This is a genomic window from Streptomyces sp. NPDC006208, assembly GCF_040613775.1.
Classification (GTDB): domain Bacteria; phylum Actinomycetota; class Actinomycetes; order Streptomycetales; family Streptomycetaceae; genus Streptomyces.
The window spans coordinates 56487-114157 of record NZ_JBEXSW010000005.1 but is presented as its reverse complement, the minus strand read 5'-3'; the positions used below and the strand labels follow the sequence as shown (position 1 = coordinate 114157).

General features: G+C 71.1%; 50 protein-coding genes (1 of these 50 only partly in view). 16 read left to right on the top strand and 34 right to left on the bottom strand.

What is annotated here, in order from left to right; all coding sequences use genetic code 11:
- Positions 1-28: 28 nt before the first annotated feature.
- From ABZ208_RS05470 to ABZ208_RS05430, 9 genes are all read left to right on the top strand, one after another.
- Positions 29-700, top strand: a complete 672-nt coding sequence (locus ABZ208_RS05470) for a DJ-1/PfpI family protein (protein ID WP_356908263.1) — start codon at positions 29-31, stop codon at positions 698-700.
- Positions 701-729: 29 nt separating this feature from the next.
- Complete coding sequence (locus ABZ208_RS05465) at positions 730-1071, top strand: hypothetical protein (protein ID WP_356908262.1); 342 nt, start codon at positions 730-732, stop codon at positions 1069-1071.
- A complete protein-coding gene (locus ABZ208_RS05460) occupies positions 1068-1535 on the top strand; it encodes a DUF2269 family protein (RefSeq protein WP_356908261.1) in 468 nt (155 codons plus the stop codon). The genes ABZ208_RS05465 and ABZ208_RS05460 overlap by 4 nt, the downstream gene beginning before the upstream one ends.
- A gap of 456 nt (positions 1536-1991) precedes the next feature.
- The gene (locus ABZ208_RS05455) at positions 1992-2990 is read left to right on the top strand and encodes a 3-oxoacyl-[acyl-carrier-protein] synthase III C-terminal domain-containing protein (protein WP_356908260.1); all 999 of its coding nucleotides are present in this window, start codon (positions 1992-1994) and stop codon (positions 2988-2990) included.
- 1 nt (position 2991) lies between these two features.
- Positions 2992-3942: a hypothetical protein gene (locus ABZ208_RS05450; RefSeq protein WP_356908259.1), complete on the top strand. Its 951-nt coding sequence runs from the start codon at positions 2992-2994 to the stop codon at positions 3940-3942.
- Positions 3942-5903 (top strand): fatty acid CoA ligase family protein, encoded by a 1962-nt coding sequence (locus ABZ208_RS05445; RefSeq protein ID WP_356908258.1) that lies wholly within the window; start codon positions 3942-3944, stop codon positions 5901-5903. Before ABZ208_RS05450 ends, ABZ208_RS05445 begins: the two co-directional genes overlap by 1 nt.
- Positions 5900-6934 carry an NAD-dependent epimerase/dehydratase family protein gene (locus tag ABZ208_RS05440; RefSeq protein ID WP_356908257.1) on the top strand — a complete coding sequence of 345 codons (1035 nt, stop codon included), beginning with the start codon at positions 5900-5902 and terminating at the stop codon, positions 6932-6934. Before ABZ208_RS05445 ends, ABZ208_RS05440 begins: the two co-directional genes overlap by 4 nt.
- Before the next feature lie 2 nt (positions 6935-6936).
- Positions 6937-10254, top strand: a complete 3318-nt coding sequence (locus tag ABZ208_RS05435) for an amino acid adenylation domain-containing protein (protein ID WP_356908256.1) — start codon at positions 6937-6939, stop codon at positions 10252-10254.
- Positions 10251-10934, top strand: a complete 684-nt coding sequence (locus ABZ208_RS05430) for a formyltransferase family protein (RefSeq protein ID WP_356908255.1) — start codon at positions 10251-10253, stop codon at positions 10932-10934. Before ABZ208_RS05435 ends, ABZ208_RS05430 begins: the two co-directional genes overlap by 4 nt.
- 483 nt (positions 10935-11417) lie before the next feature.
- Here ABZ208_RS05430 and ABZ208_RS05425 read toward each other — a convergent pair whose 3' ends face one another.
- The 15 genes from ABZ208_RS05425 to ABZ208_RS05355 all read right to left on the bottom strand — a co-directional run bounded on the left by ABZ208_RS05425 (position 11418) and on the right by ABZ208_RS05355 (position 30463).
- Positions 11418-11864 carry a nitroreductase family deazaflavin-dependent oxidoreductase gene (locus ABZ208_RS05425; protein ID WP_356908254.1) on the bottom strand — a complete coding sequence of 149 codons (447 nt, stop codon included), beginning with the start codon at positions 11862-11864 and terminating at the stop codon, positions 11418-11420.
- A 47-nt stretch (positions 11865-11911) separates the two neighbouring features.
- Positions 11912-12106 carry a hypothetical protein gene (locus tag ABZ208_RS05420; RefSeq protein ID WP_328392960.1) on the bottom strand — a complete coding sequence of 65 codons (195 nt, stop codon included), beginning with the start codon at positions 12104-12106 and terminating at the stop codon, positions 11912-11914.
- A 106-nt stretch (positions 12107-12212) separates the two neighbouring features.
- Complete coding sequence (locus tag ABZ208_RS05415; RefSeq protein WP_356908338.1) at positions 12213-13085, bottom strand: phosphatidylinositol-specific phospholipase C/glycerophosphodiester phosphodiesterase family protein; 873 nt, start codon at positions 13083-13085, stop codon at positions 12213-12215.
- Between the two features lie 200 nt (positions 13086-13285).
- Positions 13286-14362, bottom strand: a complete 1077-nt coding sequence (locus tag ABZ208_RS05410; protein ID WP_356908253.1) for an acyl-CoA dehydrogenase family protein — start codon at positions 14360-14362, stop codon at positions 13286-13288.
- Positions 14359-15540 carry an acyl-CoA dehydrogenase family protein gene (locus ABZ208_RS05405; RefSeq protein WP_356908252.1) on the bottom strand — a complete coding sequence of 394 codons (1182 nt, stop codon included), beginning with the start codon at positions 15538-15540 and terminating at the stop codon, positions 14359-14361. Before ABZ208_RS05405 ends, ABZ208_RS05410 begins: the two co-directional genes overlap by 4 nt.
- Positions 15537-16505, bottom strand: a complete 969-nt coding sequence (locus ABZ208_RS05400) for an NADPH:quinone oxidoreductase family protein (RefSeq protein WP_356908251.1) — start codon at positions 16503-16505, stop codon at positions 15537-15539. The genes ABZ208_RS05405 and ABZ208_RS05400 overlap by 4 nt, the downstream gene beginning before the upstream one ends.
- Before the next feature lie 231 nt (positions 16506-16736).
- The gene (locus tag ABZ208_RS05395; protein ID WP_356908250.1) at positions 16737-17978 is read right to left on the bottom strand and encodes a toll/interleukin-1 receptor domain-containing protein; all 1242 of its coding nucleotides are present in this window, start codon (positions 17976-17978) and stop codon (positions 16737-16739) included.
- Between the two features lie 5 nt (positions 17979-17983).
- Positions 17984-20914, bottom strand: coding sequence for a hypothetical protein (locus ABZ208_RS05390; protein WP_356908249.1), 2931 nt, complete (start codon positions 20912-20914; stop codon positions 17984-17986).
- Complete coding sequence (locus tag ABZ208_RS05385) at positions 20911-21963, bottom strand: hypothetical protein (protein WP_356908248.1); 1053 nt, start codon at positions 21961-21963, stop codon at positions 20911-20913. Before ABZ208_RS05385 ends, ABZ208_RS05390 begins: the two co-directional genes overlap by 4 nt.
- Positions 21960-22859, bottom strand: coding sequence for a MoxR family ATPase (locus ABZ208_RS05380; protein WP_356908247.1), 900 nt, complete (start codon positions 22857-22859; stop codon positions 21960-21962). The genes ABZ208_RS05385 and ABZ208_RS05380 overlap by 4 nt, the downstream gene beginning before the upstream one ends.
- A gap of 56 nt (positions 22860-22915) precedes the next feature.
- Positions 22916-25648, bottom strand: a complete 2733-nt coding sequence (locus ABZ208_RS05375) for a TIR-like protein FxsC (RefSeq protein ID WP_356908246.1) — start codon at positions 25646-25648, stop codon at positions 22916-22918.
- A gap of 138 nt (positions 25649-25786) precedes the next feature.
- The gene (locus ABZ208_RS05370; protein WP_356908245.1) at positions 25787-26677 is read right to left on the bottom strand and encodes a DUF4231 domain-containing protein; all 891 of its coding nucleotides are present in this window, start codon (positions 26675-26677) and stop codon (positions 25787-25789) included.
- Between the two features lie 117 nt (positions 26678-26794).
- A complete protein-coding gene (locus tag ABZ208_RS05365) occupies positions 26795-27553 on the bottom strand; it encodes a PIG-L deacetylase family protein (protein WP_356908244.1) in 759 nt (252 codons plus the stop codon).
- Between the two features lie 29 nt (positions 27554-27582).
- Positions 27583-28881, bottom strand: coding sequence for an alpha/beta fold hydrolase (locus ABZ208_RS05360; protein ID WP_356908243.1), 1299 nt, complete (start codon positions 28879-28881; stop codon positions 27583-27585).
- 94 nt (positions 28882-28975) lie between these two features.
- Entirely contained in the window at positions 28976-30463 is a 1488-nt protein-coding gene (locus tag ABZ208_RS05355; RefSeq protein WP_356908242.1) for a cellulase family glycosylhydrolase, read from the bottom strand.
- A gap of 199 nt (positions 30464-30662) precedes the next feature.
- On the opposite strand from ABZ208_RS05355, the gene ABZ208_RS05350 reads away from it, so the two are divergent.
- Together ABZ208_RS05350 and ABZ208_RS05345 are read left to right on the top strand one after the other, a co-directional pair.
- Entirely contained in the window at positions 30663-31094 is a 432-nt protein-coding gene (locus ABZ208_RS05350; protein WP_356908241.1) for a protein phosphatase, read from the top strand.
- 91 nt (positions 31095-31185) lie between these two features.
- Positions 31186-32157, top strand: a complete 972-nt coding sequence (locus tag ABZ208_RS05345; RefSeq protein WP_356908240.1) for an acetylxylan esterase — start codon at positions 31186-31188, stop codon at positions 32155-32157.
- A 103-nt stretch (positions 32158-32260) separates the two neighbouring features.
- Here the strand turns inward: ABZ208_RS05345 and ABZ208_RS05340 are convergent, their stop codons facing one another.
- Positions 32261-32695, bottom strand: a complete 435-nt coding sequence (locus ABZ208_RS05340) for a VOC family protein (RefSeq protein WP_356908239.1) — start codon at positions 32693-32695, stop codon at positions 32261-32263.
- Positions 32696-32769: 74 nt separating this feature from the next.
- Between ABZ208_RS05340 and ABZ208_RS05335 the strand changes: the two genes are divergently transcribed.
- On the top strand, positions 32770-33372 hold the full coding sequence (locus ABZ208_RS05335; protein WP_356908238.1) for a TetR/AcrR family transcriptional regulator: 603 nt from the start codon (positions 32770-32772) through the stop codon (positions 33370-33372).
- A 41-nt stretch (positions 33373-33413) separates the two neighbouring features.
- Here ABZ208_RS05335 and ABZ208_RS05330 read toward each other — a convergent pair whose 3' ends face one another.
- The 4 genes from ABZ208_RS05330 to ABZ208_RS05315 all read right to left on the bottom strand — a co-directional run bounded on the left by ABZ208_RS05330 (position 33414) and on the right by ABZ208_RS05315 (position 38338).
- Positions 33414-33824: an SHOCT domain-containing protein gene (locus tag ABZ208_RS05330; RefSeq protein WP_356908237.1), complete on the bottom strand. Its 411-nt coding sequence runs from the start codon at positions 33822-33824 to the stop codon at positions 33414-33416.
- A gap of 140 nt (positions 33825-33964) precedes the next feature.
- Positions 33965-35296 carry a DUF2252 domain-containing protein gene (locus tag ABZ208_RS05325; RefSeq protein ID WP_356908337.1) on the bottom strand — a complete coding sequence of 444 codons (1332 nt, stop codon included), beginning with the start codon at positions 35294-35296 and terminating at the stop codon, positions 33965-33967.
- Positions 35297-35399: 103 nt separating this feature from the next.
- A complete protein-coding gene (locus tag ABZ208_RS05320; protein WP_356908236.1) occupies positions 35400-35597 on the bottom strand; it encodes a hypothetical protein in 198 nt (65 codons plus the stop codon).
- 83 nt (positions 35598-35680) lie between these two features.
- Positions 35681-38338, bottom strand: coding sequence for a LuxR C-terminal-related transcriptional regulator (locus ABZ208_RS05315; protein ID WP_356908235.1), 2658 nt, complete (start codon positions 38336-38338; stop codon positions 35681-35683).
- 353 nt (positions 38339-38691) lie between these two features.
- Here ABZ208_RS05315 and ABZ208_RS05310 point away from each other — a divergent pair, with 353 nt between their 5' ends.
- On the top strand, positions 38692-39096 hold the full coding sequence (locus ABZ208_RS05310) for a hypothetical protein (protein WP_356908234.1): 405 nt from the start codon (positions 38692-38694) through the stop codon (positions 39094-39096).
- A 99-nt stretch (positions 39097-39195) separates the two neighbouring features.
- On the opposite strand, the gene hypE is transcribed toward ABZ208_RS05310, so the two are convergent.
- The 14 genes from hypE to ABZ208_RS05240 all read right to left on the bottom strand — a co-directional run bounded on the left by hypE (position 39196) and on the right by ABZ208_RS05240 (position 54141).
- A complete protein-coding gene (hypE, locus tag ABZ208_RS05305; protein ID WP_356908336.1) occupies positions 39196-40233 on the bottom strand; it encodes a hydrogenase expression/formation protein HypE in 1038 nt (345 codons plus the stop codon).
- 61 nt (positions 40234-40294) lie between these two features.
- Entirely contained in the window at positions 40295-41425 is a 1131-nt protein-coding gene (hypD, locus tag ABZ208_RS05300) for a hydrogenase formation protein HypD (protein WP_328393002.1), read from the bottom strand.
- Positions 41422-41757 carry a HypC/HybG/HupF family hydrogenase formation chaperone gene (locus tag ABZ208_RS05295; protein WP_356908233.1) on the bottom strand — a complete coding sequence of 112 codons (336 nt, stop codon included), beginning with the start codon at positions 41755-41757 and terminating at the stop codon, positions 41422-41424. Before ABZ208_RS05295 ends, hypD begins: the two co-directional genes overlap by 4 nt.
- A 52-nt stretch (positions 41758-41809) precedes the next feature.
- Positions 41810-44194, bottom strand: coding sequence for a carbamoyltransferase HypF (gene hypF, locus ABZ208_RS05290; protein ID WP_356908335.1), 2385 nt, complete (start codon positions 44192-44194; stop codon positions 41810-41812).
- A gap of 53 nt (positions 44195-44247) precedes the next feature.
- Positions 44248-44943: a hydrogenase nickel incorporation protein HypB gene (hypB, locus tag ABZ208_RS05285; protein WP_356908232.1), complete on the bottom strand. Its 696-nt coding sequence runs from the start codon at positions 44941-44943 to the stop codon at positions 44248-44250.
- 3 nt (positions 44944-44946) lie between these two features.
- The gene (gene hypA, locus ABZ208_RS05280) at positions 44947-45339 is read right to left on the bottom strand and encodes a hydrogenase maturation nickel metallochaperone HypA (RefSeq protein ID WP_356908231.1); all 393 of its coding nucleotides are present in this window, start codon (positions 45337-45339) and stop codon (positions 44947-44949) included.
- 277 nt (positions 45340-45616) lie between these two features.
- Positions 45617-46126, bottom strand: a complete 510-nt coding sequence (locus ABZ208_RS05275) for a hydrogenase maturation protease (protein ID WP_356908230.1) — start codon at positions 46124-46126, stop codon at positions 45617-45619.
- Positions 46123-47529: a hypothetical protein gene (locus ABZ208_RS05270; protein WP_356908229.1), complete on the bottom strand. Its 1407-nt coding sequence runs from the start codon at positions 47527-47529 to the stop codon at positions 46123-46125. The genes ABZ208_RS05275 and ABZ208_RS05270 overlap by 4 nt, the downstream gene beginning before the upstream one ends.
- The gene (locus tag ABZ208_RS05265; protein ID WP_356908228.1) at positions 47526-48179 is read right to left on the bottom strand and encodes a DUF6084 family protein; all 654 of its coding nucleotides are present in this window, start codon (positions 48177-48179) and stop codon (positions 47526-47528) included. The genes ABZ208_RS05270 and ABZ208_RS05265 overlap by 4 nt, the downstream gene beginning before the upstream one ends.
- Entirely contained in the window at positions 48176-48766 is a 591-nt protein-coding gene (locus ABZ208_RS05260; RefSeq protein WP_356908334.1) for a DUF5947 family protein, read from the bottom strand. Before ABZ208_RS05260 ends, ABZ208_RS05265 begins: the two co-directional genes overlap by 4 nt.
- A 71-nt stretch (positions 48767-48837) precedes the next feature.
- On the bottom strand, positions 48838-49452 hold the full coding sequence (locus tag ABZ208_RS05255) for a hypothetical protein (protein WP_356908227.1): 615 nt from the start codon (positions 49450-49452) through the stop codon (positions 48838-48840).
- The gene (locus tag ABZ208_RS05250; protein WP_356908226.1) at positions 49449-51227 is read right to left on the bottom strand and encodes a nickel-dependent hydrogenase large subunit; all 1779 of its coding nucleotides are present in this window, start codon (positions 51225-51227) and stop codon (positions 49449-49451) included. The genes ABZ208_RS05255 and ABZ208_RS05250 overlap by 4 nt, the downstream gene beginning before the upstream one ends.
- Positions 51228-51290: 63 nt before the next feature.
- Positions 51291-52385, bottom strand: a complete 1095-nt coding sequence (locus tag ABZ208_RS05245; RefSeq protein ID WP_328393020.1) for a hydrogenase expression protein HypE — start codon at positions 52383-52385, stop codon at positions 51291-51293.
- A gap of 61 nt (positions 52386-52446) precedes the next feature.
- The gene (locus ABZ208_RS05240; protein ID WP_356908225.1) at positions 52447-54141 is read right to left on the bottom strand and encodes a hydrogenase maturation protein; all 1695 of its coding nucleotides are present in this window, start codon (positions 54139-54141) and stop codon (positions 52447-52449) included.
- Positions 54142-54429: 288 nt separating this feature from the next.
- Here ABZ208_RS05240 and ABZ208_RS05235 point away from each other — a divergent pair, with 288 nt between their 5' ends.
- From ABZ208_RS05235 to ABZ208_RS05225, 3 genes are all read left to right on the top strand, one after another.
- Positions 54430-55374 (top strand): nucleoside hydrolase, encoded by a 945-nt coding sequence (locus ABZ208_RS05235; RefSeq protein WP_356908224.1) that lies wholly within the window; start codon positions 54430-54432, stop codon positions 55372-55374.
- 133 nt (positions 55375-55507) lie between these two features.
- Complete coding sequence (locus ABZ208_RS05230) at positions 55508-56392, top strand: hypothetical protein (RefSeq protein WP_356908223.1); 885 nt, start codon at positions 55508-55510, stop codon at positions 56390-56392.
- 52 nt (positions 56393-56444) lie between these two features.
- Positions 56445-57671, top strand: partial view of a hypothetical protein gene (locus ABZ208_RS05225; RefSeq protein ID WP_356908222.1) — the 5' portion only. The gene runs 171 nt beyond the window's last position; only the first 1227 of its 1398 coding nucleotides appear in the window; it begins with the start codon at positions 56445-56447; the stop codon falls past the right edge of the window.

Sequence of the window (57671 nt, the reverse complement as noted above, 5' to 3'; positions counted from 1 at the left end):
CCCGATCGCGACGAAGGAGACCCTGCGGATGCTCGCCCAGTTCGTTCTGTTCGACGGCTTCGACCCACTGGATGTCATCGCCCCCTACGAGGTCCTTCACTCCGCGGGGATGCTCACCGAGGGTGCCGTGCGGGTGGAGCTCGTCTCCGCGGAGGGGGCGCGTGACGTGCCCAGCGGCCTCCCGCCGCTGAGTCTGAAGGCCACCGCCCTCCTGGACCCCGAGCGGGCGGATGTCATCGTTCTGCCGGGCGCCGCCGGCGACGTGCGCAGCCCCGGGGAACTGAGCGAGGAGAAGCAGGCGACCGCCATCACGGTCATCCTCGGCCGCAGTCTGGAGACGGATCTGCCGCGCCTGGCCAAGGAGGCGCTCGAGCGCGTGGACACACTCGTCGCCACCGTCTGCGGCGGCTCGCTGATCCTCGCCATGGCCGGGCTCACCGAGGGCCGGCCCGCCACCACGAACCGTCTGGGACTCGACGTGCTCGACGCCACCGGCACCATCGCCGTCGATGCCCGCATCGTCGACGACGGCAACCTGATCACCGGCGGCGGCGTGACCTCGGGCCTGGACGTCGCGCTCTACGTCCTGGAGCGCGAGGTCGGCCCACAGATCGCGCGCAGCGTGGAGAAGCTCTTCGAGCACGAGCGCCGCGGCACCGTCTGGTCCACCCGTGGCGCCGCCCCCGCTCTCACCTTCTGACCTCCCGCTACCGAAAGAACCCCCGCACCATGACTGCCGAAGGCAACTGGAACCTGACCATTGACACACCGCTGGGCAAGCAGCAGGCCCGCGTGCAGCTGACCGCGCAGCCCGACGGCGCCTGGCACGGCACCGCCGAGGACGTCCGGTCCGGAGAAGAGGTCCCGCTGACCGACATCACCGTCCGAGGCGACACGGTGACCTACCGCCAGTCGATCACCAAGCCCATGCGACTACATCTCGTCTTCAGCCTCACCGTCGACGGAGACCGGCTCGGCGGCAAGGCCAAGGCCGGCCGGCTGCCCGGCAGCAGGGTCAGTGGCGAGCGCGTCACCTCCACGGATCCTGAGCCCGGCGGCGCCCTGCGATGACGAAGTTCTTCCTCTCCCTCCACGTCCTGGCCGCGATCATCGCCGTCGGACCGGTGACGGTTGCCGCCAGCATGTTTCCGCCGGCCGCCCGCCGCGCCCAGGCCGCCGGGCACCATGCCGCGTCGCTGGGAACGGTCCGTCTTCTGCACCGCATCTGCCGCGTCTACGGCGGCATCGGTCTGGCCGTGCCGGTGTTCGGCTTCGCCACCGCCGCCGGCCTTGGTGTTCTCGGCGACACGTGGCTGATCGTCTCCATCGTGCTGACCGCAGCCGCGGCGGGTGTGCTGGGCCTGCTGGTCCTGCCCCGCCAGGAAGCCCTGCTGGAACAGCTGGACGGGGCAGCCGTCCCGGTTCAGCCGAGCCACACGGTGCGGCTGGCCATGTTCACAGGCATGTTCAACCTGCTGTGGGCGGTGGTGACCGTCCTGATGATCATCCGCCCCGGCTCGACGACGGGAGCCTGACCGTGAAAGGCCCCGGCAGCCGCGCATGCCAGGGCCCGGCACCCTGTGCCGCAATCGAGCCCGGACGTCCGGGAGTTGGGCAGGGCGCGTGCCCGATCGGTCGCCGTGATCGGCCGCTGGCGCCTTCCTCACACACAGCGACCCTTGGTGAGCGACGAGTGGTGATCATCACAGCCTCGCAGCGCGAGACCCAACTGGCGGGTGCGCTAACGTCATCGAGCGGCAGCGCCCACCCGAAATCCGGGTTTCCCCGAAGCGGGACCAGGCCGGCGCGAAGCGGTGAAACCAGAACGTATTGAGGCCTTCACCGCCCAAGAACACGGCGCAGATAGAAGTTGCCTGACACCTGCTCACCTTCACCGGGGTCGGTGCGCCGCGTGAACAAGGAATATTCGGGAGAGGTTTGTGCACAGCAGTCGCTTAGAGTCCATCGGGGCGTATCTCCCCTCGGCGGTCATGAGTACTCCGGAACTCCTCGCACACATGGAGAAGGTTCCGGAAGTCGACCTCTTCAAAATCACGGGAATGGCCGAGCGCCGTGTCGCGGACGACACCGCCGAACTCCCGGAGGACTGCCTGACGATGGCAGTCTCGGCAGCCCGCGACTGCCTGGACCGATCGCGCTACACCGCCGACGAGATCGACATCGTGATCTCCTGCTCCATCAGCCGCACGACGGACGGCCGGCGCCAGCAGTTCGAGCCGTCGTTCGCCCATCGCATCGCCCAGGAGCTCGGCGCGAGCCGTGCCATTCACTTCGACGTGTCCAATGCCTGCGCGGGCATGATGACAGGGGTCTATCTGCTGGACCGGATGATCCGGTCCGGTGAGGTGCGCAGCGGTCTTGTGCTCAGTGGCGAGCACATCACCCCGATCGCCTTCACCGCCGCGCGCGAGATGGAAGACAGCAGGGACCCTCAGTTCGCGTCTCTGTCCGTCGGCGATTCGGCCGTCGCCGTGGTCGTCGACCGCGCCACCGACGACGCCGACGTCATTCACGACATCGAACTGATGACTTGCTCTGAGTACTCGCATCTGTGCCTGGGCATGCCCAGCGACGACACCGGCGATCTGGCCATGTACACCAACAACAAGATGATGCACGCCGAGGACCGCCTCGCGCTGTGGCCGACCTTCCACCGCGACAAACTGGCCGAAGACGGCCGCCGATTCGCCGAAGAGGGGTACGACTTCGTCGTCCAGCACCAGGTCGGCAGCCGGTTCATCGATTTCATGAACCACGTGGGCGAGAACATCTTCGAATCGCCGATGCCGCAGTCGTTGTCGATCCTCGAGAAGTTCGCCAACACCGCGACCACGTCCCATTACCTGGTGCTGCACCAGGCACTCGCCGAACGCCGGATACCCAAGGGGTCCAAGATCCTCCTCGTGCCCGCCGCCTCGGGCGTGGTGACCGGTTTCCTGTCCGCGACCGTCTCCTCGCTGGAGGTATGACATGGCCACCGTCATCACTTCCACCGCAGTCAGCCCGGCAGGTGACGCCGGCAGCGCGATCGGATACGCCGCGGCCGCCGGCAGCGCCTGCCTCCAAGAGGCGGGTCTCACGCCCGCGGACGTCGATGTGCTGATCAACGTCGGCGTCTACCGCGACTCCAACATCTGCGAGCCGTCCGTCGCCGCGCTCATCCAGAAGCGCATCGGCATCAACCTGGACTACCTCCACGCCACCGACAGGCGGGCCGCGTTCTCGTTCGACCTGATGAACGGGGCCTGCGGCGTCCTGAACGCCGTCCAGGCCGGCGGTGCGCTGCTGGCAGCGGGCAGCACCCGCCGGGTACTGGTCGTCTCGGCCGACACCCACCCCTCGACGGACCCGGCAAGGGCAGGCACCCCCGAGTTCCCGTACGCCGCCTCGGGTGCGGCACTGCTGCTGGAACGCAGTGACGACGCCCGCGGCTTCGGCCGGGTGCACCACCGGTCGCTGCCGGGCGCGCACGGCGTGAACGGGTATCTGCCCCTGTACGAGGTCGGCTCCGGGGGCCGCAGTAACGTCACTGTCGACCGCGACAGTGACGTACTGGAGCGCATGCTCGATCTTGCGGTCGACTCGGTACGGGGCACTCTGGCGGCCGAGTACGGAGCGGACGCCGCCGAGGCGCCGGCGGCGGCCCTCGACCGCACACTGCTGATCACCTCCCAGCCGTCGCCCGGCTTCGCCGCCGGCCTCGCCAAACGCCTGGGGCTGGCGTCCGATGCGGCCGTCACCGTCGAAGGCCTCCAGGGCGACCCGCACAGCTCGGCACTCACCTACGCCTTCCGGCAGGCTCAGGACGCGGGCAGACTGGCGGGCCGTGACCGGCTCCTCTTCCTCGCCGTGGGTGCGGGGCTGAGTTCGGCAGCCTCGCTCTACCACCTGACCCGCGGCACCGCGGGAGCAGCGCTCTGATGCCCGGCACCACGACCGGCCTGCGCCAGGGCGCGTTCCTGCCCGAACTGCTTGCCCGGCACGCCTTCCGAACTCCGGACCAGCCGGCCGTCATCCATCCGGACGAGCGGCGGGAGTCAGCGGGCCGGCCCGCCTACACCACGGTCGGCTATGCCGAGTTCGCCGCCGAGGTCACCGCGTGCGCCGCCGGTCTCAAGGAGCACGGCATCGGGCGCGGGACCCGTACCGCCTTGCTGGTGACTCCTGGCGCCGACCTGCTCACCCTGGTCTTCGCCTTGATGCACATCGGCGCGGTTCCGGTGGTGGTCGATCCCGGCATGGGGCTCGGCCGCATGCTGGACTGCATCCACCGGGTGGGTGTCCACGCGTTCATCGGCGTACCGTCCGCGCACCTCCTCCGGCGCCTGCGCCCGCGTGCCTTCGCCGGTGTGCAGAGCGTGATCAAGGTGGGTGGGAGCGGCAGCGGTCTCGAGGAGCTGACCGCCCTCGGTGCAGGTCTGCCGCAGCTGCCTCCGCTGAAGTCCCGGCCGGAGGACCTCGCGCTGATCGGCTACACCACCGGCAGTACCGGCCCGGCCAAGCCGGTCGAGATCACCGTCGGCATGCTGCGGGGAATGGCATACGGCGTCGAGAGCGGCCACTTCACCGCCGACATGACCACCACCCTGCTCACCCTGCCGCTGATGGGTGTGTTCGACCTCGCGGCGGGCCGCACGGTGGTCGTGCCGAAGATGAACATGGGCCGCGTGGGCGCTGCCGACCCCGCCCTGCTGACCGACGCGATCCAACGCTTCGACGTGAACGCCATGTTCGCCTCCCCCGCCCTGCTGGGTCCGCTCTCCGGCCATCTGGCCACCGCGGGCACCCCGGTGCCGTCGCTGCGTCTGATCGTCTCCGGCGGTGCTCCGGTGAGCCCCGATTTGATGGGCGCACTGCGTGCCGTACTGCCGGGCGAGGCACGTGTGTTCAGTACCTACGGGGCGACCGAGGCGCTGCCGATGGCACTGATCGAGAGCCGGGAGGCGCTGTCCGGCCCGGCCGACGGCCCGGCCGACGGTCTGGGTGTCTGTGTGGGCAGGCCCGCACCCGGCACATCGGTCCGCACCATCGAGGTCAGCGACGGGCCGGTCCCCGGCTGGACGCCCGAACTGCCGGTGGCGGACGGTGAGATAGGCGAGATCGTCGTCAGCGGCCAGGCGGTCAGCCCGCGCTACTTCCAGTCGCCCCAGGCCGACGCCGAGCACAAGATCCAGGACGGCGAGCGTCGTTGGCACCGCACCGGTGACGTCGGATGGATCGACGGCCAGGGGCGCATCTGGTTCTGCGGACGCAAGAGCCACCGCGTCCGCGCAGCGGGCGGCGACCTGCACACGGTGCGCTGCGAAGGCGTGTTTGCCGCCCATCCGCAGGTCAGGCGCGCGGCGCTGGTGGGCTACGGCCCGCACGGCGCGCAACGGCCGGTGCTGTGTGTGGAGCTCGTGCCGGGCACCGAGCGGCAACACTGGCCGCGGATCGAGAGCGAGTTGCGCGCACTGGGTGCGAACAACCCGGCGACCGAGTCGATCTCGGACTTCCTGCCGCACCCCGCGTTTCCCGTGGACATCCGTCACAACGCCAAGATCCGCCGGGAGCTGCTCGCCGGCTGGGCCGAGGACCGGCTGACCGGAAGCCGCCGCCCGACCGCCGTCGACCGGGCGGTGAGCACCGTGCCGCTGCTCGGCTGGGCCTACCTGGCGCTCTGGCCGCTGCTGCCCTGGGAGCATGCGGCACTGACCGCCCTGTGGTGGGTCGACGCCTTCCTGAGCGTCGTCGTCCACGCGGCCCAGATTCCGTCCGCGCTGCGCGCGGAGCAGGAACTGGCCACCGGGCGACGGCCATGGGCGACGGCCGCACTCACGATGGTGTTCGGAGCGACATGGTGGCGCCGACGCAGCCGCCGGACGAAGGGTGCCGCCGCGTGAAGGTACTGGTGACGGGTGCGTCCGGGTTCCTGGGCAGCCACATTGTCGACGCCTGCGTACGCGCCGGCGACGACGTGCGGGTCCTGGTGCGCCAAGAGAGCGATCTGAGCCATCTGCGCACGGTTCCCGGCGTCGAGTTCGCGTACGGGGATCTGCGCGACGTCGCCTCGGTGCGACGGGCGATGGACGGCGTCGATGTCGTGCACCACAGCGCGGCCCGGGTCACGGACCGGGGCACCCGGGCACAGTTCTGGGACGAGAATGTCGCGGGTACGGAACGCCTCGTGTCGGCGGCCCGGGCAGCCGGTGCACGGCGCTTCGTGTTCATCAGCAGTCCCAGTGCGCTGATGGGTGTCCGCGGGGGTGACCGCCTCGACATCGACGAGAGCGAGCCGTTCCCCGCACGCCACTTGAATCTCTACTCCGAGACCAAGGCCGCCGCGGAGCGCCTTGTCCTGGCCGCGGACCATGGGGACTTCACCACCGTCGCGCTGCGCCCGCGCGCCGTGTGGGGCCCGCGTGACCACTCCGGCTTCATGCCGCGCCTGATCGCGAAGATGATGACGGGCAGCCTGCCCGATCTCTCCGGTGGCAGGCAGGTGTACGCCTCGCTGTGCTACTGCGAGAACGCCGCCGATGCCTGTGTGCGGGCGGCGCGGGCCGACGGCGTCGGCGGCCGGGCGTACTTCATCGCCGACGAGAAGCCGGTGGAGATCTGGAGCATGCTCGCCCTCCTCGCGGAACGGTTCGGCGGCAAGCCCCCCACCCGGCAGGTCTCGCACGGCGTGCTGCGCGCGCTCGCCTTCACGGCCGACATGGTCTGGAAACTTCCGCCGCTGGCCAAGCACTCCTCGCCGCCGCTCTCCCGGTACTCGCTGGCCCTGATGACCCGTTCGGCGACGTACGACACGTCGGCGGCGCGGCGGGATCTGACCGCGCCGCTGGTGGACCACGACACGGGAATGGGCCGGCTGGAGGCCTGGATCGACAGCATCGGCGGCGTCAACGAGTTCATCAGGAAGGTGAAGTAGTCATGACCGCGCAGCACGTCGATACGGGCAGCGGTGCCGGGAGCGCTCCCCGCGGCCGGGCCGCCTTCCGCCGTCCCGTTTCGGCGACCGAGTGGTCCTATCTGGCTGCCGGCCGGCTCGGTGAGCTGCTGGTGCTCCAGCTGGTGGTCGAGGGCTCGGGGCGGATCGACGCCCTGGCCCTGAGCCGGGCCGTGACAGAGGCGTCGGCGTCCTGCCCGGGCTCACGGCTGGTCCGCCGCGGCAGGACGTGGGTCGACAGTGGGCGCCCGGCCCGCATCGTGGTCGCCGACGGAAGCGGATTGGACCGCACGACGCTCACAGGCATGCCGGAACTCTCCGGGCCGCTGGCGGAGTCGGAGGGCCGCCCGGGCTGCGAAGTGCTGCTGCTCACCGGCGAACCGGGCACGGTCGTCTTCCGCGCCTCGCACGCCGTGATGGACCTCAAGGGCACGGCCATGTGGGCCGGCGAGGTGTTCCGCGCTCTGCGCGGTGAACCGCTGCACGGCGCCGCCGACGTGCTGGCCGACTACGCGCTGCTGGACAGGGTGGGGCGGCCCGGGCGGCGGCTGCGCCTCGGGCTCGACCAGCGCTCGCCGCTGGGCGGCCGCCCGGGGAACGGCACCGTATGGCGGCGGCGAACGATCCCGGGCCGGCACGCGGCGCTGGCGGCGAAGGTGGCGGCCACGGTGGCCGGCGCGGTCCAGGGCTCCGCGGCCCGGATCATGATCCCGGTGGATCTGCGGCGGCACGCTCCCGGCGTGTCGTCGACGGCCAACCTGGCCCTGCCGGTGTTCCTCGACATCCCGGGAGGCCAGGAACCGGATGCGGTCCACCGGCGGTTGCTCGACGCGCTGGCCTCCCGGCAGGAGCTGGCGGCCGGGGCGGAGGCGGCGCTGGCCCGCCTGCCCCTGCCCGCAGCCGCGGCACTGGTCCGCGCCTCACGCGCCACCGCCTCGGCACGGCACCGCTATCTGGCATCGGCCATCGTGTCGAACTCGGGCCGGCTGGCCCTCGAGGACTTCAGCACAGCGGAGTTCACCGCGACGACCGCGTACGCCCTGCCGGTGCACGCGCCCCTGATTCCGGTCAGCGTCGCGCTGCTGGAACTGCCCGAGCACACCGAACTGGTGGTCTCCGCCCGCGGGCCCGCGGACGTCGGCGAGCGCTGCGAGGCGCTGCTGGACCGTGTCGAGTCCGTGCTGTCCGCGCCGGGCCCGGCCGCCCCGGCCCCGTACACGCGGCCCCTGGCACCGCCGCGGGAGCCGGGCGCGGCCGAGCTGCTGCTCGAACCCGGCCCCGGCGGCCTGCCTTCCCTGCACACCACCGTGGTGCAGTTGTTCCGGGCGCAGGCCGCCCGCCGTCCGGACGCACCGGCCGTGCTCTGCGACCAGCTGCGATGGTCGTACGAGGACCTGGACCGCCGTTCCGACGCCGTCGCGACCGCACTGCTCGCCCGCGGAGTGGGGCGCGGCGAGATCGTCGGTGTCCTCGCGGACCGCTCGGCAGCAGGCCTTGCCGGAGTCTGGGGCGTACTGAAAGCGGGCGCGGCCTTCCTGCCCGTCGACATACGCAATCCGGCGCGGCGGGTCCAGGAGTTGCTGCACGACGCGCAGGCGCGCTTCTGTCTCACGGACGCGGACTTCCGCGCGGCGGCACAGAGCAGCCACTGCACGGCAGTGCTCCTGGAGGACGTCGCAGGCGACGACGCGACCGTCGACGAGCGCGACCGGGCGGCCCTGACGGCTGCCGCTCCCGGGCCGGACGATCTGGCATACGTCATCTACACCTCGGGTTCCACCGGCAAGCCCAAGGGCGTGCAGATCGAGCACCGAAGCCTGGTCAATGTCGTCGGCTGGATATCCCCGTTCATGCGGTGCGACGAAGAGACCCGGGCCGCGTACTCCTTCTCCCCCGGCTTCGACCTCTCGATCATGCAGATCTTCCCGCCGCTGGTGCACGGTGGGGCGGTCGTACCCGTGCCCGGCGAACTCGACCACCTCAAGCTGCGTGAGATGTTCTCCGGGGGGTCGGCCAACACCCTCGGGATGACCCCGACCCACCTCGACCTGGCCGCACGCCTTGGCATCCGGCCTTCGGGTGTCCGGGCCCTGCAGGTCGGCGGTGAGAACCTCACCGCGGCAGCCGCTCTCCGAGCGTACGAGTCCTTCGGACCCGACTGCCTGTTCGTCAACATCTACGGTCCGACGGAAGCGACGGTGGCCTGCACGGTCGCCGTCGTCGGCGGCATCGCCGATCGCCCGTCCGCGCCGATCGGAGTGCCGGTGCACCGCACCTCCGTGAACGTGCTGGACGAGCGGGGGAACGAGGTCCCGGACGGCGAGCTGGGCGAACTCCATGTGACCGGCGTTCAACTGGCCCGCGGCTACCTCGGCCGCCCCGAACTGACGGCCGAGCGGTTCATCCATCTCCCGGACGGCCGACGCGCCTACCGCACCGGAGACCTGGTGCTCCGCCTGCCCGACGGGCAGTTGGAGTACGCGGGCCGGATCGACTCCCAGGTCAAGATCCGCGGTCACCGGGTCGAGCCGGGCGAGGCCGAGGCGGCGCTCACCGCTCTGCCGGCCGTCGCGCAGGCCGCGGTGGTGGCCCGCAGCAGACACGACACCGGCGGGCAGGCGTTGTGCGCCTTCGTGGTTCCCGCCGAGGGTGCCCCCTTCGACGAGGCGGCCGTGCGGGCGGACCTGGAGCAGTCGTTGCCCTCCCATCTCGTGCCCTCGGTGGTGCGTGCGGTGCCCCGACTGCCGGAGACGGCCAGCGGCAAGACGGACCGCAACGCGCTGCCGAATCCGTTCGGCGGCGCCGTCGCAGAGCAGGAGCAGGAGCAGCCGACCGTCCCGGCAACCTCCGCCGCGGGACCGAATGCTCCTTCGGGCGGGGACGGTCCGGGACCCGGCATCGCAGCGGTGACAGCGGACATCTGGGCTCGCATCCTGCGCTGCGATGCCACGGACCTCGATGCCTCGTCCGACTTCCATGCGTTGGGCGGCGACTCGCTCTCCGCCGCGGGACCGAATGCTCCTTCGGGCGGGGACGGTCCGGGACCCGGCATCGCAGCGGTGACAGCGGACATCTGGGCTCGCATCCTGCGCTGCGATGCCACGGACCTCGATGCCTCGTCCGACTTCCATGCGTTGGGCGGCGACTCGCTCGCCGTTCTGGAGATGCTTGCCGCACTCGGCGAAGAGCTGCTGGGGCAGTCCTCTGAGCGGCAGTTCGTGGACCGGCTCGGGTCCCTGAGCGAGCATCTGACGCTGGGCCGGGTCGTCGGGACCGTCGAGGCGCTGCGGAGCACATCGTGATCTTCGTCGGAGAAGGCGCGCTGCTCTGGCGTGCGGTGCAGCACACGCTCGACAGCAACCTCCCCGTGGATCTGGTCTGCGGCCCCGCCTCCTGCGCACCCGCTGCCCGGCCCGGCGTTCGCTTTCTGGCCGTTGCGGACGTCAACTCAGTCGCCGCCGAACTGGTCGCCGCCAGCACGGACGGAGTGGTGTGGTCGCTCAACAACCGGATGATCTTCCGGGCGCCGGTGCTGTCCACCGGGCTGCGCGTCCTGAACATCCACCACGGCCCGCTGCCCGGCTATCGGGGACTGCCCGAAGTGGCTCTGGTGTATGCGATGCTGCAGGGCGAGCGGGAGTTCGCCGCGACACTCCACCAGGTGGACGAGGGCATCGACACCGGCCCCACCCTGGCCGCCGACTCCTATCCGATCGGCCCGGACGAGCCGTACCACGTGGTGCTGCGCCGCGGACTGCAGACCTGCCACCAGCTCTTCGAACGCTGTGTGCCTCTCGTGGCCGCCGACCCGGCCTGGGCCGGCGAGCCCACGCGGCCCACCGGCGACGAGCGCGGCGGCTACTTCGGCCGCAAGGCACTGGCTCGCCTCCACCAGCACCGCGACAACCCCCGCTTCACCCGCGCCACGGACCTGGGCTTCCTGGCCGGCTACCTCCCGGATCTCGCCACAGCACTGCGATGATGCGGGCAGTCATGCGCGAGCCACACGGTGCCGGACCATGGCTGTCACGGCGCCGGCCGGCAGCCCCGACTCCCGCACGAGGGGGATCGTCGGGGCACGGCACGGACCTGAGCGCACCGGCACTGGAGGAGTACCAGCGGCCCAGGACGGCCACGGCGCTGCTGCGACGACGCCCGGGCGAGGGCCGGGCCGAGGCGCGCCGGTCACCGGCGGCGGCACGAAAGAGCCGGCTCCCCCAGCGTCCGGGTGTCCCCGGCCGATCGTGGCCGGGGACGCTTCGGTGGACCCGCAACGAACGCGTGGCGCAACCGGCCGTCACTAGGCCCTGTCCGGGCGATCTTGTCGGGCCCGCGACGACAGCTACGGCACCTCGCTGTGTTGTCGGAGTCGCCCGAGTACGTCCAGCACGAGGGCGATCCTCCGCCCTGCGATGCACCGCATCTGACGCCGCGGGCTGATCCTCGAAGATCGCCCGGACAGGGCCTAGGCCGACGACGACGCCTGCTCCAGGACGAACACGGGGATCTCACGGTCCGTCTTCTCCTGATAGGCGGCGTAGTCGGGGAACGCGGCAACCGCGCGCTCCCACCACAGCGCCTTCTCGTCCCCGCTCACCTCGCGGGCGGTCATGTCCTGGCGCACCGGACCGTCCTGAAGTTCGACATGCGGGTCAGCGACGACGTTGTGGTACCAGACGGGGTGCTTCGGCGCGCCACCGAGCGAGGCGACGACCGCATAACGTCCGTCGTGCTCCACCCGCATGAGCGGGGTCTTGCGGATCTTGCCGCTCTTGGCGCCGCGGGTGGTCAGCACGATGACGGGCATGCCCCGCATCGTGGTGCCCTCGGTGCCGCCCGAGCTCTCGTACAGCTCGACCTGGTCACGCACCCACTGCTCCGTACTCGGCTCGTACTCACCCTTGAGAGGCATGTTCTGCTCCAGCCGTCGATCGAATTGGACATCCTGCGTACGTCAGGTCAGGGCTTGAGGCTGCCGACGACGCTGGCGGTGGCGGCGATGCCTTCCTGGATGCTCGGCGCCATGCTGGTGCCGGCGAGGAAGAAGCCGAGCAGGGCGCAGACCACCGCATGAGTCATCTTCAGTCCGCCGTTTCGCAGAAAGATCACTGCGAGCACCAGCAGGAACAGCACCAATGAGATCGAAATGGCCATCGCCAACCTCCTTTGCCGCGCCGGGAATGCGGCATTCGGCGGCCAGTGTGGCGTAGGCGAGGGCCCGTACGGCCGACTGGCGTGTCCGCCGAACGGGTGACTGTGCTCAGCGGTCGTGGACGCGCAGGAAGCTTTCCAGACCGGCGAGGTCGTCCGTGTTCAGATGGTCGACGCCGGCGGCCAGCAGCTCCCGCCACAGCGCGTCGCGCGCCGACCCCGGCACATCGGGGGTGGCCCAGAAGCGGACGCGCCGGCCACCGTGGTGGGCGGTGCGGACCAGCTCGTGCAGCTTGTCCCGCTCCGCGGCCGGAAAGGGGCCGGTGCCGAGCCAGCTGAAGCTCTGCGTCCAGTTGCTGGAGATCAGCGGAATGAAGGAGGCGGGGGCCGGCTCTCCGGCGGCCAGATCATCGAGGCGTCCGTCGTAGAACGCGTACCGCACGGACTGGGCCTCCATGGGGACCCGGGCCGCGCGGTCGCCGGAGACGACAGGGGTGACGGCGCCCATGCGGACGTGCCCGTGGGCGTACCGGCTCAGCATCTGCCGGTAGGAGCGCAGTTGGAGGTCGAGTTCCAGGTAGGCGTTGACACCGTCGGTCTTGATGTCGATCAGCAACTGGACGGGGTGGCGGTAACCCCGGTGCACGCAACCGTGGTTGGCGCGCACGCGGGCGAGCAGCGGGTCGAGGTACAGAGAGCGCAGAGTGCGGGTGGGGTCGAGCTGGGCCGGCTCGTGGGCGACGAGCAGGTCCCCGTTCACCAGGAAGATGTCGGCCTCGACACTGGTGAAGCCGTGCGACAGGGCGTCGTACAGGGGCCTTTGGTGCAGATAGTCGTTGTGGGCGTGGGCCCGGCGCAGCGGCTTGGGACGGGGGGTGCGGTCACTTCGCTCCACGGCTCCGGCCTGGGCACGCAGGGCGACGGCGCCTGCGAGTGCGGCGGTGAGAGCGGTGACGGCTCTGCGGCGGCTGGTCAGCACGATGATGCCTCCTGGCTCTGTGGGTCGGGAGGGACATCGGCGAGTATCCGCCGGGACGGCCGTCAACCGGCAGGGGGACGTGCAGAGTTCGGCCATCTGTCACGTGGTGGTGAACTCACAGCGCCCCGGAGACGCACGAAGGCCGCCGCACCGTCGGGCGGTGCGGCGGCCCTTGCCTGTGGTGAAGGCGCGGTGCGGCGCGGTTACGGGGCCTGGAGACCGACGAGTTCGGCCAGTGTCTCCTTGTGCCGGCCGGGCGTGCCCAGGGTGATCTCGGCGGACTTGGCGCGCTTGAGGTACAGATGCGCGGGGTGCTCCCAGGTCATGCCGATGCCGGCGTGCAGTTGCACGCACTCCTCGGCCGCGTGCACCGCGACCCGGGAGCAGTACGCCTGCGCCACGGACACCAGCAGCGCGGCCTCCGCGCTGCTGGTGGCGAGCGCGTCGGCGGCGGCCCGGGCGGCGGCCCGCGCCGAGACGACCTCGAGCCACAGCTGCGCCATCCGGTGCTTGAGCGCCTGGAAGGAGCCGATGGGCCGGTTGAACTGGTGGCGTTCACGGGTGTGGCGGACGGTCTCCTCCAGGCACCATTCGGCGACACCCAGTTGCTCGGAGGCGAGCAGTCCGGCTCCGGCGAGCAGACCGCGGCGTACCGCGGTCTCGCCGGTCGCCGCGTCCGCGAGGCGGGTGCCGCCGGCGCCGGTGGAGACGGCCGCGAGCGGACGGGTCAGGTCGAGCGCGATCTGCGGCTCCACGGTGACCTGTGAACTCTCCACCGCGTACAGGCCGTCGGGCCTGAGCACCAGGAACACATCGGCGTTCACCGCGTCCGCGACACCACTGGTCCGATCGGCGCCCCACGGCAGCGGGCCTTCCGAGGAGGCGGCGAGCGGCACGGCGAGCACGGCGGTGCGGCGACCGGTGGCCAGCGCGCCGAGCAGCTCGGCGACCTCGGCCGTCTCGGTGTCGAGCGCGAGCAGCGTCTCGGTCGCGATCACGGAGCTGGTCAGAAAGGGCGCCGGGACGACGCTGCGGCCCAGTTCCTCCAGCACGACGGCGGCCTCGCGGTGGCTCGCTCCCTGGCCGCCCAGTTTCTCGGGCACCAGGAGACCGGCCGCGCCGACCTCGGCGGCCAGGGCCTTCCACAGCTCCGTGTCGTACGGCGTGCCGCTCTCGGCCCGGCCCGCGACCAGGGCGGCCGGGTCGGCACGGGCGGTGAGCAGGGAGCGTACGGCGGCCCGCAGGTCGCTCTCGGCCTCGGAGTAGAGCAGATCAGTCATCGCGCGAGATCCTTCCAGGCGATGTCCTTGTCGCTGCGTGGCTCGGCGGGCAGGCCGAGGACGCGCTCCGCGACGATGTTCAGCAGCACCTCGCTGGTGCCGCCCTCGATGGAATTGCCCTTGGAGCGCAGATACCGGTAGCCGGCCTCACGCCCGGTGAAGTCGACGAGTTCGGGTCGGCGCATGGTCCAGTCGTCGTACAACAGCCCCTCCTCGCCGAGGAGTTCGACCTCCAGACCGCTGATCTCCTGGTTGAGACGGGCGAAGGCGAGCTTCATTCCGCTGCCCTCGGGGCCGGGCTGACCGGCGACGAGCTGCTGGCGCAGCCGCTCACCGGCGAGCCGGGAGACCTCCGCCTCGACCCACAGGGTCAGAAGTCGCTGGTGCAGGTCATGGGTGCGCAGTTCGGGACGCTCGCGCCAGGTCTGCGCGACCGGGCCGATCATGCCGCCCTCGCGCGGCAGGCGCATGCCGCCGATGGAGACGCGTTCGTTCATCAGGGTGGTCTGGGCGACCTTCCAGCCCTGGCCGACCTCACCGAGCCGGTGCGCGTCGGGAATGCGCACGTCGGTGAGGAAGACCTCGTTGAACTCCGCCTCGCCGGTGAGCTGGCGCAGCGGGCGCACCTCGACACCGGGGTCGGTCATGTCGCAGATGAAGTACGTGATGCCCTGGTGCTTGGGCAGGTCGGGGTCGGTGCGGGCGATGAGGATCGCCCAGCGTGCGACATGGGCGCTGGAGGTCCAGACCTTCTGCCCGTTGACGACCCACTCGTCGCCGTCGCGTACCGCCCGGGTACCGAGGGCCGCGAGGTCGGAGCCGGCGCCGGGCTCACTGAACAGCTGGCACCACACCTCCTCGCCGGTCCACAGGGGCCTCAGGAAGCGCTGCTTCGCCTCTTCGGAGCCGTACGTGAGGATGGTGGGGGCGGCCATGCCGAGCCCGATGCCGATCCGGCGCGGGTCGTTGTCGGGCGCGCCCGCGGCGGTCAGCTCGGAGTCCACGACGGCCTGCAGGGCGCGCGGCGCGCCGAGGCCGCCGAGGCCCTGCGGATAGTGCACCCAGGCCAGTCCTGCGTCGAAGCGGGCCCTGAGGAAATCGCCCCGGTCTGTCTCGGCGGGCGGATGGGCGGCAAGCAACTTCTGGGCGCGGGTGCGCAGTTCCGCGGCGTCGGTCATCGGGTCACCTCCGGGGGAAGTACGACGAGGCGGCCGGTGGTCGTGCCGTCGGCCACCCGCTGGACGGCGTTCGCGGCGTCCGTGAAGGCGACGCGCTCGCTGATGAAAGGCTTGATCAGGCCCTTGGCCGCGTACTCGGTCAGCGTCTCGTGGCAGTGCACGATCGAGGCCGGGTCCTTGACGGCGTACAGGCCCCAGTGCAGCCCGACGATCGAGTAGTTCTTGACCAGGGCGTGATTGAGAGCGGGCGCGGGGATGTCACCGCTGGCGAAGCCGACGATCACGATCCGGCCCTCGAAGGCCACGCACTTGGCCGACTTGGCATACGCGTCGCCGCCCACCGGGTCGTAGACCACGTCGGCGCCGCGGCCTCCGGTCGCCTCCTTCACGGCGGCGACGATGTCCTCGCTGCGCCGGTCGATGACGACGTCGCAGCCGAGTTCGCGGGCCACGGCCGCCTTCTCCGCTCCGCCGACGACACCGATCACGGTGGCTCCGGCGGCCTTGCCGAGCTGTACGGCGGCGCTCCCGACGCCGCCGGCGGCCGCGTGGACGAGAAGCGTCTCGCCCTCCTTGAGGCCGGCGCGGCGGTGCAGTCCGAACCATCCGGTCTGGTAGCCGATGTGCAGCGCTGCCGCCTCGGCGTCGTCGAGTGCTTCGGGTGCGGGCAGCAGCGCGGCCCGGTCGGCAACGACGTACTCGGCGAGCCCGCCGTGCGGCAGGGCCGGGTTGGCGATGACGCGCCGGCCGTCCTCGGTCTCGCCACAGATCTCCACCCCGGGGGTGAAGGGCAGCGGCGGCCGGATCTGGTAGTGCCCGCGGCACAGCAGCGCGTCGGGGAAGTTGATGTTCGCGGCCCGGACCTTGATCAGCGTCTGCCCCTCGCCGGGCGTGGGCCGGTCCGCCTCTTCGAGCGCCATCACCTCGCCCGGCTCGCCGTTCCGGTGCACTCGCCATGCCTGCATTTCGGAGCCTCCACAAACCGTAGGCGGTACTCACTGGACCGCATACTAAGCGGTCGCTTGCCCATGCGGAACCCCCGCCCCGGCCCCACGTCACGGTGGGCGAGCAGCAGTCCCGGCCACCCTTGCCACCCGCAGGACGCCCGGCTGCCACGCAAGGGAGCATGGCCGCGGGCAGCCGCATGCGATCCTGCCGGCGCGCCCCGCGGATCACCCCCGCAGCGGCCCCTTCGTCTACCGCCGGTACTTCCGGTGCGTCATCACCATGTCCTTCTCCTGGCTCGGCGTCAGCGTCTCCAGGAACATCGCCCGGTCGGACCGCCGGCCGTCCCCCGCCTGCGGGTGCGCGAAGACGAACAGCAGCCGGGGGAACTCGCCGAGCAGACGGTGGATCAGCTCGGGGTCCGGCGCCTGGTGCAGCACGATCGTGAAGGGACCGGATTCTTCCTCGTGCTGCAACAGCAGCTCGCGCATCTCCACCTCGTCGCATCCGAAGCCCATCGCGACCTCCGACGCCAGGACGTCCCGGATCTCGGCGATCAGTCCGTCGATGAATCCAGACCCGTCCTGCCGCGGCACCGGCTTGCGCAGCACCCAGGGTTCGGGCACCTCACTCGCCCTGCGTACATACATGTCCGGGGTTTCGTTGAGCGCCGACTGCAGAAAGGCCACCCGCTCGCCCGGGGCACATCCCAGACGGCGCAGTTGATCCGCCGCCTGTTTCGGGACACGGGCGAAGGGGACGACAAGGTCGACTATCTCCTCGCGGTGCTCCTTGGTCCTCACCTGCGGCAGGAAGTTCTTCAGCGCCAGCCTCATGGCGCAGCTCTCACCGAGCCTGTGCACCGGTCGCTCCGTCAGCAGACCCTGCGCGACGACGTAGCGTGAATGATCACGCGCGTAGGCCAGCGTGGCAACGCCGAGGATCTCGGCGGTGCGTTCCAGCGCGGCGTCGGAGACCTCGGAGATACGGCCGGCGATGAAATCTGTCACCTGGGGATACGGCAGGCCGCCGAGTCGTTCCACGAGGGGCCGGAGAGTCCGGGCGATCTTCGCCGACGGGACTCCCGGCCCGGTCTTCCAGTCGATCATGTCGAACCGGCCGAGGTTCTGCTTGCCGAGCATGCTCGCGGGAAGCTCGCTGCGTCGCACGCCCGGCAGTGTGACCGGCAGGATCAGGAAGGCTTCGTCACTGCCGGCGCGCTCCGCCGCGGCGACGATCGCCTCCTCCATCACGTGGTAGGAGCTCAGGGCGTGCGGGGACAGCAGGATGATCATCCCGTGGCAGTGCTTGATCTCCTTCAGGAGCTCGCTGTTCCAGTCGTTCCCTCCGCTCAGCACCCGCTTGTCGACCACGGGATCGCAGCCCAGTTCCTTGACATGCGCCTCCAGCGCATCGAGATGGTGCCGGCACGTGCATCCCTGCTGGGGCGTGCACGGGGAGCTGTGGCTGAGGAAGAGCCTGGGACGTACCATCGCCGCTACTCCTCACGGCCGAGGGCACGGGCGGCGGGCAGCAGCCGGAGCCAACGGACACCGGCGGTGGGAATCGTCACCGACATGTCCGTGGAACAGTCGATCGCGGTGCCGTCGAGCAGATCGAGCAAGCGTCCGCTCTCCCCTCTGCGGCCGAAATCGCTCAGGCTCATGGTCACCGTCTCGGTCTCCGACCCCGCGTTCACGAGACACACGATCGTCTCGTCGCCGTGGGTGCGCCGCACGCCGAGAACCATCGGCTGTCCGACGAAGTGCAGGACATGTCCGCTGCCTCGGGACAGCGCGAGGTGGTTGCGGCGCAGTTGCAGCAACACGGCCACGGCCGGTTCTTCGACCAGGGACAGCGGGAGCACGGGGCAACCCGGCAGACTGAGCAGCACAGCGGCGGCAAGCTGCCGCTGCGCCCCTTCGAGGCCCGCCGCCGGCGCATATCCCCACTGGGCACCGGGACGCGCCGTGCGCAGGGAGGACAGGGCTCTGGTCAGGTCCGGACCGAACGAGGTGGGGTCGTAGGCTCCCAGGTTCCGGTTGCGGATGCCGCGGCCGAGGGTCTCGTCCAGCGATGTCAGGACCACGTGGCAGGCCGCTTCGGCTTCGTCCGGGTCGCCGAACGCCCGGGTCGCGGCGAGCGGTGCGAGCGCTGCGGATCTCCCCACCAGGACTCGGTCACCGTAGCCGTCCAGGAGGTGGCGCAGGTCGTCGAGGACTCCCGGTTCCACGGAGCGGTCCGCGACACGCACTCCGTCGAGATCCCGGTCGAGCCACCGGCGTACGGAGTCGAGCACCCTGGCGGCCGTCACGTCCGGGTCCCGGTCCATGTTCAGTTCCATGACGATGTGCACGCCGTACCGGTGCGCCACGCCGATCAGGTCGGCGAGCGCCGCCGTGGCCTCACCGGAATCAGGCACGCCCGCTTCGAGCGTCCCGCCGTCGGCCGACAGGCGGAAAGGCCCCACGACAAGGCATCGCACCCCGGACCGGGCCGTGCCCTCCATCCCCGCCGCCAGCTCGCGCAGCCCCGTCCCGGTCGTCGCCTGAGGAGCAAGCGCCATGACACATCCACGGATCCACTCGGGCGCACCGTCGGTGGCGGCCGGCGCCTCGACGTCCGGGGTGATGACATAGCGTCTGCCGTCCTCGGTGCTCAACTCCACCGGACCGCCGGTGCCCGAGACCGCCCACTCTCCGGTGTCCAGTGCGAAGACCCCGTAGGCGGGGAACGCGAGCCGCACCTCCCGCGGGGGATGTGCGGTAGGTCCGATGGGCCACAGCAGCAGTCGCGCGTCCCCTCCGGCCGCCGCGACCTGCCGGCCGTCCCCGCTCACGGCCAGCCCGGTCACCTGCCACGGAGCGCTGCCGACCGGCGCCACGATGCCGGCCGCGGTGGCCGACGCGTACTGCACACTGCCGTCGGCCATGGCCCAGACGATCAGCCGGCCGTCCGGCGAGCCGGTCACCGCGGTGACGTCGCGCGCAAGGAGCAGCTGCCCCGATCCCCCGTGCCCTTCGAGGGGAGCCCCGCCGTGAAGCCACAGGTTCCCCGATCCGTCGAGGAGCGCGAGGTGGCGCCCCCCGGGCGTCCACCACAGCGCACGCGCCGTCGTCGCCTGCTCGTTCGTGAAGGTCCCGCCCTCCGAGAGGCTCGTGTCGGACCGCCGTAACTGGAGCGCCGAGCCTGAGGTGTAGGCCTGCACCAGTCCCGCTCCCGCCTCGACGGGAAAGTGCACACGGCAGGCCTCGGCTCCTTCCGGACGGCTGATTCCCGACGTCTCGCCGGGGGTCAACCGGTACTGCCCCACCTTGCCCTGCTCCACCCAGGCGACATGGGTACCGTCGGCCGACAGCGTCAGGGAGCTGCGCGGCGCGCCGTCCGGCGCGGCGGGAATGCGCAGCACCTCCGTGCCGTCCACGGCATGCAGCACGATCGTCCCGTCCTCCAGCAGCATCCCGTAGCGCGTCCGCCGGCCGTCGGCCACCGCGGGTACGCCGGCCGCGACAGCCACCACGGCCGCCCCGGCGTGCGAGATGGACAGCGTCGGCACACCGTCGTCACGGAGGCGCTGCACCACCGTGAAGGGCAGATGAATCTGCTGGTTCCGGTGCAGCTCAAGCCGTACGGGCGGCGCCGCCGGCACCGGTGTGAGGGCGCTGGCCGCAGCGAGCCGTACCTTGCGCACACCGACCGCGCGAACGGGCCGGGACTCGTCGGCGGGCGGAAAGCTGAGCACGAGGCCGTCGGACCGGGCCGACACTCCGACCGGCACATCGCGCTGCACCAGTCCCCTGGCCTCCGCCGTGGACGTCGCCGGCCGGCCGAAGGGGTCATGAGGCGGCTCCAGGCCGAGCCGTTCCGAGGAAGCCACCTGGATCCGCCAGGCGGCGTCGTGCCGCTGCACCCCGGCAGGCAGCCGCGGCAGGTAGTGCAGCGCCCAGCGTCCGAGGTCGTCGGCGGCATCACCGGTCGATGTCACCGCGTCCAGCGCCCGCTCGAGATGGCGCACGACCTCTCGGCGCGTGGCGGGCGACGGGAAGAGATCCGCCCACAGGAGTTCCTCGAACCAGCGGGTCATCGGCGGTGCGTCCCGGTGCGCTTCCGCCGTGAAATCCCTTACGTCCTCGACGTGCCGGGACGGTCGGCGGGCAAGCATCCGCCGCAGCACCGCCGCCGCTTCGGGGTCAAGGAGCAGCGTCTTCTCGCCGGCTGCCTCCACCAGGGGCGAGAACCACAGTTCCGCCTCGAGGCCCGCGGTGGACCGCGGCAGGAAGCGGAGCCTCGCCCGCCGCAGGAAGGCACGTTCCACCCCGGCTGCCAGGGAGAGGCACTCGGCGAGTTCGACGAGTTCGGGCCGGATCTTGCCGAGATCGGCGATGTACTCCTCCATGCCCCTGCTCGGCATGTCCCCCTCGGCGGTCACAGCCGCTCCAGCCATCGCCGTACGCCCGATGTCGCCTGCCGGGCGTGTCGCAGCGAGATACTCCGGTCGAACGGGATGAACGCCACTCTCCTGCGCAGCGCCGCTGTGTAGTCGGCGGGCTCGTACGGCGTCAGACACACGACCGGGCACCCCGAGTGAAGCACCACGTCGATGAATGCCCGCCATTCCTCGGGACCGGCAGTGGAGACGCCCGCGAACGGCGGACGCATACGGCCGAGGTCCGAGAACAGGACGACCGGGGTGCCCGGCAACGGAGGCCGGTAGCGCTCCCGCACCAGTGGGCCGCGTCGTACGACGCCCCTGCCAGGCGTCCCCCGGAACCGCAGCACCTCGACGCGGTCCCGGCCGGCAATGCTTCCCACCAGGTCATGCACCCACGTGCGGTCGTCCTGGAACGGGGCCATGCCCGCACCATGGTCCAGCAGAAGCTGGGCGCCGCGCCGCGTACTGAGCCGCTGCCGGCGCGGTACGGCACGCAGCGCCTCCCTTCGCGCGACCTTCCGCAGGAGGGCCGACTGGTCGAGCTCGCGGCTCTCGACGGACGTGGAGACCGTGGCGAACATGATGCCTCGCGCCCAGTCCGGCTTCCACGGCGGCTCATGCGCCGGCTCGGCGGCCACCCTGGTGCGTCGCAGGAGGTCCGCACCCTCGCCGGGTTGATGGCCCTCCGGCGGCGAAGCCGTCGCCCCCCGCAGTCCGCCGAGAGACGTGACGGAGAAGCCGACCGACCGCTCGGTGAGCCTGCCCGCCTCCCCGGGCAAGGCTTTGGGCACAGCTCTGGACGGAAGTACGACCGCTTCAGGGAACGCCGTCACGGGATCGTCCGCACCGGCCGACGACGGGCCGGACGGCCGGACGGCCGGGGGATCGGCCGATGGACTCCCCTGGCCTTGCCGCGGGTTGACGGTGTCCCTGCTCCGCTGGCCGAGCATTTCGGCCATGCGCAGCGCAGTGGCCGGGTCCCGCGGCCGCAGTTCGGCCAGAGCACGGACGAGGTCGCCGAGGCACACCTCTCCCCGTGCACTCATTTGGCGGGCTCCAGCCCCTCGCGTCGCTTGCGCAGGGTGACCGCTTCCAGCGTCTCCCACTCCGGTGTGCCCGGTACGACGCCCAGTTGCTGGCTGGCCTTGAGCGCGTCGAGGAACTCGGCGGTGCTGGGGCCGGCCGCGGAGTCCTCCAGCCGGGCACGTACCGAGAGGATGTGACCGGCGACCTGCTCGGCGAGCTCCTCCTCGTACAGCTCTCCCAGATGGGACCTGGCCACCCTCAGAAGATGGTCGGTGCTCGGCGCACCGAGCTCGAAGACGATACAGCGCCGCAGAAAGGGCCGGGGCAGTTCGCGCTCGTCGTTGGTGGTGATGACGACGAGCGGGGCCCGCTCGGGTCTGATCGACACGGCGTGCTCCTCGTCCCAGGGGAGGGGGAACGAGAGGGAACCGAGCGGCCCCAGAAGGCTGTTGGGCAGGTCGGGGTCGGCCTTGTCGATCTCGTCGATCAGCACGACGGAGCGCTTGGTGTCACCGGCGGCGAACGCCCTCCAGAGAGGGCCCCGCGTGTAGTAATGCTCGATGCTCGGAGCCAGCATCTTGGCCTGGGCGTCATTGAGGCGCTTGAGCGCGTCGAATCGCCACAGCAGGTCCTCGGGCTCGGTCCTCGCGGTCACGACATGCGCGTGGTAGTCCCAGCCGAGGATCCGCGCGACATTGGGAGCCAGCGACGACTTGCCCGAGCCCGGGGGCCCGAACAGGAGCAGCGGACGGCCCGTCTTGAGCGCGACGTTCACCGCCAGTACGACCTCGTCGTCGTCGAAGACGTACACCTCGTCGTCCGCCGCGTACCGTGCGGCGCCGTCGGCCGGACCCTCCACGCCCCCGGCCTCCTGGGCGTCGGCCCCGGGGTCGAACTCCTTGTCGTACTGCAGCACACGACCCTCCCTGGCGGCGAGATCCCGTCCCTCATTCTGCCCTGCGCCAACTGCTCTCACCGGGTGATCCGGACACCCGTCAGAACGGTCACGCCCGGCAGCCTGCCCCTCCAGCCCGACCGATCGAAGCGGCCGCCTGCCGTCGGGAGACAGAGCAGTCGCAGCCGGGGTGCGGACGCCAGTCCGGCGAGAACGTCCGCTTCGGGGACCGGGGAGATCTCGAGGAACATCACCCCTGAGCCGGCCAGCGCCGTCAGGTCTGCGAGAGGGCAGTCGGACACGCTGAGGGTGCGCAGCCTCGGCAGGCCGGTGAGGCTGCCGAGATGGGACAGGGCCGGGTTGTCGGAGATCACCAGCGTGTGCACGAGCGGCAGCAACCGGAATGCGGAGAAGTCGGTGAAGTCGCCCCGGCACACCACACGTTGCACGCTGCTCCCCAGGCGGGCGATCTCACCCCGCTCCTGCGTGCCGGTCAGCTCCAGGGTTCGCACGGTGGGGGCCGGCGTGCCCTTCTCGACCGACCACGAGTCCACCAGGACGGACGCGGCGAACGGCCGAGAGGAACGGGGACCGATCTGCCCGTCGTCGGGGACCGATGACGGCATGAGCGACGCGAGCCGGCTGATGTAGACCTGTGCCTCGTTGCCGCCGATCAGCTCGGCCGTGCGGATGAGCCGAGGCAGCGCGGGATGATCCGCGTCGAGATCTTCGGGGCCCGGCAGCAACTCCAGGACGATGGGGCCCACTTCGGCCAGCGCGGCCGCTTCGTCTTCCGTGCGGGGCGGAATGAGCTGTCCGATCCGCTCCTCGACCGCGCCGCGTACGGCCGGTTCCAGTTCCACCATGTCCGTCAGCGACACTGCCGCCAGGACCAACAGACGGGTTCTGTTCTCCGGTTCCTGGTCGCCACGGTTCAGGATGGCCTGGAACATCGAGAAGCGGTCACGCCGCGTGGCGTGGCCGAGCGCCAGGCGGACGACGTTGTGCCACTGGTCGTCGTCGGCACGGGCCACCAGTTCCGAGAGCGCGCCGGTGTCGACGGCTTCCCGCGCGGCCAGATAGTCCTGGAACGAGCGGTGCAGGAAGCCGATCCCGTCCGGGGCGGACTCACGCAGGACACCGCTGCGGTTCAGCAGATGCTGCAGGACCTGTTCGGCATCCCCCTGAGCACCGACGCGCGCGAGAGAGGGGAGGGTTCGTTGGACGAGATCGACGGCCTGACGCCGGTCGAGTTCGCTCCGGCCGTTGCGCTGCAGCCAGATCGCGAGGCTCTGCAGCAGCACCTGGTGCGATTCCCTGTCGAGTTCCAGTGCGTCCGGGCGAAGGATCCGCCGCTCCCGGTCCCTTCGGTCGAGCAGCATCGACAGGGCCGCGTCGTAAAGGTGTGCGCGGTCCGACGGCAGCAATCCGCCGCGCTGGTCGTGGAGTGCGCAGATCAGACCGCACAACAGGGGGCTCGTGACCAGGCTGCGCAGTTCCGCCTTGCTCGTGACAGCGTCGAGGAGAGGCTCCAGAGGTGCTCGCTGCGCGCTTTCGGACGTGGCATCGTGCCACCGGCTGATCAACAGCCGGGCATCGTCCAGGGTCAGCGGAGCAAGTGCGAACTCGGTGAAATCCATGTCCGCCGGCCACGCTTCCTGGACCGCGGACGGGCGGGACGTCACGACGCACCGAGTGTCCGGATACGCTGCGAGAAGGTCCGCGAGCCAGAGCCGGACGCCGTCCCGTTCCGCCTGGTCCACCTCGTCGAGGCCGTCGACCAACAGCATGCCCCGGCCTGCCGCCAGCACCCGTTCGGCCCATCCCGAGGGCGGTTCGGCAGCGGCGACCGAGCCGACGGCGTCGAGGAACTGCGCGGGATCGGGCAGCGCGCCGCCGTCGCGCACGAGCTTCCGCACGGGGAGCAGGAAGGGCACGTACGGTCCGTGCGCGTGGACCGCCAACCATTGCAGCAAGGTCGTCTTGCCTGAGCCCGGGGCACCGCGCAGCATCACACGACGGCGGTCCGACTCGAAGAGCTGTTCCGCGGGAACCCGCGCTCCGTCCTCCTCCGGACCGATGGCCGTCAGTTCGGCGTAGACCGCGGACAGCGGCATCCCAGCCGCCTGTCCCGCGTCAGCGCCGAAGATGTGGACCCTGCCGTGACGGGCGGCAACGGCGGCCAGGTAGCTGCGTTCGAAACCGTCGTCGTCGGCGAGCTCGACCGGAAAGCATGCCTTGACCGCCGAGATGTCGAAACTGTCGGGCATCGAGGGGAGGGCGAAGTGGTCCGCCGCGGACCGGACCCTCTCGGCGATGGACCGCACCACATGCCGGTACTCGGCGCTCTCCGGGTCGGACCGCATCAGGTGGAGAAGACCGTGCTCGAGATAGGTGCGGCCCATGCTCAGGTCCGCGTACTGGATGGCCTGCACCTCCTGCGGCAGCAGCCGTGCCGGCACCGGCTCCCAGATCACCGGTACGAGGGCATGCGGCCACACATCGGTCTCGTCCCGATAGCGGGCAAGCCTTCCGGCGAAGGCGCTCCACTCCTTGCCGCAGTATTCGCTGCGGAAGTAGGACGGTGAGTAGAGGGCGACCAGCGTCCTGCAGGAACCGATGGCCCGGCTCAGCCCCTGCAGCCAGTCCGCCCCCAGATGCAGACTCTCCGAGTCCCGGAAGCCGGGCTGCCGGCGCGAACCGGTGCCGGGCAGCTCCAGCACGCCCAGAAGGTCTTCGTAGAACCGCCGGACATAGGCCGTGCGGTCGTCCGACCTGGCGTAACTGAGAAAGAAATATGGGTAGTCCAAGGCACCCCCCGTGCCGACGCATCCTAGGTCGTACCCCACTCGGACAGACCCCAGACACCGCGAAACGGGCCATCCGGAGCCACGTCTTCGGCCGCCACGGCGGCCGGCGCCCCACGAGCGCGCTTTCCTGGACGGGCCTCAGCCCACGGTCCAGCGGATCATCCATGCCTCGTTCTGGATGGAGATGACGTGCTCGCACTCCGCCACCAGAGCCTCCGCGAGCTCGGGGGTGCGGACGGCATCGGCGTCCCAGCGGTCCAGCAGCCGCTCCAGTTCTTCCGCGGTGCGCATGAACTCCAGCTGTTGGTAGGCGTATCGCTGTGCGACGGCATGGGCGATCACGGCCACGGAGACCGAGGCGGCGACCGCGACCCAGCCGGCGAGCCAGCCGATGGAGAAGGCACCGGCGGCGGCCGCCAGCACCGCGCCGACTCCGCCGAGGACGGCTTCGATCCACCCGACCACACGCAGCCTTCGGGTCATCCAGCGGGCCTTGGGCCGGTAGTAGGAGTCGATCTGCCGCCGCAGCCGGTGTTCGACATAGGAGTCGATGTCCGTCACCGGCGGCAACGGCCTGACCTTGGCGGTGACCTCGGCCGTGTAGCGCACCAGGTCGCCGCCGTCGCCCCGGTACGCGCGGGACCGTTCCGCGAGGAGGGCACCGGTCTCCGCCGTCGCCCGGTAGGGACCGACTCCCGCGAGGCAGGTGTAGACCTCGGCCTTGAGTGCCTCGGAGACCGCTCGCAGCCGGGTCCAGTCGTTGAGGCGGCCGGGGCCGCCCCGCTGGGCGACGACCGGCACGGCGCCGGCGGCGCATGCGGCGGCGAAGGCAAGGACCGTGCCCACGGTGGGACTCCAGCCCATGGCCTGGGCCGCCGCCGTGCCCAGCACGGCCGCCGCGATGCCGAGAGCGAGGGACGCCGTGCGAGCGCCCTCGACCGACTTCTTGAGCTGGTCAGCGCTGCGCGACCAGACGCTCTGCTGGTCCCACACCTTGGCTATCGCCGAGTGCTCCTGGATCGCTGTCACGGAGCGATTCTGGACCGTTACGCAGCGCCGCGCAAAGGGTCGGCGCCCCGTCAGTTCACAGCCGTCACAGGTGAGTTGGGCGAGCCGTCCGCGTTCGCCCGGCCCACCCGCTCGCGCTCAGCGCCCGAACAGCTCGAACGTGACGGCCGGCCTGCCGCCGAAGCGCGCCGCCGCGGCCCGGGTGGCGCCGCCGAGGAACGTACGGCAGTACTTCTCCGGGTCCTGGTCCGTCAGCACCTCGAGATAGGTGCGGTGCTCCAGCAGGGAGCGCACGGCGCGGTCGAGGCCCGGGCCCGCGTCGACGGCGTGCGTGGGCGTGCTCGATCCGGCGACCGCCACCCACCGCACTCCGTTCCACGGCTCGAGGCCCTGTTCGGAGATGAGCTCGGGGAAGATCCACCGGTTTCCGGCGTCGGAGGCCGCATCCAGGGCCGCCCGGCCGACGGCCCGGTGGTCGGGCGTGTTCCAGGCCGTACCGCCCCAGGTGTCACGGTGATTGAGGGTGATCACCAGCTCCGGGCGGTGCCGGCGGACGGCAGCAGCGATGTCCCGGCGCAGCCGGGTCCCGTACTCGATCACACCGTCCTCGTGGTCCAGGAACTCCACGGTGGAGACGCCCACGACCGCGGCGCTCGCCAGCTGCTCGCGCTCGCGCAGCGGCGCGCATGTGGCCGGGTCCATGGTGTCGATGCCCGCCTCGCCCCGGGTGGCGAGAAGGTACACGACCTCCCGCCCGCCGTCGGTCCACTGCGCGACCGCGGCAGAGCAGCCGTACTCGAGGTCGTCCGGGTGCGCGACGACGGCCAGCGCGCGCTGCCAGTCGGCGGGCATCTCTTCGAGCTGCGGGGTTCCGTGATCGCTCGTCTGCTCGGTCATGGGCGCAGGATACGTTCCCTGACCGGCCGTCAGAGTTCGCCGCGGGCAAGGGACAGCAGCCGGTCGAGTACGCGCTGCCCGCCGGCGCGCACCCCGTCGTGCTCGTACTCGTCGGTGACCCAGGTGCGCAGCCCACGCACGGCGCGTGCGGTCCGCAGCGAGTGGGCCGTGTCGACGTACATGTCGTCGTGGTAGACCGCCGCGGCAACCGGCACCTGGTTCGCGGCGAGCCGCGCAGGGTCGTACAGCGGCTCCCAGTCGCTGCGGGCGGCCAGCAGTTCGGCGCACTCGTGCAGCGGGCGCAGCGTGGGGTCGACCTCGAAGTGCCAGGGGTGGATCGACTCGCCGGTGAACAGCAGCGGGCCGTCGCCGGACAGCGCCGCCCCCGCGTCGAACTGCGGGAACTCGGCCCGTACGCGCTCGGCCGCCCAGGCGGTCGCTGTGCCGCCCTGGGCGTAGATCGCCTCGTGGAGCGCGGCGTACAGCGGATGCCCGGCGAACGAGAGGACGGCGTGCACGGCCTCCTGGAAGGTGTCGGAGAGCTCATGGCCGGAACCTGTGCGCACGAAGGCGTCCTCGAGGAGATAGTGCAGCCGGTGGGTGCCGTCCTCGCTCCCGAGCAGGATCCCGAGGGACTGGAACGCCTCGTGCGTGAGCACATAGCCGCCGGGCAGCACGGTCTTGCGCTCGGCGAGGTGGACGGCGACACGCCGGACGCGCTCCACGTCCTGCGGGTAACGGTCGTAGTGGGCCTCGACCTTGCGCTGGATACGCGGATAGGCCGCCCGGTAGATGTCGTCGGCGTGGGCGTCGAGGGACGGCAGGCCGCCGGTGATCAGCACGGTGCGCAGCCCTTCCGGGGCGGCTCCCAGGTAGTGGGTCGCACAGAAACCGCCGAAGCTCTGGCCCAGTACGGTCCAGGGCGCTCCGCCCGTGAGCCGTGGCCGGATCGCCTCGCAGTCGCGCACGATGCTGTCGGCGCGGAAGAGCGCGAGATGGTCGGCCTGCGCCTGTGGCCCGCCCCGCTGAGGGAGCGTCTGACGGTTGAGCGGGGTGGAGCGGCCGGTGCCCCGCTGGTCCAGCAGCAGCACGCGGTAGTCCTGTACGGCCCGCCCGAGCCAGGCCTGTTTGCCGACGAAACGCCGGGCGCCATGGCCGGGACCGCCCTCCAGGTAGACCAGCCACGGCAGGTCGGCACCCGTGCGGGTGGCGGCGACGACCTCGCGCCCGTACAGCTCGATCTGTTCGCCGGCCGGGTTCCGGTGGTCGAGCGGGACGGTGAAGCGGCGGTCGGTGAGAACGACTCCGGGCTGGCGGTAGCTGGTCAATGCTGCTCCTGCTGCTGTTCCTGTACGCCCCCGCCCGCCCAGTGGATCACAGTCGGGGGCGGGGGCGCAGCAGGGCCGGCGGGCGGATCGGCGCTCAGCCGAGCGGCGCGTCAGCGGTCAGGAACCGGTCCGGCGTACGGATCCGGTCGCGCACCCACACACCGGCGGGCTTCAGCGGTCCGGTGCCGGTCCAGGGTCCGTTGCCGTCACAGGTGCCGCTCTTGAAGACGGCTCCGGAGCGGGAGTCGTCGGAGTAGTTCCAGTTGACCCAGCTGATCTTCTTGCTCGCCATCAGATCGAGGTACTTCTGGGCCTGCGTGAAGTTGTTGCCGCCGTCCCCCGATGCGGTCTGGGTGCCGAACTCCGTGACGAACATGGGGAGTCTGTCGGCGGCACGGGACAGGGTGTTCAGATACTCGGAGCCGTGCGAGGCGGCGTAGAAGTGGAAGGTGTACATGATGTTGGCCGCGTTGACGGGATTGTTGACGATCTCGGTCTCGTCCGCGCCCTCCGAGACACCGAGTGAGGACCAGGCGCGGGTGCCGACGAGGATCGGGGTGTCCGGGTCGCTCTGCCGGATGACCGGGATGAGCTGCTCGGCGTAGCTCTTGATCCGCGACCAGCTCACGCCGCTGGGCTCATTGGCGATCTCGTACAGCAGGTTGTTCTTGCCGCCGTGGCGCTGCGCGATCTCCGTGAAGAAGGTCTTGGCGCGGGCGAGGTTGTGGTGCGGGTCGCCCGGGGTGAGCATGTGCCAGTCGACGAGGGCGTACATACCGCGCGCGGTGGCCTGTTCGATGATCGAGTGCACGAGGTCCGTGAATCTGCGCGGATCACTCTCGTAGCCGCCCTCCTGGATGTACATGGAGATGCGCAGCACATCAGCGTTCCAGTCGGTGGCCAGTGCGTCCAGCGAGCCGCTGGTCACGCACTGGCTGTACCACTGCAGTCCGTGGGTGCTCATGCCGCGCAGCTGGACGGGGCTGCCCCCCTGGTTGCAGAGCTTGGTGCCGCAGACCCTGAGCTGTCCGTTGACCTCGACGGGGGTACGGCCGCCGGGGGCAGGGGAGATGTCCACGGCGAGATTGTCCACGTTCGGGCCGCCGTTCGCAGTGGTGGCGGTGGCCCGGACGGTGTTGGAGCCGGCCTTGAGGGTGGTGGTGACCGTCGCTGTGGACCAGGACGTCCAGGCGCCGGTGCCGGTGAAAGCCCTGTCGTCGGCGGTGAGTACGCCGTTGACGGCGATGTCCATCGGGCGGTTGGCGGTGGCGCCGTTCGCGTAGCGGAAGGTCAGCGTGGCGGTGCCCGCCCGGGCGGCGGTGACCGTCCACTGGACGTGACTGCCGCTGGTGTTGTGGTAGTTGACGAACCCGCTGCCGGTGTAGCCGGCGTGATCGGACTCGACGAGTCCTTGGGTGACCGTCGCGTCCTCGGCCTCGTAGGTGACGGCGACCGCGGGCGCGGGCGCGGCGGACGTGGGGGTGGCCGGGGCCGCGGGGGCGGCGGTGAGGCCGAGGAGCAGGACGGCGGTGAGGGCGCCGACGCTGCCGAGGGGGCGTAGCCGTAACCGTGCCGGTCTCATGGGGGTCTCCGTTGGCTGGGCGGACGGGGCCGGGCTGTGCCGAGGGATCGGCCCACTGATTGGAAGTAAAGTTTCCTAACCAAATGGAATAGCAGCGTCCGAGCCCCTCGGCAAGGGCCGGGACACAAAGCCCTCACGCTCGCGGCACGGGCGGTCGCGGCCCGCGCGTGCCGTCCCGGACGCCGCGTACCGTGGGCGTGTGAGCGAGTCATGGGAACCTGACGACATCGGCGTGTTGCGGCTGCCCTCGGGACGGGCAGTGCGCGGGCGGGCGTTGCGGCGGCCGTTGCCCTCCGGGGCGGCGCCCGCATTCGCCGTGCATCTGCTCGGGCGCCGGCCGCCGGAGGTCTCCTGGGATTCACGCTGGCTGCGCTGGCCGGACTTCTGGTTGCCCGGCGATCACGCCGAGGCCCGTGAGGTTCTCGGCGAGGCCTGGGAGCGCGCCGGCTCCGAGCGGGTGGAGATCGCCTGCGGTGGCGGCCGAGGACGGACAGGAACCGCCCTCGCGTGTCTCGCCGTCCTCGACGGGGTAGCCGCCGAGGACGCCGTGGCGTACGTGCGCCGGCACTACGACCGCCGGGCCGTGGAAACCCCCTGGCAGCGGCGGTATGTACGCCGCTTCCCCGGCTGAGCGCCTCCGGCGCGCCGAGCGCGCGGCGGTGGCCGACCGTGTTGACCTGCTCACCCGTCCCGTGCGATCCAAGGCTCAAAGGCGGTTACCCATGGCCCTGTTCGACCTGCCCATCGATGCGCTCCGCACCTACCGCAGCCGCTCCGCGGAGCCCCAGGACTTCGACGCGTTCTGGACGAAGACACTCGACGCCGCCCGCGTGCACGACCTCGGCGCCCGCTTCGAGCCGGTGGACTGCCGGCTCTCCTCCGTGGACGTGCACGACGTGACCTTCGCGGGATTCGGGGGCCACCCCGTCAAGGGCTGGCTCGTGCTGCCCGCCGGCACGCGCGAACCGGTGCCGGTGGTGGTGGAGTTCCTCAGCTACGGAGGGGGGCGCGGCCTCCCCCACACCCATCTGCTGTGGGCGTCGGCCGGGTTCGGCCACTTCGTGATGGACACGCGCGGCCAGGGCAGCAACTGGACGACGGGCGACACGCCCGACCCGGTGGGCAGCGCCCCCGCCCTCCCCGGCTTTCTGACCCGCGGCATCGAGGACCCGCACGAGTTCTACTACCGCAGGTTGTTCACGGACGCTGTCCGCGCCGTCGAGGCGGCCCGGGCGCATCCGCTGACCGACGCCTCGCGGACCGCGGCCGTGGGGAGCAGCCAGGGCGGCGGCATCACGCTCGCGGTCGGCGGGCTGGTTCCCGATCTCGCGGCGATCGCGCCCGACGTGCCGTTCCTGTGCGACTTTCCGCGCGCCACGACACTCACCGACCGTCACCCGTACCGGGAGGTGGGCGAATACCTCAGGACGCACCGGGGCCGGACCGAACAGGCCGCGCGCACGCTGGCGTACTTCGACGGGGTGCACTTCGCGGCGCGCGGCCGGGCGCCCGCGCTGTTCTCGGCCGCGCTCGAGGACCAGACCTGCCCGCCGTCGACCGTGTTCGCCGCGTTCAACGCGTACGCCCATGAGGACAAGCACATCGAGGTCTACGACTTCAACGACCACGAGGGCGGAGGCCCGTTCCAGGAAGCGGCCCAGCTGCGATGGCTGCCCGGCCGGCTGAACGCCTGACACCTGCCCGCTCACGCCGCGGCCGTCCTGTTCGAAGGCGGCCCGGAGGAACAGCCCGGAACGGGCCCGCATCGCCGGCCGGTGTACGGACGGGTGGTGGAAGCTACTGGCCGGCTTGAGGGGCGACGTACTGCTCGGCGAATTCCCCGGACGGTGCGATCGGCGTGATGACGTCGATCAGCACCCCGTCGGGGTCGGCGATGATGAAGTGCCGCTGCCCGAAGTCCTCGCTGCGAATCTCCAGCTCGGGCTTCAGCCCCGCGAGGACGACCAGGCGCTCCCACTCCGCATCCACGTCGGCCACTTCGAAGTTGAGAAGCATGCCCTGCACCGGGACGCGGTAGCCCTCGGGCAGGGTCGGGTGGGTGTGGTCGAGGAGCGCGAGCTCGTACGGCACGGGCCCCGGGTGCTTCAGGCTGACGTACCAGTCGGCTTCGAAGGTCGTCTCGAAGCCCATGAGCCCGGTGTAGAAGGTGCGGGACTCCTGGAGGCGGGAGGTGCAGATGACGGGATAGAAGCTGGTCAGCACGGAGCTCATTCCTTTTCGCGTACCATCGGTATGCGAATAAGGCTATTGGCGTACCACCGGTATGTCAACGGAGGGAGAGCGGTATGCAGGGCACCACCAGGGCGCAGCAGCGTGAGCAGACCAGACAGGCCCTGCTGCGCGAGGCAAGGCGCCTGTTCGCGGCGGTGGGCTACGGCGGGGTCGGTCTCCCGGAGATCGTCGGCGCGGCCGGGGTCACCAAGGGCGCGCTCTACCACCACTTCGACAGCAAGGCCGCACTGTTCCGCGCCGTGCTGGAGCAGGTGCAGCAGGAGGTGGGCCGGCGGGTCGCCGCGGCCGCGGATGCGCAGGCCGACCCCTGGACCCAGCTGACCGCCGGCTGCCAGGAGTTCCTCACCGCCGCCACCGATCCCGACATCCAGAGGATCATGCTGGTCGACGGTCCCTCCGTGCTCGGGTGGACCGAGTGGCGCGCCCTGGACGAGGCCGCCTCGGCCCGCCACCTGGCCGAGGCGCTTGCCGCCCTGGTCGAACAGGGTGTCATCCCGCGCCAGCCGGTCGTCCCGCTGACCCATCTGCTCTCCGGCGCCATGAACGAGGCGGCCCTGTGGCTGGCCGCGTCCGCAGGCCCGACGGACCTGGACGACACCAGGACCGCCCTGTCACGGATGCTGGAGGCACTGCGCGCAGGCCCGTCGCCGGGGTGACCCGGGCGACGGGTGCGCCTGCCCGCCGGCCTCCGCGCGGATCACTGCAGGAGTTTCGCCTTGGCCTGCTGGAACTCTTCCTCCGTCAGGTCGCCCTTGGCCTTCAGCTCCGACAGCTTGGCAAGCTCCTGCGCACTGCCGCCGCCACCGCCCGCGGTTTCGCGGATGTAGGCGTCCATGGCCTGCTGCTGGTCCTTCGCCGCCCTGAACTCACGCTGGCCCATGCCCTTGCCGCGGGCTATCACGTACACCAGCACGCCCAGGAACGGCACGATCACCACGAACAGCAGCCACGCGGCCTTGGCCCATCCGCTCATGTCGTGGTCACGGAAGATGTCGATGATGATCCGGAACAACAGCATGAGCCACAGGACCCAGAGAAAGATCCACATCACGGTCCAGAACGCGCCGAGAACCGGATAGTCGTACGCCAGCAAGACGTGGCCGTCCATCGCATTCCTCCTGCCATGCCCGGCCGACACGAGAAGTCGGCTCGCTATCAGCGTCCCCGCTCCCGTCGTCGGCTTCCTCACCCGTCAGGGGTGAGCGCGGGGGTAAGCGTCCCCCGCACACCGCATGCCGCCTTTTCGCCTCAGCCGGTCCGCACAGTGATCCGTCCGGTGCCTGCGGCGTCGGCGAGCGCATGGTGGTCGCGCTCGTTCTGGTCGGCGTAGGCCTCGGCGAACTCCCCCATCGCGCGGTCGAAGGTGTCGGCCCCGCCCAGGTAGGACGCGATGGCTATCCGGTCGCCGGAGCGGGCGTGGCCGCGGGCCAGCGTGGTGCCGCACAGCTCACCGAGAAGCCGCATCTCTCCCGGAGTCATGACGTCCAGCCGGGGGCTGCCCTTCCAGTCGCGCAGCTGGCGTACATGGAAGTCCCGCTGCCTGCCGTCGATGCCCTCGAGCTGGTCCCAGCCCAGGAAGATGTCGCCGGCCGCCTGTATCAGCCGCTGCCCGGCGACGACCCGTTGTCCCTGGTTCTCGTAGGTGCTCGCCCCGGCGTACGGGGCCAGCACGGATTCGCCCGCCTCCTTGACCTGCAGCAGCAGCGGATCCTGGTCGTCCCTGCCGAGCATCAGCAGGATCCAGCAGCGGGTGCCGACGCTCCCGACGCCGACCACCTTGCGGGCGACGTCGACCAGCTCGAACTGGCCGAGGAGGTGGCGTCGGTCCGAGGTGAGCGTTCTGCCGTAGCGGTCGACCAGTGCGCCGAGGCGGTGCTTCAGCTCATCGCGCTCGACGGCGGGAAGCACATCGGCCAGCGGCACGACGAACGGCGCGTCAGGCGTGATCCTGCGGACCCCGTTCACGACCTCGGTGAGCTTCTCGAAGGCCTGCAGGCTGTCCCTGGTGCGTGCCTTGGCCGTGGGGCGGTCCAGTCGCCGGCGCACGCGCTCGCCCATCCGGCCGGACATCAGCTCACGGAGCTGGTCGACCTCGGTGCGGGTGTACCAGACATCGAGGTTGCGCATCCCGGCGAAGCGGCGCATCGCCTCCCGGTAGCCCTGCGCGGTGGCCCGTACGACGGCTGTGCGCTGCTTCACCGTGAACCCGTTGCCGCGCCCGGCGATCGCGAAGCCGGCCGCGAGCCGCTTGACGTCCCATTCCCACGGCCCGGGCAGGGTCTCGTCGAAGTCGTTGATGTCGAACAGCAGATGCCGCTCCGGGGAGGCGAACAGCCCGAAGTTCAACGGGTGGGCGTCCCCGCAGAGCTGTGCCGTGAGCCGGGTGTCCGGCTCGGCGCCGAGGTCGGCTGCCATCACCGCGGCCGCCCCGCGGTAGAAGTGGAACTCCGACCGCAGCATGCGGCCGTACCGGATCGGCACGAGATCCGGGACACGCATGGCGGACTGGCGCTCGATCACCTCCACCGGGTCGGGCCGGTGCGCCGAGGGATCGAATCCCGCGTGCCCCGAGCGAGCCATACGGGCGCGGGCCGCCTTGCCGCGGGCGGCCCGCTCCTGCGGCGTCAGGCGGACGCTCGGGGTCGACTCGGGCAAGGCCTCTCCCCTCGTCGGGCGCGGCTCGTCACTCCGGCAGCCGGCGCATTTCGAGAACGGGCAGGCCCAGGTCCTGGAAGCGCACGAGCAAGCCGTACAGATGTGCGTCGTCGATGACGTTGCCGAAGAGCAGTGTCTGCTCGGGGACGGACTCCTTCTCCAACTCGGGGAAGGCATCGCCGACGACCGCGGAAAGGCGGCCGGTGATGCGGAACTCGTATCGCATGCCAGCGCTCCCCGTGTGTGAGGGTCTTGGCTGCCATGCTCGGCCGGACCCCGCCCGGGTCGCATCACCCGCATGAGGTGACCTCAGAGAATGCCCACTTCCCTGGCACGCCGGACGGCCTGACTGCGCCGGGAGACGGACAGCTTGCGGTAGATGCTGTTCAGATGTGTCTTGACCGTGTTGACGGACAGATGCAGGTCGTCGGCGATCTCCTGGGTCGACATCATCTGTGCGGCACAGAGCAGCACATCGTGTTCGCGGGGGCTGATGTGTTCGACGACGAGCGGCTCCGCGTCGCCTGGACGACCGGTGAGCCATGACTGGAGATCGGCCGTCTCCGGAGTCGACGTCAGCAGATGCCGCAGCCACAGGCCGGCGTCCGTGAACGGGGCCCTCAGCCGTTCCGGCCGAGCCGTGTTGATGGCGCGTCCCAGCAGCCCCACTGCTGCGGCGGCGTCCTTGTCCAGTGTCGCCGCCTGGGCTTCGAGCAGCCGCACGCGCACCTGGTCGGCGACGCTCATGTCCTGTTGCCCGTCGATCGATGCGAGGAGCCGCATCGCCTCCTCGCACTCCCCCGCGGCCAGGTGGGCGGCCGAGAGGGCGACAGTGTGGGCGGGCCCCCCGGGGCCGCCGGCCTGCAGTGCGGCGATCGCGGCAGCGGCGTCCCCGCGGGCGAGGTGAACGGCGGAGCGGGCAACGGCCATCCGCTGCGCGGGCTCCCCGGCGTGGATCGCCTGCACGGCGTCGAGGATGTCGAGGGCGGACCCGGCCTGGCCGAACGCCAGCTCCAGCCGGGCGTGCAGGACCGCGGTCTCGACGGCGACCACGGGATCATGAGCCTCGCCGGCATCGACGGCGTGGCCCAGATGGCGTCGTGCGCCCTGGAGGTCACCCTGGTCGGCGGCGACGACGGCCAGGGCGAGATGGCAGCTGCCGGGGCACCGGGAGGGGGTGATGCCGTACGCCTTCGCCGTGTCCAGCCCTTCCGACGCGTGTCTCCCGGCCGCCCGCAGGGACCCGCAAAGGGCTTCGGCCAGGGCAAGACGGCCCAGACAGTGGCACCGGACCTCGGGAGCCGACTCGGCCGTGCAGACGTCCAGCGCCTCGGTGAAGGCCGCGCGGGCGTCGCCGAGGCGCCCGGCCAGCTGGAGCGCGCAGGCCCGCCCGTAGCGGCGCAGGGCCTCGATTTCCGGATGCCGCTGGAGCTGCGGCGCCGCGACCTGCTCCATCAGGTCACGGGTCCGGGCGGCGAGAGCCTCGGCTGCCGTGCCGTCGGTGTCGGTGTCGCCGCCGCCTCCGCCTCCGCCGAGGACGAGGAGGCGCAGCAGCGCGCAGGTCAGTCGCTCCTCGGGTGCCCCTGTGCTGCCGAGCAGTTCCTCGGCCCGGTCGAGGTACGCACCGCCGGACGCCGCTTCGCCACGGGCGAGGGCACATGCCGCCAGGACGAGTGCCGGTGCGACACCCGGGAGGTCCTCGGGCATGGCGGAGAAGAGCTGCTCCAGCCGGTGCGTGTCGGGTCCGGTCAGGCAGTTGCCGACGGCGAGGTGATCGACGAGCAGGGCGGCCGCGTACCCCCAGTCGCCGGCGGCAGCGGCATGTTTCAGCGCCTCGGACGGCCGGTCGTTGCCGGCGAACCAGCGAGCGGCCTGGTGGTGCAGCTGCGGTACGAGACCGGGGCGCCGGCTGTGCAGGTGGGCGCGGAGCACCTCGGCGAACAGCGGGTGACATCTACGCCAGGGCGTGTCGCCGATCGGTTCGACGAAGGCGTTCGCATGGACGAGCCGTGCCAGGATCCACTCCGCGTCCTCGCGTGCGGTCAGGGCGTTGGCGAGCTGCGGGTGAATGTGGTCCAGGATGCTGGTACGCACCAGAAGGTCACGGGTCGCGGCGGGCTGTGCCTCGAGCACCTCGGCGATGAGGTAGTCGGCGACGGCGTTCTGGGACGCGGCGAAGGACCGGGCGAACTGCTCCGCGTCGTCGGCCTGCTGCATCGCCAGGGCGCACAGCCGCAGTCCGGCGGCCCAGCCCTCGGTGCGGCTGGTGAGCGCGCCCACGCTCTCCGGCGAGGGGGAGAGTCCGTGCCTGCGCAGCAGGAGCGAGGTCTCGTGACCGGTGAAGGCCAGCTCGGCCCCGCGGATCTCGCAGATCTGGCCCTCGGCGCGGTAGCGATGCAACCGCAGCGGCGGGTCCACCCGGCTGATCAGAACCAGTCTCAGCTGGGGCCCCGCATGGTCGAGGACGAACTCCAGACCGGAGGCCACTCCTCGGCCGGGGACCCGCTCGAGCCCGTCGAGCACCAGGACCACCGGCTGGGGCAGGCGCGCCAGCTCGGCGGCGAGCCGAACCAGGAGGGAGTGGTCGACGTCGCCGGTGTGCGAGGGGATGCCGACCGAGTCGGGCAGCGGTACCTGGTGACAGTGGAAAGCGCCGAGGACATACGTCCAGAACACCCCGGGCGCACTGTCGTCGTTCTCGGCGGTGAGCCAGACGACCGGACCGGGGCTCGGGCGTGTGGCCGCCCAGGCGGCGGCGAGGGTGGTCTTCCCGGCCCCCGCGGGTCCGGTGACCACGGTCAGCGGCCCCTTCGTCCCTTCGGTCAGGCGGTCGAGCAGCCGGTTCCTGCCCACATGCGTGCGCGGTACGGCGGGGACGGCGAACTTCGCCGCCAGCAGGGGGTCTCCCGCCGGCGTCAGCCGCTCGACACCACCGGATCGGGCCTGCGCCGGATTCCCTGCGCGCACACGAATCCGGCGATGGGGAGGTGGCTCTCCACCGCCTGTTGCTGGGGCGACCGTGTGTGGCATGGCGTCTCACGTCGGGCCGTCCCTTGCCTGGTTCGCTGCTGCCGAGCGCTTGCCGGTCGGCCGACCCCGGGTGGATCTGGCCAGGTCATGGACGTGCCAACGCTTCAATGATCACAGAGGGGCGTGGTGATCGCACGCGGGGCGCAGCCGCGCCTCAGGATGCCCGGACCGTGTGGCCCGCCCGGCCTGCTCACCCGTCGCGGGTGAGGGCCCGGGGCGGCGGACCACAGATGCTCGGAGGTGAACCGGCGGCCCCGGCCGCCGTTGTCCGTCAGGAAAGGGAGTACTCCATGACGACCACCACGCCAAGCCGCCCGGGAACGTCCGGGGGGGCGTCCGGCGGGCTCGTGACGTTCGCTGCCGTGATGCTGTTCATCGCCGGTCTCCTGGACCTGTTCCGGGGCATCATGGCCATCGCGAAGGACGACATCTACGTCCGCACGCCGAATTACCTCTTCAAGTTCGACCTGACCAGCTGGGGATGGATCCAGCTCATCCTGGGCGTGATCGCCGTCCTGGTCGCGATGGGCCTGTTCGCCCGGGCCACCTGGGCACGCGCGGCGGGAGTGGTCCTGGCCGGCCTGCTGATCATCGCCAACTTCCTGACCATCCCGTACTACCCGTTCTGGTCGATCGTGCTGATCGCCCTGTACGCGTTCATCATCTGGGCACTGCTGGTGGTCACGCGGGAGTAGGCGGTCGGTTCGTCGGCCCCATCGGGCCCGTCCCACCGGCCGTGCGGCGTCACCGCACGGCCGGTGGGACGGTTGCCGTCGAGCAGGTGCAGCAGCCGTTCAGCAGATACGGGGCAGCTGCTCCCCGATCGGCATGTCGACCACGCGCGTACCCCCGAGCCCTGTGCGGGCCACCACCATGCCGGGGTGCGTCCCCACCGTCTCACCGATGATCGCCGCTTCCCTGCCCAGGGGGTGTGCGCGCATGGCCGCCAGGACCGCGTCGGCGTGCTCCCGCGGGACAAAAGCGACGAGCTTGCCCTCGTTCGCGACATACATCGGGTCGAGGCCCAGTACGGCGCAGGCGTTGGCGACGGGCGGCGGGACGGGTACGGCGCGCTCCTCGACGACGACGCCCGTACCGGAGGCCGCGGCGATCTCGTTGAGCGCTGCCGCCAGCCCGCCGCGTGTCGGGTCACGCAGTACGTGAAGGTCCTGGGTGACCGCGAGCATCGCCTCGACCAGGCCGCCGAGCGCCGCGCAGTCGCTCTCGATCTCCACACCGAACTCGAGGCCCTCGCGCACGCTCATGATGGCGACGCCGTGGACACCGATCGGGCCGCTGACGATCACCGCATCGCCGGGTCGGACGCGCTGCGGGCGCAGGTCGACACCCGGCGGGACGAGTCCGACGGCCGAGGTGTTGATGAAGATGCCGTCGCCGTGCCCTGCCTCCACGACCTTGGTGTCGCCGGTCACCACCTCCACACCGGCGGTGCGGGCGGCGGCGCCCAGGGCCTGCGCAACGCGTCCCACGACCGACAGCTCGACCCCCTCTTCGAGGATGAACCCGCAGGACATGTACGCCGCTCGGGCCCCGCTCATCGCAAGGTCGTTGACCGTGCCGTTGACGGCGAGATCGCCGATGCTGCCGCCGGGGAAGAACAGCGGCCGGACCACGAACGAGTCGGTGGAGAAGGCCAGTCGCGCTCCCCCCAGCTCGACGGCGGCGGAGTCGCTCAGCTGCGCGAGCACCGGCCCTCCGAAGGCTGGTGCGAAGATGTGCTCGACCAGTTCGGCGGACATGGCGCCGCCGCCGCCGTGGCCCATGACCACCCGCGGCTGGTCGCGCAGCGGCATCGGGCACGTCCACGCCATCACGTCCGGTGCACCGGAGTCCGTGAGCGCGGCCTCGCCCAGGTGGGGCGCTCGCAGGGTGTCAGACAACGGAAGCCCCTTCCCGGGACACGGTCTTCTGCTCGAGGTCGAGGCGCCGGTAGAGGTAGTACGCGGCGCAGGCACCCTCGCTGGAGACCATGGTGGCGCCGAGCGGCGTACGCGGGGTGCAGGTGGTACCGAAGGCCTCGCACTCATGGGGCTTGAGCAGACCCTGAAGCACCTCGCCGCTGCGGCACTCGGCCGGTTCGCGGGTGTCGATGCCCGTGACGGAGAAGCGGTGCTCGGCGTCGTACTCGCGGTAGCGGGAGGACAGCCGCCACCCGCTGGCGGGAATCACACCGATGCCCCGCCAGGCACGGTCGGTGACCTCGAAGACGTCCGCGAGCATGGCCTGTGCTGCGGGGTTTCCCTCCGGCTGTACGGCACGCGGGTAGGCGTTCTCCACAGTGTGCTCGCCGCGCTCCAGCTGCTGGACCGTCCGGCGGACGCCTTCCAGGATGTCGAGGGGCTCGAATCCCGTCACCACGATGGGCACGCGGAACCGCTCGGCGAGTTCCGGGTACTCGCTCGTGCCCATGACACTGCATACGTGTCCGGCGGCGAGGAAGCCCTGCACACGGCAGCTCGGCGACCGCATGATCGCCTCGATGGCCGGAGGAACCCGTACATGGGACACCAGCAGACTGAAGTTGGGGATGCCGAGTCTGCGGGCCTGATACACCGTCATGGCATTGGGGGGCGCGGTGGTTTCGAAGCCGATGCCGAAGAAGACGACCTCACGGTCCGGGTTCTCCTGGGCGACCCGCAGCGCATCGAGGGGCGAGTAGACCACCCGTACGTCGCCGCCCTGTCCGCGGACCTGGAACAGGTCACGGCCGGTCCCGGGGACGCGGAGCATGTCTCCGAAGGAGCAGAAGATCACCTCGGGGCGGGAGGCGATCTCCAGTGCCTTGTCGATGACCTCGAGCGGGGTGACACAGACGGGGCAGCCGGGGCCGTGGATCAACTCCACCTCGTCCGGCAGAAGCTGGTCGATGCCGTGGCGGATGATGGTGTGGGTCTGGCCGCCGCAGACCTCCATCAGTGCCCATGGCCTGGTCACGGTGGCCCGGATGTCGTCGAGCAGTTTCCGGGCCAGGGCCGGGTCCTGGAATTCCTCGATGTACTTCAACGCTTCGCCTCCTGCGCCGCCGCGCCGTCCCCGGCGTCTGCGGGCTGGTCCGTCCGTCCGTTCGCGTCGGGCTCGGCCGGCTCCCACGGGTCGCCGAACTCCTCCTGGAGCAGCCCGAGGGTCTCGAACAGCTCCAGCGTCTTGCGGGCCGACTCCTCGTCGAGGCGCTGCAGCGCGAATCCGACGTGGACGATGGCGTACTCACCGACCTGAAGGTCCGGCAGATACTCCAGGCACACTTCCTTGACCACCCCGCCGAAGTCGACGGTGGCCATCCTGGTGCCGTCCCGGTCCTCGATTCCCAGCACCTTGCCGGGTACCGCAAGGCACATGCGTTTCTCCTCGCTGCCGTACTGCGTCGCGCGTACTGTGCCGCGCCTGTCGTCATCCGCCCCCGCCGGCGGCCGCACGGGCGGCCACGACGAGTTGGCCGAGTGCCAGCCCTCCGTCGTTCGGAGGGACCAGGTGGTGGCGCAGCACGGTGAAGCCGTCCTCGCGCAGCCCGTGCGCACATGCCGAGGAGAGCAGCGCGTTGGCGAACACTCCTCCGGTCAGCGCGACGGTCCGCAGACCGTGCTGCTCGCGGACCGTGGCGCAGACCGTGCGCACGAGGTCTGCGATCGCTGCGTGGAAGCGCGCAGCCACAAGGGCCTTCGGGGTGCCCGCCCGTACGTCGTCGACCACCGCCGCCAGAACGGACGACGGCTCGGCGGTCAGGGCGGCGGCCCCGCTGCCGGGTGCCGCCGTGCGCATCGTGAAGGCGTAACCACCGCTGTCCGCACGGCCGGAGGCCATCGCGGCGGCTTCGAGTTCGATCGCGGCCTGTGCCTCGTACCCGGCCCGGTGGCAGACCCCGAGGAGCGAGGAGACCGCATCGAACAGCCTGCCCATGCTCGACGTGGGGAGGCAGTTCAGATTGCGTCCCAACTGCTGTTCCAACAGGCGGAGTTCATCCGGCGGGCAGGCTCTGACGCAGGGCAGGTCCCCCGTCCAGCCGATGCCCGCCGCGTGCAGATGCGCGAGCGCCATGCGGTACGGGCGCTGTACGGCGGCGTCGCCGCCGGGCAGCGGGACGTAGCCGAGGTGTGCGTACCGTGTGTATCCCTCGTAGTCCGCGAGCAGGAACTCCCCGCCCCACACCGCGCCGTCGTCGCCGTAGCCGGTGCCGTCGAAGGCGACGCCGATGACCGGCGCGCTGCCGTCCAGGCCGTGCTCGGCCATGGTGGCGGCGACATGTGCGTGGTGGTGCTGGACTCGTACGACGGGCCTGCCCTCGGCGTTGCGGACGGCCCACTGCCCGGAGCGGTATCCGGGGTGACGGTCGGCCGCCAGCAGCTCCGGCCGCACTCCGGTGATGGCTTCCAACTGCTCTTCGGCACAGGCGAATGCGTGCTGCGTGGCGAGGTCGTCCATGTCACCGACATGAGCGGACAGCCAGGCCTTGCGGCCCTCGCCGAGGCAGAAGGTGTTCTTGAGATCGCCTCCGACCGCGAGGGCCGGCTCGACGGGCACCGGCAGGGTGAGTGGCAGCGGGGCATAGCCGCGGGAGCGGCGCAGCGTCAGCTGCTGTCCGCCACAGACGCGCACCACGGAGTCGTCACACGGAACATGGATGGGACGGTCGTGCAGGAGCCAGCCGTCGGCCAGGTGGGCGAGCCGGTCGAGTGCTTCCGCGTCGTCGGTGACGATGGGCTCGCCGGCGATGTTGCCGCTGGTCATCACGAGGAGGCGGGGCGCGCTCCCCTCGTCACCGGGGAGCCCGAGCAGCAGATGGTGCAGCGGGGTGTACGGGAGCATGACGCCGAGGTCCGGGCTGCCGGGAGCGACCGCGTCGGACGGTGACACCGCGCCCGGCCGCGGAAGCGGTTCGGTGCGGCGGCGCAGCAGGACGATGGGACGGACGCTCCCCGCGAGCAACTCCCGTTCCAAGGCGCCCACATGGACGAGGTGTTCGACGTCGGCGACGTCCCTCGCCATCAGCGCGAAGGGCTTGTCGCCGCGGGCCTTGCGGCGGCGCAGCAGGGCGACCGCCGCGGTGTTCGTCGCATCGCAGGCGAGGTGGTAGCCGCCGAGCCCCTTGACGGCGATGATCGCTCCGTCGGACAGGAGTGCGCGGGTCTCGGCGATCGGATCGGCCGCGATCGGGCCGCCGAGGCTCCGGTCGTTCGGATCGTCCGCGACCACCTGCCGGTGCCGCAGCCCGGGGGCGGCGGGCGCCACGATCAGCCGCAGCCGCGGCCCGCAGCCGGGACAGGCGACGGGCTGTGCGTGGAAGCGCCGGTCGGCCGGATCGCTGTACTCCCGGGCGCATTCGGCGCACATCGGGAAGCCGGCCATCGTCGTGTGGTCGCGGTCGTACGGCAGGCCCGTGACGATGGTGAAGCGCGGTCCGCAGTGCGTGCAGGTGATGAAGGGATGCCCGTGGCGCCGGTCGGCGGGGTCGGCAAGTTCCGCGAGACAGTCCGCACAGGTGGCCGTGTCCGGGGAGACCAGGGTGCGGACCGGTCCGCCGGTCAGGGAGGCGACGATGGTGAAGCCGCTGCCGCCCGTGACGGGCACTTCCTGGGCGTGCACCGACTCCACCACGGCCAGGGGCGGGGCCTCCTCGGCGAGGCGTGCGCAGAACCGGGCAACGGCGAGCGGCGCGCCCTCGACCTCCGCGACGACGCCGTCCCCCGTGTTGGTCACATGCCCGCTCAGATCCATTGCGGTGGCGAGTGCGTACACATAGGGACGGAATCCGACGCCCTGCACCACTCCCCGCACCATGACCCGCCGCCGCTGCACGGTCTGCACGGCGGCCGGTCCTTGCTGGGTGGAGGTCACGAGCGGGCCCGCGCCATGACCGGCGCATGGACCGTGGCGCCCTCGGCCGCGGCGAGTGCCCGATCGAGCAGGGCGCCGGCGCCCTGCCGGGTGCGTACGGAGGTGAGGAGCACCTCCACACCGGGGTTGACCTGTTGCACATGGCTGCGGAACGCGGCCTCGTCGAACCCGACGGCCTCGGCGATGTCGGTCTTGGTGACCACCACGAGGTGGGCGAGGCCGAATGCCGTGGGGTACTTCAGCGGTTTGTCCTCGCCCTCGGTGACCGAGGCGAGGACGACTCTGAGTGATTCGCCGAGGTCGTAGGAGGCCGGGCAGACGAGGTTGCCGACGTTCTCCACGAACAGCAGCCGGGTGTCCTCGGGCAGCCAGCCGTGCAGGTGTCCGGCCAGCATCGCGGCCTCCAGGTGGCACAGCCCGTCGGTGAGCACCTGCTTGACCGGCACACCGGATCTGGCCAGGCGTACGGCGTCGTTCTCGGTGGCCAGATCGGCCGTCAGGGCCGCGGCCTGCACCCCCCGTTCCCGCGCCAGCAGCAGCTCGTCCTCCAGCAGAGCCGTCTTCCCGCTGCCGGGGCTGGAGAGGAGGTTGACGATCGTGGTGCCGCGGGCGGCCAGTTCGGAGCGCAGCGTATGGGCTGCGGCGTCGTTCTTGGCGAGCACCGCCTGCTGCAGATCGACCACTCGGCACATGGGTCAGCCCTCCTCGGAGATCGGTTCTGGGATACGTGCGCCGGCCCGCTCGTCGTCCCACTCCACGGCGGTGATGCACAGCTCGCGGCCGGCGATCAGCTCGGCGGTGGCCCCGCCGCACCTCGGGCAGCACAGCTGCGGCGGCATCCCGACCGCCCAGTCCTCGGCGCACGACTCGCAGCGCGCGCGGCCGGGGACGGACCGGGCGATCAGCTCGGCGCCTTCCAGAACGGTGCCGGCGCAGGCCAGTTCGAAGGAGAAGGCGAGGGCGTCGGGGACCACACCGGCCAGTTCGCCGACCTCGAGCCGCACGGCTCTGACCGCGGTGGCCCCCTGGGAGCGCGCCGCTTCCTCCACCTGGTCGACGACGGCCAGCGCGATGGACATCTCGTGCATCGATCTCCGTCCTGCGCTGCGGTCGGCCAGTTCGGCCCCATTAGAGGGCGCGGCCGCCCGCCGGGCCGCCCGGCACGCCGACACCACACGGCTGCGTCCGCCGTTCGGTGCAGCCCCGGGTGGGCGGCACCCTCCCGGCGGACGCGCTCGTCACATCCTGCGCATCCGCAGATAGCGCCTGAGGTCGGGCAGCACCCCGGCGACGATTGCCGCTACGGCGGTAGCGGTGGCGGCGGCAGCAGCGCCGCCGATGATGGTCTTCTTCATGGTCTTCTCCTCATCTCACGGGTTGGTGTTGGACAAGGTCCGTGACCATCTGCACGGCCTGGGGCACAGCGGCGGTCACCTGGGGGCTGAGCCCGATGCCCTCCTCGACACAGGCCGGTTCGCATCCCACCACCAGCGTGCGCCGCGGCGGGGTGCCTCCGGTGCCGGCGCACAGGGTGCCGAGCAGTGCCAGGACGGTGTCGGGGGACATGCCGTGCCCGTCGAGCGGGACGCTGCCCGGTTCCACCGTGCCCGGCGTCGCGGCCTCGATCAGGTACAGAGTCCCGGGCTCGCCCCCGCGCGCCGTCGCGTCGACCAGGACGAGCGTGTCGTACCCGTCGAGCAGCTGGTACGCGAGGTGGACGCCGCGGGTCCCGATGTCCACCACCTCGACATGGTCGGGCAGTTGGTGCTCCGCCAGCAGGCGCACGGTTTCGACGCCGAAGCCGTCGTCCCCGAGGAAGATGTTGCCGATGCCGGCGACCAGGGTCCGGGCACGATCCTGTACGGGGCTGCTCACGCGTCCTCCAGGAGCTTGACCTCGTCGGGTTGGAAGTACAGGAAGCGGCCCTGCTCGCGGCGGATGTCGGCACCCGGATCGCCCTCGACGGTCACCGCCAGGTGCACTCCCCCGTCCACGTCGTGGAGCACCGCCTCGACCAGGGCGCTGCGGCCCTGCAGGAACAGGTCCTGGGCATCGCTGCGGCGCAGGCCCGGCTGCAGGATCACCCGGCTGCCGGCGCGCACCGCCCTGCCGTCCACCAGCACCTCGTCGTGCGCCGGGTCGACGGCGGGGTCGGAGCCCGGGTCCCACCAGGGGGTCTCGGGCCGGGCGGTGCCGTGCTCGGTCTCGAACGGGTCGGGGCCGGTCACCTCCCGCAGGGAGCGCACCGCGCCGTGCAGGCGTTCCAGGACCTCGGCGGGCATCGAGTCGGCCAGGTCGATCACGGCCGCCGCCCTCGGGTCCGTTCCACGTGCCTCGCGCTTCTCCTCGTCGGTGAGGGCCGCGGTGCGCAGCGCGAGGATCTCGTCGATCTCGGTGGCGTCGTAGAGGGCGCCGGGACTCTCCGGTGCGATCGCCGGGTGGTCCTCCAGGATGATCGGGGAGGACAGGACCAGGTCGCCTCGGCCCCTCTCGCCCGCGAGTACGGGCCAGGTGTGCAGGTTCCGGCAGGAGGCGACCGCTGCCGTGGCCCACTGAGGGTGGTCCGTCATGGACAGGAACGAGCCGGAGCTCAGGCACAGCAGCAGGTGGGCGGCGACCAGGGAGCGCGGCAGGGCGGCGTCCCGGTCTCCGCCGGGCTGCGGCATCCAGGCGCTGGTGTTCTCCACGACGGCCGTCAGCCGCATCGTCCGGTAGGGGCCCGCGAGTTCCTCGGCGCGCAGACGCAGAACTCCGAAGAGCTCCTCGCGGCGGCGGACGAGCCGTCCCACCACCTGGCCGCTTCCGTCGACGACGGGTTCGGTCTCCTCACCGGCCGGCCGGGTGAACGGGACCGTGATGCCGTCCCCTTCCAACTCGGCCACGGGCACGGACACTTCGACGCGCTCTTCCGAGCCCTCGTCCCAGGGCATGAGCACACGGTCGTCGAGGTGCAGTTCGGGCACGGTCTGGAACGTGCCGTCCGTGCACGCCTGTTGCACGATCCTTCGCTGTGTGTGCAGGAACCGCACCTCGACAGCGAGTACGGCGCCGCTCTTCGGTTCCATCAGGCACTCGGTGTGCTGGAAGTCGTGCTCGGAGCCGTCGGCGCTCCAGGCGGGAGGTACGAGCACCCCGAACTGCCACCGCAGCCTGTTCTTCGCGGCCGACGCCCGGTACGGGTAGAGGACATAGCCCTCGAACAGGACGGCGTCGGCCACCTGCCGTGCGTAGGCGAGTCTGGACTCCGTCTCGGGCGGGAACGCGGCGGTCGTCGTCATGCCGTCGTCCTCTCGTCCGGCGACGGGCCCTGTGCCTCCAGCAGTTCCCGCACGGTCGCGTCGAAGGACGGCAGTGCCCGGCGGGAGCGGTGGGCGAGCAGTGCGTCCATCGTGTCGCGGGGCAGCCGGATCCAGCCGCAGCCCGGGAAGTGCTGATCGAGCATCTCCTGCCAGACCTTGACCGGCATCCGGCACTGTGCCTCGCGGTCCCAGGGGACCGGCTCGACGCGGAAGCCGGAGTCTCCGGTGAAGGCGGTACCGGAGAACAGCATGAGCAGGGGGACTTCGCCGCCGGCCAGCGCGTCGAGGTAGCGGGTCGCCGCGATGTCCATGTCGTAGGTGCAGGGCACGACGACGTCCGCTTCGGTCTCGGCGGTGAAGCCGGGCACCATGACCTGGACCTGGGCGAACTGCACCGGGTGGACGGTGCTTCCCCAGCGGGAGCGCTCGCCGAACAGGTCGCCCAGCCCTGCGGCTTCGGTCGCGTCATAGGTGCGCCGGGCCGGCTCGATACGGATCTGGCAGCGCAGCGCGAGCGCGTGCACCCGGGCCTGCTGCGATGCGGTGATACGCAGCCGGAAGACGAGAGTGGGCCCCGCGGCGTACGGGTCGGCCCGTACGCCCGTGCAGGTGAAGGCGAACTCGGTCATGGCCGGCTCCCCTGTGGTGCGCCTGCTCGTCGGCGGATGTCGTCGAAGAAGGCGTCGAGGTCGGCGCGAGCCTCGGCGCCGCCGTCGAAGCCCTGCCACAGCAGGCGCATCCGGCCCACCAGCGCGTAGCAGATGTCGATCGGCACCAGGTAGCACTCGGTGCGCTCGCCGGTGCGGCGCACCAGGAGGGCTTCGACGTCGGGTTCGAGCTCGCCGGCGAGCCGGGTCGCGCTCAGTACGGACTCCCGGACCGAGGGTTCCACCTCGCTCTCGGTCGCGCCCGCCGGACTCGGGTACAGCGCGACCAGCCGGCCGAGGGCGGAGTTGTGGAAGAAGAAGGCGACGCTGACCGGAATCTGGAGGAGTTCCCAGGCACCGTCGTCGAGCCGGTGGTCATGGTCGGCGAGACAGCGGTCGGGTACGGCGCGGAAGCGCCCGTGGGATGCGCCCGGTCGTGCCATCAGCAGCGCGCAGGGGGAGCAGGCGCAGGCCAGTGCCCGCTTCTCGGTGTCGACCAGATGCCGGTGCTCCTCGGGCACCTGCGCTCCGCACAGTTCGCAGCGCTCCTGCCGGGGCGGGCGGGGCATCGCGAACCGGCGCAGGCCGCGCGGCTCCCGGCCGGGCGCGCGTCCTGCCGGTCCGGCCTGGGGCAGCCCGCTCACCGCGCGGTGGCCGAACAGGAGCCGACGGGGGACGGGCCGGCCGGGCCGGTCCCGATCTGGAGGAGGGCGGGTTCGCGTGCGGTGCCCGTGCCGTCCATGTCGACCCTGGTCACTTCGGGGGCGAAGCAGGCCAGCGCGTCCACGGCGGCCTGCCTGGCCCCGTCCTGGGTGCTCGGGCAGCCGCATCCGCCGGATCCGGTCGTCCTCAACCGCAGTACGCCGGTGGCCTCGTCGAACCCGGCCTGCTCGACGCCGAGTCCGCGGACGGTGTCCATGGCGCGGCCGATGCGGGTGGTGAGGTCCTCGGGGTGGAGGTCGTGCAGCACGAGCAGGCTCGCCACCAGCTCGTCGCCGAGCAGGGCGGCGAGCGGGTCGGCCCCGGGCCCCTGATGGGCATGGCGGCGCAGCAGCTCCACGGTTCTCGCGAGTCCTGTGCCGTAGAAGTCCATCAGCACCCGCACGAGTTCCTCGGCCGCGGCGCAGGTCTGCTCGTCTCCGGACGCGGCCAGCTGTTCGAGAACCTCCTCGACGCGGCGGCCCGCCTGTTCCGCGGTGCCGGGCCGTGCCGCGGCGCCGGCCCGTGCCACGGTGGTGTCCGCTGCCGCGCTCATCCCGCCAGACCGCTCAGGCCGGTGGGCACGTGCATCGTCTTCACGGTCTTGCCGCCGCCCACGTACATGTGGACGCCGCACGGCAGACAGGGGTCGAAGCTGCGGACGGCCCGCATGATGTCGATGCCCTTGAAGTTCTCGGGCGGGTTCTCCTCGAAGATCGGGGTGTTCTGCACCGCGTCCTCGTACGGGCCGGGCGTGCCGAAGCTGTCCCGTGTGCTCGCGTTCCACGGAGTCGGCGGGTACGGGTGGTAGTTGGCGATCTTGCCGTCCCGGATGACCATGTGGTGCGACAGGACTCCGCGTACGGCCTCGGTGAATCCGACTCCGATCGACTCGTCCGGCACCTCGAACTTCTCCCAGGTCTGGGTGCGTCCGGCGCGTACCTCCTCGAGCCCCTTCTCGGCGCAGTGCAGGGCGACCGCCGCCGCGTAGGCCTGGAAGTAGGTGCGCGCGCGGTTGCGTTCGAGTGCGTTGCTCCACTGGGGGATCCTCCACTCGAACGTGGTCTCCGGCTTGGTCATCGTGCGCGGCAGGTTGATGACAACGCTGTGGCCGGTGGCCTTGACGTAGCCGATGTCGACGAGCCCGGAGAGCGCGGTGGACCACAGGCGGGCGATGGGGCCGCCGCCCGTGTCCAGCGCCAGGTGGTCCTTGCCGTCGAACCAGCGCGGGGACATCACCCAGCTGTACTTGTCGCTGAAGTCCCGCTTCTGGGGGGCGGGGATGGTGTGCTGGTTCCAGGGGTGGCGCGGGTCGACGGGGTTGCCGAGCGGATCGTGGGTGACGAACTGCTCCTGGCCCTCCCAGTCCTCGTAGTACGAGCTGCCGAGCAGGATGCGGATGCCGAGGTTGATCTCTGTGAGGTCGTTGGTGACCAGCTTGCCGTCGACGATGACGCCGGGGGTGACGTACATCCTCCGGCCCCAGTCGGTCATGTTGGCGTAGGTGAAGTCGCAGTACTCGGGGTCGTTGAGCGCTCCCCAGCAGCCCAGGAGCACGCGCCGGCGGCCGACCTCCTCGTATCCGGGCAGCGCCTCGTAGAAGAAGTCGAAGAGGTCGTCGTGCAGCGGGACGACCCGCTTCATGAACTCGACGTAGCGCATGAGGCGGGTCATGTAGTCCGTGAACAGCTGGACGGAGGCGATGGTGCCCACTCCGCCCGGGTAGAGCGTGGAGGGGTGCACATGGCGGCCCTCCATCAGACAGAACATCTCCCGGGTGTAGCGGCTGACCTGGAGTGCCTCGCGGTAGAACTCACCCTCCAGCGGGTTCAGCGAGCGCATGATGTCGGCGATGGTGCGGTAGCCGTGCTCCGCCGCGTGCGGTGCTTCGGTGCGCTCGGCGAGCTCCAGGACGCCCGGGTTGGTCTCGCGGACCATCTTCTCGCAGTAGTCGACCCCGACCAGGTTCTCCTGGAAGATGTTGTGGTCGAACATGTACTCCGCGGACTCGCCGAGGTTGATGATGTACTCACCGAGGTGCGGCGGCTTCACCCCGTAGGCCATGTTCTGCGCGTACACCGAACACGTGGCGTGGTTGTCACCGCAGATGCCGCAGATGCGGCTGGTGATGAAATGGGCGTCACGCGGGTCCTTGCCGCGCATGAAGACGCTGTAGCCGCGGAACACCGACGAGGTGCTGTAGCACTCGGCGACCCGCTTCTGCTTGAAGTCGATCTTCGTGTGGATGCCGAGACTGCCCACGATCCGGGTGATCGGATCCCAAGCCATCTCCACCAGGCCGTCGCCGGCCGCTTTCGCCTGTGTTGCCATCGTGTCTGCGGTGCCCTTCTTCACGTCTTCGAGCAGGAGATGGGTCGGTGTCCTGAACAGGGGTCAGAGCGGCCACGGGGGCCGGTAGCCGGTGGTGATCTTTTCGCCCGTGTGCCGCCACTTGGGCTCCTTGTCCACGGTCTTGGCCGTGAAGCTGCGGAGCCTGCGGATCACGGCGCCGTACGCGCTGGTGCCCGTGACGGACACTCTCGCGCCGGGCGGCTCGTCCATGAACGGCATGAACTTGTCGGGAAAGCCCGGCATGGTGCAGGCAATGCAGATGCCGCCCACGTTCGGGCAGCCGCCGATTCCGGCCATCCAGCCGCGCTTGGGCACGTTGCACTTGACCACGGGGCCCCAGCAGCCGAGCTTCACCAGGCACTTGGGCGAGTCGTAGGCGTCGGCGAACTGGCCCTGCTCGTAGTACCCCGCCCGGTCGCAGCCCTCGTGCACCGTGGCGCCGAACAGCCAGGTCGGCCTGAGCTTGTCGTCCAGGGGGATCATCGGCGCCGCGCCGGTGGCCTGGTAGAGCAGATAGGTCAGCGTCTCGGAGAAGTTGTCGGGCTGGATCGGGCAGCCGGGCACGCACACGATGGGGATGCCGGCCTTGGACTTCCAGTCCCAGCCGAGGTAGTCGGGCACGCCCATGGCGCCGGTCGGGTTGCCGGCCATGGCGTGGATACCGCCGTACGTGGCACAGGTGCCGATCGCGACGACCGCCAGCGCCTTGTCCGCCAGCCGGTCGATCCACTCGCTGGTCGTGATGGGCTGACCGGTCTCGGGGTCGTCGCCGAAGCCGCACCAGTAGCCCTCCTGCTTGATCGACTCATTGGGGATGGAACCCTCGACGACCAGTACGAAGGGGTCGATCTCGCCGCGCTCGCCCTTGAAGAACCATTCGATGAACGTGTCGGCGCCGCCGACCGGGCCGCATTCGAAGTCGATCAGCGGCCAGTGCACCTCGACCTTCGGGAGACCGGGCAGTGCGCCGAGCACGATTTCCTCGATGCTCGGCTGCATGGCGGCCGTCAGAGCGACCGAGTCACCGTCGCAACTCAGTCCCGCGTTGATCCAGAGGATGTGGATCGTGGACTGGTCAGCAGCGGCCTCACCCGACGATTCCCGGGTGTCGACCGCGTTCGACGTTGCTGCTTGCATGAGGACGCCTCCTGGGGAGCACTGGCGACAGACCTTTGGAAATCGGTTGTCATCGTTCTTGCTAACAGTCGGACGGTGCGGCTGCCACCGCACTCTCGGCACGTCCGGACGGCTGTTTGCACACGAACGACCGCCGCAGCGCGTGGTACGGAGCGGTGGGATCGAAGATGATGCGGTGCATCCGGGCGAGCTCCTCCTCCCGGTGGGCCGCCAGCGGCCTGATGGACTCGGCGTGCTCCCGGTCGGACTTCTTCGCGGCGATCCGCTGCCCCGTCGCGGGGAACGAGGCCAGCCGTGCGGCCAGTCGGGTGACTTCTCCGGCGAACTCCTGCGGCGCGCGGTCGACGACCCGGTCCACCAGGCCGAGCCGCAGCGCCTCCCCCGCCGTCATCGGCAGCGCCTCCTCGATGAGCCGTGCCGCGGCGGCCTCGCCCACGCGGCGGGGCAGGGAGTACGTCCAGTACTCGGAGCCGTACAGCCCCATCAGCCGGTAGTGCGGATTGAGCACGGCGCCCGCCCGGCACCAGACCTCGTCGGCCGCGGCGGCCAGCATGACCCCGCCGGCCGCGGCGTTTCCGGCGACGGCGGCGACCACCAGGCGGTCGGTGGTCGTCAGAACGGCCTCCACCAGGTCGTTCATGGCGTTGAGATTGGCCCAGGACTCCCCTGCCGGGTCAGCCGCGGCCTCGATGACGTTCAGATGGATGCCGTTGGAGAAGAAGTCCCGGGCGCCGCCCAGGACCAGCACCGACGTGGGCCGGGCACACGCCACGCGGTAGGCGTCCAGCAGGCGCCGGCACTGCGTCGTGCTCATCGCCCCGCCGGGGAAGGTGAAGAGGAGGAATCCGGCCTGCCCCTCCTCGCGGTAGCGGATGTCGCTCCAGGTCCGGCGCAGCCCGTCCGCATGCAGCGGGGGCGGGATCTCCGGCAGCACGGGCAGCCGGCCCGCCAGGGCGGTGGTGGCCGGGAGCTTGAAGGTGGCGGGCCCTCCGGGAGCGCGCCGGGGCCGCAGTTCCGGGATCCATACCGCACCGTCGGCGGTGGCGCGACAGATCGCACCGGCCCGGGTAGCGAGCAGATCGCCGGGGCGGCCCCGCAGCTTGTCCTCGGCATGACCACCGTGCAGGAACCACTCGGCGCCCAGGAGTTCGTCGAGCACCCCGGGCTGCGAGTCGGCCGCGCGCAGGGTGCGCACGACCGAGTCGGTGGAGTCCGCGTCCCAGGAGATGCGCCGGAGCGCCTGGCGGAAGTACGGCCGTACGCGGACGGTGTCGCCGTCCTGGGGCCGTGGGGTGTACGAACCGGACGCGAATCGGTCCACGGCCGCAAGGACGGCTGTGACCGCGGCGTCCGACACCTCGTTGCGGTACAGATCGCTCTTGGCCACGGGCGGCATGGCGCACGGGACCGAGGCCCACACGGCGCCGGCGTCCATGTCGTCCTCGGCCTGCAGGACGGTGACGCCCCAGGAGCGAGCGCCCTCGTGGACGGCCCAGTCGAGAGACGACGGCCCCCGGTCGCCCACCGGTCCCGGGTGGACGATGAGACACGTGTGTGACTGCCACACATCGCGCGGGACGGCGGTCCTGAGCATGGGCGCCACCACCAGTTCGGGCCGGTGCAGATGGACGGCGTCCCTGATGGAGTCGTCGTGCAGCACGAGTTCCACGGCCACGGTGTGTCTGCGGTCCCGGAGTTCGGCGTGGACTCGCTGGGTGAGGCTGTTGTACGCGCTGGCAACGACAAGAATGTGCATGGCGGCCTTCGACCGGGTACGGCTGGCTTGCGGCCGGATCGCACGCGAGCTGGATGCGGCCACGGCGATCGTCGGACATCCTGGCGCGCCCGCCCGGCGCAGTGCCGTGGGTGTCACTCGAAAGCGAACACCGCCGGGACCACTCGGCGGCGTCCGAACCCGGCAGCGGCGCCCCTGGCCGTCCCTGACGTCATTCCGCGCTCGCGGGGGGCGTCGGGAGAAGGTGAGGGGCTCCGGGGGAAGGCTGCGTGTGTCACCGTCACTGTTCCCAGGACACCGAGGAGTGCCGTGCCTGTCCCGATCATCATCGACTGCGATCCCGGGCACGACGATGCCATCGCCCTCATGCTGGCGGCGGGGGACCCGGCGGTCGAACTGCTCGCGATCACGACGGTCGCAGGCAATCAGACCGTCGAGAAGACGACACTGAACGCGCGGCGGGTCTGCACGGTCGCCGGGATCACCGGTGTTCCCATCGCGGCCGGCTGCGCGCGGCCGCTCGTCCAGCCGCTGCTGGTTGCGGACGACGTGCACGGCACATCCGGCATGGACGGGCCGCAGTTCCCGGAACCCACCGTGGAAGCCGTCCCGGAGCACGCGGTGGACCTGATGCACCGGATCCTGACCGAGCATCCGGAGCCCGTCACGCTTGTCCCGACGGCGCCCCTGACGAATATCGCCTTGCTGCTCACGCGGTACCCGGACTGTGCCGCACGCATCCGGGAGATCGTGCTCATGGGCGGCTCGACCAAGGGCGGCAACAGGACACCGGCGGCCGAGTTCAACGTGTACGTGGATCCGGAGGCTGCGGACATCGTCTTCCGCAGCGGCGTCCCGGTCACCATGTGCGGTCTCAATGTCACCCATCAGGCCCTCGCCACGCCCGGGGTGCTGGCCCGCCTGGAGAGCCTCGACACCGAACTCTCCCGAATCTGCGTGCAGTTGATGACGTACTTCGCCGCCACCTACCGGCGGCTGTGGGGTTTCGCCTCACCACCGCTGCACGACCCGGTCGCGGTCGCCCGGGTCATCGACCCGGCGATCGTGCAGTGCGTCGACGCGAGCGTGGCCGTCGAACTGCGCGGGCAGTACACGCGCGGGGCGACCGTGGTGGACATGCACCAGTACCTGGACCGGCCGGTGAACGCGCGGGTCGCGCTGACCCTGGACAGCGAGAGGTTCTGGGACCGGGTGATCACGGCGATCGACGTGCTCGGCAGCCGCAGGGCGTAGGACCGCCGTGGCCGGACCCGGTTGCCCCGCGGATCGTTACGCACGCCCTGGCGTCGGGAATGATCAGCGCCCGGGTGCTCCGCCGAGCGCCGTTGATTGCCCTCTCGAACACAGGGAAGGTGCTGGGCGAGTCGTGGATCTGGAGAATGTCGCGGACGAGCTGTACGGGCTGCCGCCGGACGAGTTCGTCGAGGCCCGCGGCCGGCATGCGGCCGCGGCCCGCAAGGCGAAGGACCGCGAGCTCGCCGACCGGATCGGCGCCCTGCGACGCCCGACACAGTCGGCGTGGACCAGCAACATGTTCGTCCGCGCCCACCCCGAGCAGGTGTCCCGGATGCTCGAGCTCGGTGAAGGTCTGCGCCAGGCCCATCAGGAGCTCGACCCCGGGCAGCTGCGCACACTCAGCCGTCAGAAGCACACGGTGGTCGGTGAACTCGCCCGACAGGCCCGGCAGCTCGCTGCCGATGCCGGGCACCCCATCGGTGAGGCGGCGCAGCAGGAGATCGAAGCGACCCTGCACGCGGCCCTTGCGGATCCGCAGGCGGCGCAGGAGTGGGCATCCGGCCGGCTGGCCAAGCCGCTCAGCGCCACCGGCTTCCCCGCGATCCCGGTGACGGCACCCCTGCCGACTGCGCCCCGTGCGACCACGGCCGCACCGTCCGCGCCGCAGCGCAGTTCCGCGGGCGGCGGGAACGACGCCACCGCGGCGACGGCCGAGGAGCAGCGCCGTACCCGGCTCACGCAGGCCCGTCAGGACGCCGACGCCGCCGATCGCCGGGCGCGGGAGCGCGAGGACGACCTCGAGCAGGCCGAGACGCTCGTGCGGGAGGCGCAGGAGCACGCGGCCGCGGTGGCCGGGGAGCTGTCGGACGCGCAGGAGAGGGCACGCGCCGCCAAGAGCGCCCTGGACGAGGCGCGGCACCGGGCCACCGAGGCCGGGCGAAGGGCCCGCCAGGCCCGCCGCGACGCCCGGACCGCTCGCTCGCGCGCGGAGCGCCTGGCGGCGGACGGCGAGTGAGGGAGGGCGGGTGGGTGGCGTGAGGCTTGTCGGGCGGTCTAGCCTCCCTCATGTGATCAAGGGGGAATCCGCCGTGCCGCCGCTCGGCTCACTGGCCGAGGAGCTCGCGGCCGCGCCGGCCGGCCGCGGCGACCAGGACGTCGAGACGTACGAGCGACTGCTCAACGCCGTGGTGACCTGGGCGTACCGCGACCGGGACGCTCTGGCCGCCGCGCTGGCGCCCGTCGTGCGCGAGTTCGCGGGACAGCGGCGGGGGCCGGGACAGGGCCTGGCCCCTGTGGTGGAGCAAGCCGCAGGCACCGTCCGGGCCGAGGAGCCCTGGGAGAACGCCGAGCGCGGCTGGCTCGAGCTCTGCCAGCACGAGGCGCTGGACCACATCGTGGGGGCGCGCATCGGGGAGATCGCCGCACGACTGCGGGCGGGTGATCACGTGCCGTCCCTGCTGGCCGCGCCGAGCGGGCCGACCGGGGCCGTGGAGCCGCTCGACCTGGTCGAGCGCCTCGCGCAGTACGAGCGGTCAGGCGTCCGGCCGGGCCCTGCCGATCTGGGGCAGGCGCTGCTGCGCTGCGGCGGTGGCCCGGTCGAACCCGAAGTGCTGCGCGCGGCGGAGAAGTTGGAACTGCCCGAGGGACCTCGGATTCTCGCCTGGCTGCGTCAGGGCGGGCTGCCCCACCCGGCGTGGTGGCGTGAGCGCGAAGCGGGCGAGCCGGAACGGCCCAGCAGGCGCAGGGGCGCTCGCGCCGGACGGCGGATCCTGGTGGGTACGGAGGCGATCGAGGGCCGTGGTGAGTTCCCCCGGCGCTTCTGGTCGCTCTTCCGGGCGTTCGAGCCGCACATCGGCTGTCCTCACTTCGGCCTGGACAGGAGGGACGGGCACACGGTCGCGGTGCTGCCGTGGCACCCCGAGATCGCCGCTGCCCGGCTGCTGTCGGGGATCGCGTCGGCCGCCGACGCGGACGGCCGCGGTGCCCCGGCGTTCCTTCACACACTGGCCGCGAGCGAAGGCCCGGCGGGGCCCGCCGTGCATCTGGCCGTCGCGTACGGGCTCGCCTCCACCCCGGAGCAGGACCGGCAGGCCGCCGTACAGGCGCTCCTCCTGCTCGCCGCGCAAGGCCGGTTGGACGGCACGCTGCTGGGCCGGGAAGTCGGTGAGCTGGTGGCGCTGGGCACCCTGAAGGTGCCGCTGCTGACCGGCTCGCTCCGTACGGCGGCCATGTCCCCGGGCGCCGCCGCCCCGGTCTGGGACGTACTGGCCGCAGCGCTCCCCGGGCTCCTGGCC

Bases quoted from the DNA above. Each gene is read 5' to 3' on its own strand.
- ABZ208_RS05470 (WP_356908263.1), top strand. From the start codon at position 29: ATGCTCGCCCAGTTCGTTCTGTTCGACGGCTTCGACCCACTGGATGTC.
- ABZ208_RS05465 (WP_356908262.1), top strand. From the start codon at position 730: ATGACTGCCGAAGGCAACTGGAACCTGACCATTGACACACCGCTGGGC.
- ABZ208_RS05460 (WP_356908261.1), top strand. From the start codon at position 1,068: ATGACGAAGTTCTTCCTCTCCCTCCACGTCCTGGCCGCGATCATCGCC.
- ABZ208_RS05455 (WP_356908260.1), top strand. From the start codon at position 1,992: ATGAGTACTCCGGAACTCCTCGCACACATGGAGAAGGTTCCGGAAGTC.
- ABZ208_RS05450 (WP_356908259.1), top strand. From the start codon at position 2,992: ATGGCCACCGTCATCACTTCCACCGCAGTCAGCCCGGCAGGTGACGCC.
- ABZ208_RS05445 (WP_356908258.1), top strand. From the start codon at position 3,942: ATGCCCGGCACCACGACCGGCCTGCGCCAGGGCGCGTTCCTGCCCGAA.
- ABZ208_RS05435 (WP_356908256.1), top strand. From the start codon at position 6,937: ATGACCGCGCAGCACGTCGATACGGGCAGCGGTGCCGGGAGCGCTCCC.
- ABZ208_RS05425 (WP_356908254.1), bottom strand. From the start codon at position 11,864: ATGCCTCTCAAGGGTGAGTACGAGCCGAGTACGGAGCAGTGGGTGCGT.
- ABZ208_RS05420 (WP_328392960.1), bottom strand. From the start codon at position 12,106: ATGGCCATTTCGATCTCATTGGTGCTGTTCCTGCTGGTGCTCGCAGTG.
- ABZ208_RS05410 (WP_356908253.1), bottom strand. From the start codon at position 14,362: ATGACTGATCTGCTCTACTCCGAGGCCGAGAGCGACCTGCGGGCCGCC.
- ABZ208_RS05405 (WP_356908252.1), bottom strand. From the start codon at position 15,540: ATGACCGACGCCGCGGAACTGCGCACCCGCGCCCAGAAGTTGCTTGCC.
- ABZ208_RS05400 (WP_356908251.1), bottom strand. From the start codon at position 16,505: ATGCAGGCATGGCGAGTGCACCGGAACGGCGAGCCGGGCGAGGTGATG.
- ABZ208_RS05395 (WP_356908250.1), bottom strand. From the start codon at position 17,978: ATGGTACGTCCCAGGCTCTTCCTCAGCCACAGCTCCCCGTGCACGCCC.
- ABZ208_RS05385 (WP_356908248.1), bottom strand. From the start codon at position 21,963: ATGAGTGCACGGGGAGAGGTGTGCCTCGGCGACCTCGTCCGTGCTCTG.
- ABZ208_RS05365 (WP_356908244.1), bottom strand. From the start codon at position 27,553: ATGACCGAGCAGACGAGCGATCACGGAACCCCGCAGCTCGAAGAGATG.
- ABZ208_RS05355 (WP_356908242.1), bottom strand. From the start codon at position 30,463: ATGAGACCGGCACGGTTACGGCTACGCCCCCTCGGCAGCGTCGGCGCC.
- ABZ208_RS05345 (WP_356908240.1), top strand. From the start codon at position 31,186: ATGGCCCTGTTCGACCTGCCCATCGATGCGCTCCGCACCTACCGCAGC.
- ABZ208_RS05340 (WP_356908239.1), bottom strand. From the start codon at position 32,695: ATGAGCTCCGTGCTGACCAGCTTCTATCCCGTCATCTGCACCTCCCGC.
- ABZ208_RS05335 (WP_356908238.1), top strand. From the start codon at position 32,770: ATGCAGGGCACCACCAGGGCGCAGCAGCGTGAGCAGACCAGACAGGCC.
- ABZ208_RS05330 (WP_356908237.1), bottom strand. From the start codon at position 33,824: ATGGACGGCCACGTCTTGCTGGCGTACGACTATCCGGTTCTCGGCGCG.
- ABZ208_RS05325 (WP_356908337.1), bottom strand. From the start codon at position 35,296: ATGGCTCGCTCGGGGCACGCGGGATTCGATCCCTCGGCGCACCGGCCC.
- ABZ208_RS05320 (WP_356908236.1), bottom strand. From the start codon at position 35,597: ATGCGATACGAGTTCCGCATCACCGGCCGCCTTTCCGCGGTCGTCGGC.
- ABZ208_RS05310 (WP_356908234.1), top strand. From the start codon at position 38,692: ATGACGACCACCACGCCAAGCCGCCCGGGAACGTCCGGGGGGGCGTCC.
- hypE (WP_356908336.1), bottom strand. From the start codon at position 40,233: ATGGCGTGGACGTGCCCGATGCCGCTGCGCGACCAGCCGCGGGTGGTC.
- ABZ208_RS05295 (WP_356908233.1), bottom strand. From the start codon at position 41,757: ATGTGCCTTGCGGTACCCGGCAAGGTGCTGGGAATCGAGGACCGGGAC.
- hypF (WP_356908335.1), bottom strand. From the start codon at position 44,194: ATGGTGCGGGGAGTGGTGCAGGGCGTCGGATTCCGTCCCTATGTGTAC.
- hypB (WP_356908232.1), bottom strand. From the start codon at position 44,943: ATGTGCCGAGTGGTCGATCTGCAGCAGGCGGTGCTCGCCAAGAACGAC.
- hypA (WP_356908231.1), bottom strand. From the start codon at position 45,339: ATGCACGAGATGTCCATCGCGCTGGCCGTCGTCGACCAGGTGGAGGAA.
- ABZ208_RS05270 (WP_356908229.1), bottom strand. From the start codon at position 47,529: ATGACGACGACCGCCGCGTTCCCGCCCGAGACGGAGTCCAGACTCGCC.
- ABZ208_RS05265 (WP_356908228.1), bottom strand. From the start codon at position 48,179: ATGACCGAGTTCGCCTTCACCTGCACGGGCGTACGGGCCGACCCGTAC.
- ABZ208_RS05260 (WP_356908334.1), bottom strand. From the start codon at position 48,766: ATGCCCCGCCCGCCCCGGCAGGAGCGCTGCGAACTGTGCGGAGCGCAG.
- ABZ208_RS05255 (WP_356908227.1), bottom strand. From the start codon at position 49,452: ATGAGCGCGGCAGCGGACACCACCGTGGCACGGGCCGGCGCCGCGGCA.
- ABZ208_RS05250 (WP_356908226.1), bottom strand. From the start codon at position 51,227: ATGGCAACACAGGCGAAAGCGGCCGGCGACGGCCTGGTGGAGATGGCT.
- ABZ208_RS05245 (WP_328393020.1), bottom strand. From the start codon at position 52,385: ATGCAAGCAGCAACGTCGAACGCGGTCGACACCCGGGAATCGTCGGGT.
- ABZ208_RS05240 (WP_356908225.1), bottom strand. From the start codon at position 54,141: ATGCACATTCTTGTCGTTGCCAGCGCGTACAACAGCCTCACCCAGCGA.